This window comes from Gordonia sp. (in: high G+C Gram-positive bacteria) (assembly GCF_020438995.1).
Taxonomy (GTDB): Bacteria; Actinomycetota; Actinomycetes; order Mycobacteriales; family Mycobacteriaceae; genus Gordonia.
Map to the genome: position 1 here is coordinate 1 of NZ_JAGQTN010000265.1, position 48,304 is coordinate 48,304.

Annotated in this window: 45 protein-coding genes; 15 read left to right on the forward strand and 30 right to left on the reverse strand. The window is 66.2% G+C overall.

Annotated elements, in window-relative coordinates; translation table 11 throughout:
• Positions 1–115 precede the first annotated feature (115 nt).
• The 14 genes from KDB67_RS18485 to fabG all read right to left on the reverse strand — a co-directional run bounded on the left by KDB67_RS18485 (position 116) and on the right by fabG (position 13,450).
• Complete coding sequence (locus tag KDB67_RS18485) at positions 116–304, reverse strand: hypothetical protein (RefSeq protein ID WP_291018930.1); 189 nt, start codon at positions 302–304, stop codon at positions 116–118.
• On the reverse strand, positions 304–1,635 hold the full coding sequence (locus KDB67_RS18490; protein ID WP_291018933.1) for an NAD(P)/FAD-dependent oxidoreductase: 1,332 nt from the start codon (positions 1,633–1,635) through the stop codon (positions 304–306). Before KDB67_RS18490 ends, KDB67_RS18485 begins: the two co-directional genes overlap by 1 nt.
• A 46-nt stretch (positions 1,636–1,681) precedes the next feature.
• Positions 1,682–2,845 (reverse strand): acyl-CoA dehydrogenase family protein, encoded by a 1,164-nt coding sequence (locus KDB67_RS18495; protein WP_291018936.1) that lies wholly within the window; start codon positions 2,843–2,845, stop codon positions 1,682–1,684.
• 6 nt (positions 2,846–2,851) lie between these two features.
• Positions 2,852–4,099, reverse strand: a complete 1,248-nt coding sequence (locus KDB67_RS18500) for an enoyl-CoA hydratase-related protein (protein ID WP_291018939.1) — start codon at positions 4,097–4,099, stop codon at positions 2,852–2,854.
• Entirely contained in the window at positions 4,099–5,298 is a 1,200-nt protein-coding gene (locus KDB67_RS18505) for an acetyl-CoA acetyltransferase (RefSeq protein ID WP_291018942.1), read from the reverse strand. Before KDB67_RS18505 ends, KDB67_RS18500 begins: the two co-directional genes overlap by 1 nt.
• Positions 5,298–6,686 carry an OB-fold domain-containing protein gene (locus KDB67_RS18510; RefSeq protein WP_291018944.1) on the reverse strand — a complete coding sequence of 463 codons (1,389 nt, stop codon included), beginning with the start codon at positions 6,684–6,686 and terminating at the stop codon, positions 5,298–5,300. The genes KDB67_RS18505 and KDB67_RS18510 overlap by 1 nt, the downstream gene beginning before the upstream one ends.
• Positions 6,683–7,894: an acetyl-CoA C-acetyltransferase gene (locus KDB67_RS18515; protein ID WP_291018948.1), complete on the reverse strand. Its 1,212-nt coding sequence runs from the start codon at positions 7,892–7,894 to the stop codon at positions 6,683–6,685. Before KDB67_RS18515 ends, KDB67_RS18510 begins: the two co-directional genes overlap by 4 nt.
• A gap of 45 nt (positions 7,895–7,939) precedes the next feature.
• On the reverse strand, positions 7,940–8,194 hold the full coding sequence (locus tag KDB67_RS18520; RefSeq protein WP_324384858.1) for a hypothetical protein: 255 nt from the start codon (positions 8,192–8,194) through the stop codon (positions 7,940–7,942).
• A 24-nt stretch (positions 8,195–8,218) separates the two neighbouring features.
• A complete protein-coding gene (locus KDB67_RS18525; RefSeq protein ID WP_291018953.1) occupies positions 8,219–8,761 on the reverse strand; it encodes an aromatic-ring-hydroxylating dioxygenase subunit beta in 543 nt (180 codons plus the stop codon).
• Position 8,762: 1 nt separating this feature from the next.
• A complete protein-coding gene (locus KDB67_RS18530) occupies positions 8,763–9,980 on the reverse strand; it encodes an aromatic ring-hydroxylating dioxygenase subunit alpha (RefSeq protein WP_291019024.1) in 1,218 nt (405 codons plus the stop codon).
• A gap of 296 nt (positions 9,981–10,276) precedes the next feature.
• Positions 10,277–11,059, reverse strand: a complete 783-nt coding sequence (locus KDB67_RS18535) for an enoyl-CoA hydratase-related protein (RefSeq protein ID WP_291018955.1) — start codon at positions 11,057–11,059, stop codon at positions 10,277–10,279.
• Positions 11,056–11,874: an enoyl-CoA hydratase/isomerase family protein gene (locus KDB67_RS18540; protein ID WP_291018957.1), complete on the reverse strand. Its 819-nt coding sequence runs from the start codon at positions 11,872–11,874 to the stop codon at positions 11,056–11,058. The genes KDB67_RS18535 and KDB67_RS18540 overlap by 4 nt, the downstream gene beginning before the upstream one ends.
• 38 nt (positions 11,875–11,912) lie before the next feature.
• Positions 11,913–12,716, reverse strand: a complete 804-nt coding sequence (locus KDB67_RS18545; RefSeq protein WP_291018959.1) for an enoyl-CoA hydratase/isomerase family protein — start codon at positions 12,714–12,716, stop codon at positions 11,913–11,915.
• A complete protein-coding gene (gene fabG / locus KDB67_RS18550; RefSeq protein WP_291018961.1) occupies positions 12,713–13,450 on the reverse strand; it encodes a 3-oxoacyl-ACP reductase FabG in 738 nt (245 codons plus the stop codon). The genes KDB67_RS18545 and fabG overlap by 4 nt, the downstream gene beginning before the upstream one ends.
• 184 nt (positions 13,451–13,634) lie before the next feature.
• On the opposite strand from fabG, the gene KDB67_RS18555 reads away from it, so the two are divergent.
• The 4 genes from KDB67_RS18555 (at position 13,635) to KDB67_RS18570 (ending at position 17,431) form a co-directional block, all read left to right on the forward strand.
• Positions 13,635–14,438, forward strand: a complete 804-nt coding sequence (locus KDB67_RS18555) for an SDR family oxidoreductase (RefSeq protein ID WP_291018964.1) — start codon at positions 13,635–13,637, stop codon at positions 14,436–14,438.
• Positions 14,435–15,040, forward strand: a complete 606-nt coding sequence (locus tag KDB67_RS18560) for a TetR/AcrR family transcriptional regulator (protein ID WP_291018967.1) — start codon at positions 14,435–14,437, stop codon at positions 15,038–15,040. The genes KDB67_RS18555 and KDB67_RS18560 overlap by 4 nt, the downstream gene beginning before the upstream one ends.
• Before the next feature lie 86 nt (positions 15,041–15,126).
• Entirely contained in the window at positions 15,127–16,278 is a 1,152-nt protein-coding gene (locus KDB67_RS18565; RefSeq protein ID WP_291018969.1) for an acetyl-CoA C-acetyltransferase, read from the forward strand.
• 4 nt (positions 16,279–16,282) lie between these two features.
• A complete protein-coding gene (locus tag KDB67_RS18570; RefSeq protein WP_291018971.1) occupies positions 16,283–17,431 on the forward strand; it encodes an acyl-CoA dehydrogenase family protein in 1,149 nt (382 codons plus the stop codon).
• Positions 17,432–17,512: 81 nt separating this feature from the next.
• Here the strand turns inward: KDB67_RS18570 and KDB67_RS18575 are convergent, their stop codons facing one another.
• Positions 17,513–18,376, reverse strand: coding sequence for an SDR family oxidoreductase (locus KDB67_RS18575; RefSeq protein ID WP_291018973.1), 864 nt, complete (start codon positions 18,374–18,376; stop codon positions 17,513–17,515).
• Positions 18,377–18,533: 157 nt separating this feature from the next.
• On the opposite strand from KDB67_RS18575, the gene KDB67_RS18580 reads away from it, so the two are divergent.
• Entirely contained in the window at positions 18,534–20,075 is a 1,542-nt protein-coding gene (locus KDB67_RS18580; RefSeq protein ID WP_291018975.1) for a carboxyl transferase domain-containing protein, read from the forward strand.
• Positions 20,076–20,226: 151 nt separating this feature from the next.
• Here the strand turns inward: KDB67_RS18580 and KDB67_RS18585 are convergent, their stop codons facing one another.
• Entirely contained in the window at positions 20,227–20,481 is a 255-nt protein-coding gene (locus KDB67_RS18585) for a hypothetical protein (protein ID WP_291018977.1), read from the reverse strand.
• 172 nt (positions 20,482–20,653) lie between these two features.
• Positions 20,654–22,030, reverse strand: a complete 1,377-nt coding sequence (locus KDB67_RS18590; RefSeq protein ID WP_291018980.1) for a DUF445 family protein — start codon at positions 22,028–22,030, stop codon at positions 20,654–20,656.
• A 161-nt stretch (positions 22,031–22,191) separates the two neighbouring features.
• Between KDB67_RS18590 and KDB67_RS18595 the strand changes: the two genes are divergently transcribed.
• Complete coding sequence (locus KDB67_RS18595; RefSeq protein ID WP_291018983.1) at positions 22,192–23,094, forward strand: PaaI family thioesterase; 903 nt, start codon at positions 22,192–22,194, stop codon at positions 23,092–23,094.
• Positions 23,095–23,163: 69 nt separating this feature from the next.
• Here KDB67_RS18595 and KDB67_RS18600 read toward each other — a convergent pair whose 3' ends face one another.
• Together KDB67_RS18600 and KDB67_RS18605 are read right to left on the reverse strand one after the other, a co-directional pair.
• Positions 23,164–24,309 carry a CoA transferase gene (locus KDB67_RS18600; RefSeq protein ID WP_291018985.1) on the reverse strand — a complete coding sequence of 382 codons (1,146 nt, stop codon included), beginning with the start codon at positions 24,307–24,309 and terminating at the stop codon, positions 23,164–23,166.
• Positions 24,306–25,301, reverse strand: coding sequence for a MaoC family dehydratase (locus KDB67_RS18605; protein ID WP_291019026.1), 996 nt, complete (start codon positions 25,299–25,301; stop codon positions 24,306–24,308). Before KDB67_RS18605 ends, KDB67_RS18600 begins: the two co-directional genes overlap by 4 nt.
• Positions 25,302–25,503: 202 nt before the next feature.
• Between KDB67_RS18605 and KDB67_RS18610 the strand changes: the two genes are divergently transcribed.
• Entirely contained in the window at positions 25,504–26,664 is a 1,161-nt protein-coding gene (locus KDB67_RS18610; RefSeq protein WP_291018987.1) for an acyl-CoA dehydrogenase family protein, read from the forward strand.
• Positions 26,665–26,712: 48 nt separating this feature from the next.
• On the forward strand, positions 26,713–27,468 hold the full coding sequence (locus tag KDB67_RS18615; RefSeq protein ID WP_291018989.1) for a GntR family transcriptional regulator: 756 nt from the start codon (positions 26,713–26,715) through the stop codon (positions 27,466–27,468).
• Here KDB67_RS18615 and KDB67_RS18620 read toward each other — a convergent pair.
• From KDB67_RS18620 to KDB67_RS18630, 3 genes are all read right to left on the reverse strand, one after another.
• A complete protein-coding gene (locus KDB67_RS18620) occupies positions 27,465–28,694 on the reverse strand; it encodes a class I SAM-dependent methyltransferase (RefSeq protein ID WP_291018991.1) in 1,230 nt (409 codons plus the stop codon). The two genes, KDB67_RS18615 and KDB67_RS18620, sit on opposite strands and share 4 nt — an antisense overlap.
• Positions 28,695–28,874: 180 nt before the next feature.
• Positions 28,875–29,141 (reverse strand): hypothetical protein, encoded by a 267-nt coding sequence (locus KDB67_RS18625; protein ID WP_291018993.1) that lies wholly within the window; start codon positions 29,139–29,141, stop codon positions 28,875–28,877.
• Positions 29,134–29,853 (reverse strand): hypothetical protein, encoded by a 720-nt coding sequence (locus KDB67_RS18630; protein WP_291018995.1) that lies wholly within the window; start codon positions 29,851–29,853, stop codon positions 29,134–29,136. Before KDB67_RS18630 ends, KDB67_RS18625 begins: the two co-directional genes overlap by 8 nt.
• A 238-nt stretch (positions 29,854–30,091) precedes the next feature.
• Here KDB67_RS18630 and KDB67_RS18635 point away from each other — a divergent pair, with 238 nt between their 5' ends.
• Positions 30,092–30,619, forward strand: coding sequence for a helix-turn-helix transcriptional regulator (locus KDB67_RS18635; protein WP_291018997.1), 528 nt, complete (start codon positions 30,092–30,094; stop codon positions 30,617–30,619).
• Between the two features lie 74 nt (positions 30,620–30,693).
• Here KDB67_RS18635 and KDB67_RS18640 read toward each other — a convergent pair whose 3' ends face one another.
• Positions 30,694–31,662: a class I SAM-dependent methyltransferase gene (locus KDB67_RS18640; RefSeq protein ID WP_291018999.1), complete on the reverse strand. Its 969-nt coding sequence runs from the start codon at positions 31,660–31,662 to the stop codon at positions 30,694–30,696.
• Positions 31,663–31,696: 34 nt separating this feature from the next.
• The gene (locus KDB67_RS18645) at positions 31,697–32,485 is read right to left on the reverse strand and encodes an enoyl-CoA hydratase-related protein (protein ID WP_291019001.1); all 789 of its coding nucleotides are present in this window, start codon (positions 32,483–32,485) and stop codon (positions 31,697–31,699) included.
• A gap of 143 nt (positions 32,486–32,628) precedes the next feature.
• Here KDB67_RS18645 and ligD point away from each other — a divergent pair, with 143 nt between their 5' ends.
• Positions 32,629–33,594: a non-homologous end-joining DNA ligase gene (gene ligD, locus KDB67_RS18650; RefSeq protein ID WP_291019003.1), complete on the forward strand. Its 966-nt coding sequence runs from the start codon at positions 32,629–32,631 to the stop codon at positions 33,592–33,594.
• 282 nt (positions 33,595–33,876) lie between these two features.
• Here ligD and KDB67_RS18655 read toward each other — a convergent pair whose 3' ends face one another.
• From KDB67_RS18655 to KDB67_RS18665, 3 genes are all read right to left on the reverse strand, one after another.
• Positions 33,877–34,722: an NUDIX hydrolase gene (locus tag KDB67_RS18655; protein WP_291019006.1), complete on the reverse strand. Its 846-nt coding sequence runs from the start codon at positions 34,720–34,722 to the stop codon at positions 33,877–33,879.
• Positions 34,723–34,737: 15 nt separating this feature from the next.
• On the reverse strand, positions 34,738–35,538 hold the full coding sequence (locus KDB67_RS18660; protein ID WP_291019028.1) for an NUDIX domain-containing protein: 801 nt from the start codon (positions 35,536–35,538) through the stop codon (positions 34,738–34,740).
• A 177-nt stretch (positions 35,539–35,715) separates the two neighbouring features.
• Positions 35,716–36,591, reverse strand: coding sequence for an ABC transporter ATP-binding protein (locus KDB67_RS18665; RefSeq protein ID WP_291019008.1), 876 nt, complete (start codon positions 36,589–36,591; stop codon positions 35,716–35,718).
• A gap of 125 nt (positions 36,592–36,716) precedes the next feature.
• Between KDB67_RS18665 and KDB67_RS18670 the strand changes: the two genes are divergently transcribed.
• Positions 36,717–37,703 (forward strand): LLM class flavin-dependent oxidoreductase, encoded by a 987-nt coding sequence (locus KDB67_RS18670; protein WP_291019010.1) that lies wholly within the window; start codon positions 36,717–36,719, stop codon positions 37,701–37,703.
• Positions 37,704–37,723: 20 nt separating this feature from the next.
• Here KDB67_RS18670 and serB read toward each other — a convergent pair whose 3' ends face one another.
• Both serB and ctaD read right to left on the reverse strand, forming a co-directional pair.
• Complete coding sequence (gene serB, locus KDB67_RS18675) at positions 37,724–38,959, reverse strand: phosphoserine phosphatase SerB (protein WP_291019012.1); 1,236 nt, start codon at positions 38,957–38,959, stop codon at positions 37,724–37,726.
• 107 nt (positions 38,960–39,066) lie between these two features.
• Positions 39,067–40,767, reverse strand: coding sequence for a cytochrome c oxidase subunit I (gene ctaD, locus KDB67_RS18680; protein ID WP_291019014.1), 1,701 nt, complete (start codon positions 40,765–40,767; stop codon positions 39,067–39,069).
• Between the two features lie 419 nt (positions 40,768–41,186).
• Between ctaD and KDB67_RS18685 the strand changes: the two genes are divergently transcribed.
• The 4 genes from KDB67_RS18685 to KDB67_RS18700 all read left to right on the forward strand — a co-directional run bounded on the left by KDB67_RS18685 (position 41,187) and on the right by KDB67_RS18700 (position 46,379).
• A complete protein-coding gene (locus KDB67_RS18685; RefSeq protein WP_291019030.1) occupies positions 41,187–42,167 on the forward strand; it encodes an ABC transporter substrate-binding protein in 981 nt (326 codons plus the stop codon).
• Positions 42,168–42,233: 66 nt separating this feature from the next.
• Positions 42,234–42,662, forward strand: a complete 429-nt coding sequence (locus tag KDB67_RS18690) for a pyridoxamine 5'-phosphate oxidase family protein (protein ID WP_291019016.1) — start codon at positions 42,234–42,236, stop codon at positions 42,660–42,662.
• 82 nt (positions 42,663–42,744) lie between these two features.
• Positions 42,745–45,618 (forward strand): DEAD/DEAH box helicase, encoded by a 2,874-nt coding sequence (locus KDB67_RS18695; protein ID WP_291019018.1) that lies wholly within the window; start codon positions 42,745–42,747, stop codon positions 45,616–45,618.
• Positions 45,615–46,379, forward strand: coding sequence for a hypothetical protein (locus KDB67_RS18700; RefSeq protein ID WP_291019020.1), 765 nt, complete (start codon positions 45,615–45,617; stop codon positions 46,377–46,379). Before KDB67_RS18695 ends, KDB67_RS18700 begins: the two co-directional genes overlap by 4 nt.
• Before the next feature lie 279 nt (positions 46,380–46,658).
• On the opposite strand, the gene KDB67_RS18705 is transcribed toward KDB67_RS18700, so the two are convergent.
• Positions 46,659–48,218 (reverse strand): flotillin family protein, encoded by a 1,560-nt coding sequence (locus KDB67_RS18705; protein ID WP_291019022.1) that lies wholly within the window; start codon positions 48,216–48,218, stop codon positions 46,659–46,661.
• Positions 48,219–48,304: the final 86 nt, after the last annotated feature.

Here is a 48,304-nt window from a genome sequence, read left to right on the forward strand (position 1 = left end):
AAACCCCGCCCACCCGAACGGACCTCGGGAACATCGGCATGCCAAACACTGCTAAACACACTGTGCAACACGCAAATTCGCAGTCAGATCCGATACGCCACCGCTACTCGCGGATCTAGGTCAGATCCGGTCCCGGTGGCGGCCAGAAGCCGGCGAAGATCGCGAATCCGAGCAGTCCGAAGAAGGCGTAGCAGCCGACCATAAGCAACGCGATGCGGATGAGCCGGTAGTCCAGACGAATGCGATCGGCATCGGGTCCCGGTCCGGGAATCTGAACGCCTTGTCGCGGTGCGGTGAGTGTCATCACGACTCCCGGGGGAACTCCGCGATGATTTCGCCGACGACGAGCTGGGCGGTTTCGGCGCACGCCGTGGTGCCGCCGTTGGCGTATTCCTTCACAGCGTCACCGACATTCCACAAACCCTTGATGTCAGTGGTGTGCGGGAGGTCGAATCCGGCGACGGCACGCTGCGGCGGCCATCCGTCCCGGGTGATGACGGTGCTCAGGATTCGTGCCTTCTCGTCGAATCCGGGGATCGTGTCGCGCAGATCGGCACGCAGCAGCTCGATTTCGGCGGCCTCGTCGAAATCGCCGATTGCCGGTTCAGGCACCGAGGTCCCCACATACAGGTGCCAGCCTGCCGGCGCCATCTCGGGGCAGGAGTCGGTGAAATTGGCGATGTACGCCAGGCGGCGGCTGCTGGAGAAGCTGAGCATGCCGGGGGCTTCGATCAACGGCTCCTGGCTCGCGAAATTGATCGTGAGCATCGCACACGGACGGTTGCGCTGATTGACCAGCTTCACATAGTCGTCGTCGAACGCGTCCTCGCCGGCGAGTCCGATGGTCGCGAACGGGCCGACGTCACTGACGACGATCGGGGCGGTGACCGTCCGCTCCTGGCCGTCACGGCTCAGCGTCACTCCAATGACCGCTCCGTCGTCGACGTTGATACTGGTCACCTCGGTGGACAGCTCGAGCACACCGCCATGTCCGATGAATGCCTCCGCCAACGCTTTCCACACACCGATCGTTCCCTCGGGATGAAAACCGAACCGCTTGAACGCGCTCTTGCGGGTGAAATAGGTGAGGAAGACTCGCGCGGGCAGTTCCTCGGAACTGACGGCGAACACAGACGCGCACATATTGCGGAAGATGCCGTGCACACCGTCATTCTTGGTGTATTTGCGCACCCAATCGGCGGTGGACAGTTCGTCCTCCGGAAGTCCCGAATCGCTTCGGGCCGCGCCGATTCCCTTGGCGAGCTTGGCGCCCTGGCGGGTCAGTTTGCCCAGCAGCAGGCCCCACCCGCCGCGGGTGACGTCGACGTCCTTGCCTGCGACCCGATACAGGATGGGTGGTTGCGGTTCGCGGATGTCGAACTTGGCGCCGACCTCTGCGAAGGTCTGTTCGGTGATTCCGCCGACCTCAATGACGATCGCGCCGTCATTGACCTTGAAGCCGTCGACCTCGGTGGTCGAGGCACGCCCGCCCACCTTGTCCAGGCGTTCGACCACGAGAGTGCGATATCCCTGGTGCGCGAGTCGGGCCGCGGTGAACAGGCCACCGGCCCCGGCGCCGATGACGACCACGTCGTAGTCGTCGCCGGCCGTCGCGGATGATTCCTCTACAGTCATTGTTCTTGTCCTTCCATGTCTTTCGTGTCTCCTGCGCGAAGCAGATTCAGTAGGAACGCGGCAGACCCAGCGAGGTCTGCGCGACGAAGTTGAGGACCATCTCGCGACTGACCGGCGCGGTCCGCATCAGCCGGGTGACGAACCACAGCTCGGACAGTCCGTATTCATGCGACAGCCCATTGCCGCCGTGCACCTGAATCGCCTGATCGAGTGCTTTCAGCGCGGCCTCGGACGCGGCGTACTTCGCGATATTGGCCGCCTCCCCCACGCCCGCCGAGTCGCTGTCGGACAGTTCCGCCGACAATCGGGTCGCCAACCGGGCGACCTCGACATTGATGTGGCATTCGGCGAGCGGATGCGACACACCCTGGTGCTGGCCGATGGGCGTGGACCAGACCTTGCGATTGCGCGCATAGTCGGTGGCCTTGGCCACCGCGTACCGTCCGATACCCCCGCACAGCGCGCCGACCAGAATCCGTTCCGGGTTGAGGCCGCTGAACACCTGACGCAGACCGTTACCGGTCTCCCCCACCAGGGCCTCGGGTCCGACACGCACCTCGTCGAGGAACACCGTGAACTGCTTGTCTGGCGAGACGATCGAGGTGGGAATCTGCTGGATCGTCAGGCCCGGACTGTCGGTGGGAACCACGAAGATGGACAGCTTCTTCTTCTCTTCGGTCGACAGATCGCCGTCGCGGGCGATGAGCAGCACCGCATCGGCCTGATCGATCGCCGAGATGTAGTACTTCTGGCCGGAAATCACCCATCCGTCACCATCGCGACGTGCGGTGGTCTTCACGTTGTGGCTGTTGGAACCGGCGTCGGGCTCGGTCAGCCCGAACGCCATCTTGCGGGTGCCGTCGGCCAGCGACGGCAGCCATTCCCGTTTCATCGCGTCACTGCCGTGCGCGGCGATGATCGACCCACAGATCGCCGGGGAGATGACCCAGATCAGCAGCGGCATACCTTCGGCCGCAAGCTCTTCCACGATGACGACGGCCTCGGCCATACCTCCGCCGCCGCCACCGTATTCTTCGGGGAGGTGCACACCGAGCAGGCCCGCATCACCGAGATCGCGCCACAGCTCGGCGATATCGCCACCCGAGCGACCGCGTTCCAGAAAGTACTGCGCCCCATACTTCTTCGCGATGGCGCGGGTGCTCTCCCGGATCGCCCGGTGCTCGTCGTTATCGTGTATCAAACCGGCCACGTGCGGTTACCTGCCTTCAAAAGTCGGTGGCTTCTTGCTGATGAATGCCTCGATCGCCTGCTGCGCGTCGCGGGTCTTCCCGGACACCGCCAAACCGTCGGTTTCAGCTCGCAATTGCTCGGACAAGGTGTTACTCACACTCTCGCGCAGCAGTTTTCGTTGCAGCGCAAAGCCGCGAGTCGGACCGGCCGCCAGTTTCCGCGCCTTCGACAATGCGTACTCGCGCACCGTGTCGGCGTCGACGACCTCGGCGACCAGCCCCCACTGTTCGGCCAGCTCCGCATCGACCCGAAGATTCTCGAGGTACATGCGCCGTGCGCGGACCGGGCCGATCAGCCGCGGCAACGACCACGTGCCACCGCCGTCGCCGGACAGGCCGATGGCACTGAACGCGGTACAGAAGACAGTGCCCGCGGCGGCCACCGTGATGTCGGCCGCGTAGACGAATCCCAAACCGCCACCGGCCACCGATCCGTGCGCGGCCGTCACGATGGGCACGTCGAGGCGATCGAGGATGCGGAAACACTCGTGGAACGGCTCGGTCATCTTCGAGGTGAGGGCACCGATGGTACCGGGCAGCGCCGACGTGAAGTAGTCGATGTCGCCACCCACCGACAGCGCCTGGCCATTGCCCGCGATCAGCACGGCACGCACTCGTGGATCGGCCTCGATCGCACGCGCCACAGCCAGGGTCTCCTCCGCCATCCGGAGGTTGATCGCGTTGCGATGTTCGGGACGATTGATGATCACCTGGGCCACACCGTGTTCCACCGAATACTCGATCGTCTCGAGTTCGGTGATCGTCGGCATCGAGTACCCGGGGAAGGTGGTGACCTCGCCGCCGTCGAACGCGTCGCACCAGATCGCGGTGTCGGTCAATTGCCGTAGCCGGGTGATCTTTCCGGATTCGGCGAACGTCAGGATGTGAATGAACTCCGCGTTCAGTTCGCGTCCGGTCGGGCGACAGATTCCGCGATAGGTGCCGCACACCTGCAATCTGTTGTCCGGCAGGAGATCGAAGCTCTCCGGTTCCGCGCGGGCCCGGAAGGTACGGCCCAGCCGCCACCAGAAGTTGCCGATCATGTCGTCGGGACCGTGATAGGTGCCGCCGAGCCCGAGGGGCAGTCCGGGTGCGGTCCGGCCGACGAACTCCGTGTCGAGCAGGTCGCGGACCCGATCTGCGTCACCGCCGGCCAGCGCGGTGTACAGCGTCTGCGCCACCGAAACCTGTTGTGGCGCCACATCCCCGGCCATCAGCGGCCACCCGAGAGTTCGGAACCCACCAGCGCCACGAACGACACACAGGCTCCGGGCCTGCCACCAAGGTTGTGGGTCAATGCGATTCGTGGCTCGTCGAGTTGCCGGGGGCCCGCCTCGCCGCGCAGTTGCAGCCATGCCTCATACAGCATCCGCAGGCCGCTGGCACCGACCGGATGACCGAATGATTTCAGTCCGCCGTCGACGTTGACCGGTAGCCGCCCGTCTGCGTCGAATGCGCCCGACAGCGACTCCTTCCACGCCTGCCCGCGGTCACAGAATCCCAGATCCTCCATGAGGACGAGTTCGGTGGGTGTGAAGCAGTCGTGCACCTCGGCCAGCGAGATCTCCTGTTGCGGGTCGGTGATCCCGGCCTGCGCGTACGCGTCCTGCGCCGATCGCACCACCTCCGGGAAGGTGGTGAAGTCGTAGCCGGGATCGACCGATCCCCGCGCCGGACCCGCCGCCAGCGCAAGCGCTTTGACGAAGATGGGCCGGTCGGTGTACTCGTAGGCGTCCTCGGCACGCACGATGAGCGCGCATGCGGCGCCGTCGGACACGCCTGAGCAGTCGAACACGCCAAGTCGTCCGGCCACCTTCGGCGCGGAGTCGATCTTCTGTTTGGAGACCTCGGAACGGAACTGTGCCTTGGGGTTGCGGGCACCGTTGACGTGGTTCTTCCAAGCGACGTGGGTCATCGCCTCCCGCATCTGTCCGGCGTCCACGCCGTATTTGGCGCAGTAGGCCGGATCGAGCAGTGAGAACGCGGCGGGCGCGGTGACCGACAGTTCCGGCGCGGTCCCGTCTCCGGGCGGATCACCGCGCAGCAGACCGGAGAAGCCCGAATCCTTGAGCTTTTCCACACCGACCGCCATCACCCTGTCGTAGGCGCCGCAGGCGACGGCGTAGCAGGCGTTGCGGAAGGATTCCGATCCGGTGGCGCAGTAGTTCTCCACGCGGGTGACCGGCTTGTAGTCGGTGCCCAGCGCCCGCGACAGGACCAGTCCGGACTGCGCTGAGGCGAGGGTACCCAGCCAGAAGGCATCGATGTCGTCGCGCGCGAGCCGGGCCTGGCCGAGTGCTTCGTCGACGGCGGTGATGATCATGTCTTCCTGGGATTGATCCCAGAGTTCCCCGAATCGGGTGCAACCCATCGCGACGATGGCGACCTTGTCGGCGATTCCCTTGCTGCCCATCAGTTCTCCTCACCGGACGCGCGGGCGACCGCCGGTACTTGACGTGCTTTCCAGAAGTAGTTGTGCACGCCCCCGGCCGTGAACAGCCGGCGGAACACCATCGTGACCTCGCCACCGACGCCCAGCGTGTCGGGAACGGCGTCGGCGACCTCGAAAGTGGCCCGACCACCGCCGTCGAAATCGACGACGACGTCCACGACCGGCGGCGACGGCGAATACGCGAGCCGGTCGACGGTGAACGTGGCGATCCGGCCGCCGCTGTCGCGAACCGATACCGGTTCACTCTGATCGACCGCGCCGCATGCCCGGCATACCCGCATGGGCGGAAGGTGCACGAATCCACATGCGGTGCAGCGGCTTCCGTTCAGACCGAACTTCCAGGAGGCGGCCCGGGCCGACGGTGGCCCGGCGGGGCGGTCCGGTTCGGGGCGGCGCGGCGGTTCCATGTCCAGCAGTCCGCGCCACGACAGGTAGGTGGGATAGGCCACCACTCGCCCGTCGGCCGCAGCTGCCGCGGCCACCGGATCGGGCTGGCGCCGGGACCCCAGTGCCCCGGTGGTACGCAACACCAGCGCGTCGACGCCGTCTGCCGCCGAGATCAGCAGGATCGTCTCATCGGGACCGGCCAGGTCGAGTACTGCTGCCAGACCCAGCAGCGGGTCGGCCGCGCCGGCGAACCCCACCGGCGATCCACCCGTGGAGTGGACGCCCTTGACCAGGGTCGACGCGCGTTTGGCGACGGCGCTGTTGGGGCTGGTCAGCACCACGTGATCGGCCTGCGCCACGCCCGCGTCGTCGAGTGCGGCGGTGGCCGCCTCCCGGATGAGTGGGGCGTACTGCTCGTACCCGAACCGCTCCTCCCAACTCGACGCCGACACTTCGGTGGGCAGGCGCCATCTGTCGAGGAACTCCTCGGTCAACGACACCGTCGCCAGCACATCGGCGATCGCGGGACGCTGCGGTGTCGGCGTGCCGATGAGCACAGCAGCGGCGGCGTCGCACCCCGTGCGTTCGTCCGCCGATCCCGGGCGGCCGGTGCGTACGTCGGCCGCGACGATCAGGGAACCCCGACCGGCTACGGCCGCCCGGACTGCCGCGAGCGTCGACCGGGCCGTCCCGATCGCGTCGGATGCGGGCACCCGGCGGTCCAGGCCGAGCGCCGCATGCACCGTCGTCGCGTTGGTCTTGTCCAGGTAGGAAGGTGAACTTGTCACGAGCACAAGCGATTCCGCCGAATCAGGGCAGCCGGTCGATCGTGCGGCGGCCACCGACATCGTGATCGCGTCCTCGTCGAACGAGGCGACGATACGCCCGGCCTTGCCCCTGCTTGCCGGATCAACCCGCCAGAACGGCAGGTAGGTGGCGTACGCGAGAACCGAATTGGTCATGCCGACGCCCCCCGGAAGAGGGCGGCGATACCCTGGCCGCCGCCGATACACATCGTCTCCAGTGCGAGTCCGCCTCCGCGGCGGTCGAGTTCACGCAGCATCGTCGCCAGGATCCGGCCGCCGGTGGCGCCGATGGGATGCCCGAGGGAGATCCCGGAGCCGTTGACATTGAGCCGGTCGGCCACCTCGCCGGAGGGCAGACCCCATTCGCGTAGCACCGCGAGCACCTGCACCGCGAATGCCTCGTTGATCTCGATCAGCGCCAGGTCGTCGAATCCGACGCCGGTGCGGCCGAACAGTTTGTTCACCGCGCCGACCGGGCCGATGCCCATCGTCGCGGGCTCGCAGCCCACCGCTGCCCACCCCTCGAACCAGGCCAGCGGTGTCAGCCCGAGCCGGTCGAGCTGGTCCTCGGCCACCACCAGACATGCGGCGGCGGCATCGTTCTGCTGCGCGGAATTGCCCGCGGTCACGGTTCCGCCGGGCATGATGGGACGCAGTGTGGCCAGCGTCTGCTCGGTGGTCTCCGGGCGGATTCCCTCGTCGCGGTCGAGAACGACCGGATCGCCGCGGCGCACCGGAACCTCCACGGGAACGATCTCGTCGGCGAACTTTCCGGATTCGGTTGCCGCCGCGGCATTCTGCTGACTGCGGGCGGCGAAACTGTCCGCCTCTTCCCTCCCGATACCGTATTTCTCGGCCAGATTCTCGGCGGTCTCGATCATTCCGCTGATCTTGCCGAAACGCCATTCCGGCTGGGAACGTTCGCGTCCCCGGTCGAGGCGGTCATAGAGCAGTTGATTACCCGACCGTGAGCCCCACCGCGCCGTTGTGGTGTAGTGCTCGATGTTGCTCATCGATTCGACACCACCGGCGACGACGACGTCGGCGACACCGGTCTGCACCATCATGGCCGCGGTCGCCACCGCCTGTAGACCACCGCCGCAGCGCCGGTCGGTCTGCGATCCGGGAACCTCGATCGGCAGGCCCGCCTCCAGCGCCGCCCACCGGCCGATGCACGGCGCCTCGGAGTTGGCGTAGGACTGGGCGAACACCACTTCCTCGATGACCGCCGGATCGATCGCGGTCCGATCGATCAGCGCGGTCAGGACCTTCGCGGCCAGATCCACGGCCGGCAACGGTCGCAGTGTCTTGCCGAAGGCTCCGACAGCGGAACGCACCGGTTCCACTATCGCCACTCGTCTCACAGATTTTCTCCTCTTACACAAGCAGTTTCGGTTACCGGCCGACTGTCAGCGTTGCCCCGACGGGCCTTCCTTCCACCTGTCGGCGGAAGGATCGAGCAACTGGGTCAGGTGTCCCTCGGGCAGCCAGATGAGGGTTTCGAGCTCGAGCGCGTCGAGGTAGCGCACGCGTCCGGTGCGCAGGTCCTTGAGCCGTAGGCGCGGCGAATTGCCCTCATTGTCAACATCCACGGTCACCTCGGCGAATTCGCTGCCCACCACCGGTCCGATGTCCGGAATGTCAAAGGGGCCACGGTCACCCATCTCGATCGACATCTCAACTCCGCATCAGATGAGGAAGGCCAGTGTGGGCAGCGGCTTGTCGTTGTCGACCAGAACGACCTTCTTGTAGGCCAGTTTGATCTCGCCGTCGATCTTGCGGAGCCGGTAGGTTGTCCTGCCGCCCCAGAGCTGATTGCCCCGCGCCTTCGACTCGAAGGCCAGGAAGTTGGCGCCGACCTCGATATCGACTGTGCCACAGTCATTCTCGCGGCCGCCGAGCAATTCGATGTTGCTGATCAGGCGCCGCAGGTCCGACGGAGGTGCCTGTGCGTAGCGGCGACCCGTCCTGACCTGCTTGAGGCGGGTGCGGATGCGGTTGCGGTTGTCATAGATCACCGAGACCGTGCGCATCGGGTCGATGTCGGCTCCGCCGGCCGGTACCCAGTACAGCGCGTCGTCGGTCCAGAGCTCTTCCCAGTTGTCGTAGTCGTTCTCGTCCGCGAACCGGGCCTCCTTGTACAGGAACTGGCAGACCTCGTCGTAGGTCCACCCCGATGGCACCGGGCCGAGTTGATCGGCCGCGTTCGGGGTCGATGTCGATGCCGTCATCTCAGGCCTCCATCAAAGTGCGGTAATGCTTCCAGAAGCCGCGCATACCGGTCTCGTCGGTGGCGCCGCCGATACGGAAACCGTTGTCGTCGATGTCTTCCCGGATCAGGCCGCGTCGTACGTCGAGCCACTCGGGGTCGAGCATGCTCACCCCGACCTGGTTGCGCTCGTACATTTCGGTGTCGTCGGCCAGCAACATGCCGGCCGGTCCGACAGAACCGATCGACTGCTGGATGAACCGGCGATTGAGTTCTTCGGCGCCGTCGAGCTGGACCGCGGTCGCGTACGACACGCATTCACCGACCGCCACCGGCTGGATGTTGAACACCTGGATCTCGGCGATGAAGAGATTAGGGAAGATCATCACGTGCGGTGCACCTTCGATCATGCGCCGCCGGGCATCGTCGCCGTAGGCCGCCTGCATCGCCGCGGCGTACTTGGGGACCCGTTCGGGGGTGGTGGCGAACCAGCGCATCGGTTCGTCGAACTTGCGGAATTCGGGCCGCAGATCGTTCTCGCTGTGGCCGCCACCGAGCTCCCGGGTCACCGCCGTGGAGGAATCGCCGTACAGCGGGCCGATGGTGCTCCCGGTGACAGTGAAGATCGAACCGTGCACGAACTGCGGGTGGTAGCCGTCGGTCTCGTTCTCGGCCAGGAATTTCCAGTTCGACCGGGTGCGGTGGCCGAGCCACCCGACGTCGAGGGTGATGCTCTCGGTGGGCGAGAGCCCGGCGAGCCGGTCGATCTCGCCGGCCGCCGCGCCGAGGTGCTCCTCCAGCGAGGGTCCGTCATGAGCCATCGACCCGAAGACGAATCCCCGGTACGAGGCGACCCGCGGAACGCGGCCCATGCTCAGGTCCAGTTCCTTGGACCCGCCGTACCCCTTGGCGAAGGGATACCCGATCAGCTTGCCGTCGTTGCGGAACGTCCAGCCGTGATAGGGGCACCGGAACGCGCGTGAGTTGCCCTTGTCCGCATCGCACACCTGCAGCCCGCGGTGCGCGCACCGGTTGATCAGCAGGTGCACCTCGCCGCTCTTGTCCCGGGTCATCACCACGTCCTGGGTGGCCAGCTTCTTGCGGACGTAGTCGAACGGCTGCGGCACCTCGCTCTCGTGCCCGACGAATACCCAGGTTGTGAACCAGATCTTGCGCAGTTCCTCAGCGAAGATCTGCGGGTCGGTGTACAGCGAACCATGGACCTGGTCCGGCCTGATCAGATTGCTCACGATGCTCTTCGCTTCGCGCTGCGGATGCTCAAGTCCGGCGCCGGGGCCGACGACAGAGGTCATGACCACTCCCTTCTAATGATCGATCCGTACCGATGCTTACCGTACCGATGCTTAATCTGTATTAAACACTATTTCTAACGCATATTCGAGACTATCGCGGGGTGAGCTCGCGCAGGTGAGCCGAGCTGATCTGATCGCGCACCGCGAACTTGCGGACCTTGCCGGTCGGCGTGGCGGGGAAGGCGTCGGCCACGAACCATCGGGCGGGGCACCGGTGCCAGTGGTCAGCTCGGCTGTTGCCCGAACCGGGGTTGACGGCGTTCGGCGAATGCGGCGACACCTTCGGCGAAATCATCACTGGCGAACAGCTGAATCTGTTGAGCCAGCTCGCGATCCAGGATTTCCGGAACCGTACCGACAGGCTCGGCGAGCATCGCCTTGATCGCCCCGTAGGCGCGCAGAGGTCCGCCGGCGAGGATTGCCGCGTCATCGAGCGCCTTGGCCAGGACTTCTCCGTCGGGCACCACCTCGTCGGCCATACCCAGCTGCAGTGCTTCGGCGGCCGCGACGACCCGGGGAAGCAGCAGGAGCTGTTTGGCGCGGGCCGGACCGACGCGGGCGGGCAGGCTGGCGAAGATGCCCATGTCACCGGCCAGCCCCACCCCGGTGAAGGCCATCGACATCCGCACCGTGTCGCCGATGATGACCCGGTCACAGGCCAGGGCCAGCGACACCCCGGCACCGTAGGCGGCGCCCTCCACCGCCGCGATCACCGGTTTCGGTGTCCCCCAGATGGCGCGAATCACCCGCTGGGCGGCCTCGGTGCGTGGGCGGGCTTCCTCTGGTGTCACCCGCTTCATCGTCGAGATGTCTCCACCCGAGCAGAACATCTTGCCCGCACCGGTGATGACGATCGACCGGATCGCATCGTCGGCCGCGGCCGCTTCGAGGATCTCGGCGAGCTCGACACGCAGTCGCAGGTCGATGGCGTTTCGCCGTTCGGGCCGGTTGAGCGTCACCAGTTCGACCGCGCCGCGGCGTTCGGTGTGCACCGTCGCGGCGGTCATGATCCTACGAACTTCGGTGCGCGCTTTTCGATGACTGCGGCCAGCCCTTCGAGCGAATCGGCCGTGCCCGACAGCGCGGACACGACGCGCGCCTCCTCACCCAGCCGCGCTTCCACCGACGACCCGATACCGTCCCAGACGAGCCGTTTGGTCGCGGCGACCGCGAGCGGTGCCATGGCAGCCAGTTGCCGCGCCAGTTCGGACACCCGATCGGTCAGCGCGTCGTCGTCGACGACCTCGGTGACCAGGCCGATGTCCTTGGCGTCCTGGGCCGTCAGCGTCGGATTGGTCAGCAGGATCTCCAGCGCCTTACGCAATCCGACCAGCTGGGTCAGCGTGACGGTGGTGCCGCCATCCGGTGCCATACCGACGCGCACCGCACCCGAGAAGAGCTTGGTCGAGCGAGCGGCCACCACGATGTCGGAGGCGCACACCAGCCCCAGGCCGCCGCCGCCGGCGGCGAAGCCATGGATGCCGGTGACCACCGGCGCCTTGAGCCGCAGCAGCGAGGCCGTGGCGATCTGCAGCCACGCGGTGGCCTCCCGCAGATAGTCCGGGAGCTGCTCGCCTTTCGAGGCGAAGGTCTTCACGTCGCCGCCGGCGCAGAAGATCTTGCCCTCGCCGGTCAGCACGACGACCCGCACCGACGGATCTCCGTGACAGGTGAGTACGGCGTCGTTGAGCGCGCGCAGCAACTCGACGTCGAGACCGTTGGCCGCGGCCGGGCGATTCAGACGTATCCAGCCGATACCGTCGGCGATATCGAGCAAAACGGGAGGTGCGCCGTCCGCACCTGCTTCCGAGGCCTCACTCATGGGCTGCTCCTGATTCTTCAAGTGATTGTGGGGTTGGATCACCGGTTGCCGGCAGTCGCGCGCGACCCGAACGCACTCACGCCATCGGCCCCGGCGTCGCCGCCGATATGGGCCACCACGGCGTCGAGTTCGGCGGCCAGTCCGGTGTCGAGATCTGTGGTCATCGCGTGTTGGACAAGTCGTTTGATGCCGATGACGGCATCCCGCTTGCGGCCGGCCAGTGTCCGGATGAAGGCGGTGGTCTCGTCCTCGAAGGTCTCGGCCGGCCAGGATGCGTAGGCGAGGCCCTGTTCGACTGCTTCGGCGCCGGAGAGCCGGACCCCCGACAGCAGCAGTCCCAGCGCACGCTGGCGGCCGACGATCCGGGGCAGCCGCTGGGTGCTTCCGCCACCGGGGAGCTGCCCGAAGCGGATGTGATTGTCGGCGATCCTCGCGTCGTCACGAACGAGAACGATGTCGGCGGCCTGCATGAATTCGAACCCGCCCGCCATCGCGACGCCCTCGACCACCGCGACCACCGGCACCGGACTGTCGGCGACCGCCGCGCAAGCACGTGAGAAGTTGACGAACAGCTCCCGCAGCCCGTCCGCACCGACGGCACGCAAGCGTTCAACTTCCGCGAAATCACCTCCGGCACAGAAGTTTCCACCCGATCCGCGAACCACGACGACGTTGACGTCCGAACGTGCCGACGAGTCGGCGATGGCGGCCCGCAATTGTTCGCCGAGTTCTACGGTGATCGCGTTCATCTGTTCCGGGCGATTGAGCGTGACGGTGGCGATCGCGTCGGCGACCACCACCTCGACAACCCGGTTCCGGTCTCCGGTGACGTCGGTACTCACATTCCCCGCCCGCCGCTGACCTCGGTCACGGTTCCGGTGACATAACTGGCCAGATCCGATGCCAGGAAGGTGACCACGCCGGCGACCTCACGCGGCTCGCCGGCGCGGCGCATCGGGATGGTGGCCTCGGTCGCGGCGAATGCCTCCGCGCTCATGGCCGCGGTCATCGGGGTCTTGATGAGGCCCGGCGCGACGGCGTTCACCCGCACGCCGTGGTGGGCCAGTTCCTTGGCGGCCGCCTTGGTCAGGCCCACGATCCCGGCTTTGGCCGCGCTGTAGTTGGTCTGCCCCGGATTGCCGATCTTTCCCGACATCGACGACAGATTGATGATGCTGCCGCCCTTGCCGCGCATGATCGCCGCGGCCTCCCGGACACCGAGCCAGCTGCCCCGCAGGTGCACGTCGATGACGAGTTGGAAGTCGGCAAGTGTCATATTGCGCAGCGACGCGTCCCGGGTGACCCCGGCGTTGTTGACCCAGATATCGAGTCCGCCCCACGCCTGCACGACGGCGCTCGCGGCGGCGCGCATATCGTCTTCGGAGGTCACGTCGGCGCCGATGCCGATCGCGTCCGGTCCGAGCTGTGCGGCCGCTTCGGCGGCGCGCCGCGCGTCGAGGTCGATGAGGGCGACCTTGGCTCCGTGCGCGGCCAGCTCGGTGGCGATGGCCAACCCGATACCCTGGGCCGCACCGGTCACCACCGCCCTCTTGTCCGCCAGTAGTTCACCCATCAAATCACCTTCCGCACAATATATTCAGCGCAGCCACACGCGGTGGCCGATCGTTCGTGGCGGCGATCGCCGCTCCCGAGCCGACCGCCGCCGGGCCGTGCGCCTATCACCACCGGTACTGGACGCATTACAAAATTGAAGCTAGATTAAGTCACTGATCAAGTCAATGAAGGCGAATTGGTGGAATATGGATCTGGGATTGGACAACGCGAGGGTTGTCATCACCGGCGGCGCTTCCAACATCGGTCGCGGCATCGTCCACGGCTACGCCGCCGAGCACTCGCGCATCCTGCTCTGCGACATCGATGAGCAGCAGGCCCGCCGCGTCGAACGCGAGGCGCTCGAGAAGGGCGCGGCCCAGGTTCTGGTCGTCGTCGCCGATCTGACCGAACCCGGTGCGGGCGAGCACGTCATCGCCGAGGCCGTCCGGGCCTGGGGCGGCGTGGACGTCCTGGTCAACAACGCGGGCTGGAGTATCGGCGAGTTCGTCGCACGCGATCACGATCGGGACCGCTGGCACAAGCTGGTCGACATCAACCTGTTCGCGACGATCGAGGCCACCCAGGCGGCGATCGCCGCGATGCGCGCCGACGATACGGCCGGCGGCTCGATCGTGACCGTGGCCAGCGAGGCCGCTTTCGGCCAGATCCGCCAAGGCGTCTACGGTGCGACCAAAGCCGCCCAGGTCGCACTGGCGCGCACCGTCGCCCGCGAACACGGCCGGCACGGCATCCGCTCCAATGTCGTCTGCCCCGGTCTGGTGATCCCCGACGGACCGGAGGCCGTCGGGGAGAAGAGCCTGTGGGCGGGCGGCACCGACGCCGTCTTCAACGACAACCAGATCGGCTACCTTCTCAAAGACACTCCGTTGCAACGGCTGACACTCGCCGACGACATCGCCAACGCGACCCTGTGGCTCAGTTCGGATATCGCTGCCCGGCAGGTGACTGGACAGCTGATCTCGGTCAGCGGAGGCTATACGATGCCATGACCGCCGATTCGCATCGCGCCGGCAACATGGGTAGCGGCCTCGACACCAGGGACCGGCTCCTTCGCTGCACGGCGACGATTCTCGCCTCGAAGGGGTACGGGCAGACCCGTCTGCGAGACATCGCAGCCCTGGCCGGCGTCCGCAGTCCGGCCATCTACTACCACTTCGCCTCACGCGACGAGCTCGTGGCCGCGACGCTCTGCGTGGGCCAGCAGCGGCTCCGGCAGCGGGTGCAGGCGGCCATCCACGCAACCGGCGGACCGTGGCACAAGCAACTGGCCGCCGCGGTGACCGCACACCTGGACGTCCAATTGGAGATGGCCGATTTCGCCCGGGCGGTGAGCCGCAACGCCGGCCACGGACCCGCCGTCGCACAGGAACGGATCCAGGCAGAGAACGACGCGTACCACGACGTGTGGCGCGCGCTTCTGCAACGTGGTCGCGAGTCGGGCGACATCCGTGACGATCTCGATCTGTCCGTCGCCCGGATGCTCGTGATCGGCGCACTGAACTGGGCCGTCGAATGGTGGACACCCGACAGACCGTTCGACGAACTCGCGGCCACCTCGATCGCTGTCATCACCGCTGCCCTGAGCGCCTGACCCACGCCGGGCCCCACAGCGAAACCCATACCACTAGTTTTGAGTCTATGTTAAATTCAACTGGACATCATCCATAAGGAGGATCAATGCCTGAGGCATATATCGTCGACGCGGCACGTACGGCCGTCGGCAGGCGCGGAGGTGGCTTCGCCGATTCGCATCCGGCCGACATGGCCGCGCACGTCATCAAGACCGTCACCGGCAGGCACGACTTCGACCCTGCCGACATCGACGACGTCATCCTCGGCTGCCTGGACAACATCGGTTCACAGGCCGGAGACATCGCCCGCACGTCCGCTCTGGCGGCGGGACTGCCCGAAAGCGTGCCGGGCGTGACCATCGACCGGCAGTGCGGATCGGCACAGCAGGCGGTGTCGTTCGCCGCGCAGGCCGTGATGAGCGGCACCTCCGACATCATCGTGGCCGGTGGCGTGCAGAAGATGAGTCAGTATCCGATCCTGTCGGCGTTCGGCGCCGGTGAGCCGTTCGGTTCGGCCGACCCCTGGACCGGCTGCAAAGGCTGGTTCGAACGCTACGGCGACCAGGAGATCTCGCAGTTCCGCGGTGCCGAGATGATCGCCGACCAGTGGGGCCTCTCGCGCGAGGACAACGAGCGCTTCGCCCTCGAAAGCCACCGGCGCGCACTGCATGCGATCGACAACGGATACTTCGAAAAGGAGATCACCGAGTTCGAGGGCATCACCACCGACGAAGGGCCGCGCCGCGACACCTCAGCCGAAAGGCTCGCCGGCCTGAAGACGCTGATCCCCGACGGTGTGCTGACCGCTGGTGTGGCCAGCCAGATCTCCGACGGCGCGGCCGCGCTGCTGGTCGTCTCCGAGGCCGCCGTCGAGCGCTACGGATTCACTCCCCGTGCGCGCGTGCACCACATCTCCGCCCGCGGTGCCGATCCCGTCATGATGCTGTCGGCACCGATTCCCGCGACCCAGCACGCGCTCAAGCGCGCCGGACTGTCGATCGAGGATATCGACACCGTCGAGATCAACGAGGCATTCGCACCGGTTGCACTCGCCTGGATCGCCGAGATCGGCGCGGACCCGGCGAAGGTCAATCCGAACGGCGGCGCTATCGCCCTGGGCCATCCCATCGGCTGCACCGGCGCCCGGCTGATGACCTCGATGCTGCACGAACTCGAGCGCACCGGCGGCCGGTACGGACTGCAGACCATGTGCGAGGGCGGCGGTCAGGCGAACGTCACCATCATCGAAAGGCTGTGACCCCATGGAGCGTTCACTGTACGAGGCCGACCATGAGGCCTACCGGGAGACAGTTCGCGAGTTCCTGGCGCGGGAGGTCGAACCCCACAAGGACAAGTGGGACGACGAGAAGTGGATCGACCGCGAGGTATTCGCCCGGGCCGCCAAGACCGGTATCTACGCGCTACAGGTTCCCGAGCAGTACGGCGGTTCGGGCGAATCCGACTACCGGTACCGAATGGTGGTGTGCGAGGAGATCGCACGGATCAACGCGTTGTCGTTCGGGCTGACGATCAGTCTGCAGGACGACCTGGTCCTGCACTATCTCCTCGATCTCCCGAACGACGATCAGAAGCAGCGCTGGCTGCCGGGATTCGCCGCGGGCGAGACCATCGGCGCACTGGCGATGACCGAACCGGGCACCGGCAGCGACCTGCGTGGTATCCGCACCAGTGCGCGCCGCGACGGCGACCACTGGATTCTGAACGGGCAGAAGACATTCATCTCCAGCGGCATCATGGCCGATCTGGTGGTGGTCGCGGCCTGTACCGACCCCGATGCCGGTTCGCGTGGCCTGAGCCTGTTCGTGGTGGAACGTGACACCCCCGGGTTCGTGCGCGGCCGTCAGCTCGACAAGATCGGACTACCCGCGCAGGACACCGCGGAACTGTTCTTCGATGACGCCCGGATTCCCGCGGCGAATCTGCTCGGCGAGGAAGGCCGCGGACTGCAGTATCTGATGGGTCATCTGCCACGCGAACGGCTCGGGGTGTCCGCCAAGGCGATGGCGACCACGCGCGCCATCTACGAACTGACCGTGGAGTACTGCAAGGACCGCAAGGCCTACGGCAAACCGATCATCGATCTGCAGCACACCCGGTTCGAACTGGCCGAGATGTCCACCGAAATCGACATCGCGACAGCATATGTCGACGCAAGTGTGCTCGCCTACAACGCGGGCAATCTCTCCCCCGTCGACGCCGCCAAGGGCAAGTGGTACATCAGCGAGCTACAGAAACGGGTCATCGACCGTTGTCTGCAACTGCACGGTGGTTACGGATATATGCGTGAATACGCCGTCGGCAAGGCGTATATCGACACCCGTATCCAGACCATTTACGGCGGAACCACCGAGGTGATGAAGGAGATCATCGGGCGCGATATCGCCCGTTGACGAATACCGGACAATGTGGCGACGCCGGTCGCAAAAGGGGCCGGGACGGCATTGCCGTCCCGGCCCCTTTTGGCGCTTGCTTCAGCCGACCGGATTGACGCCGGCCACCGCGCCGGTCATGTCGGTGATCTCGGCCCAGCGTTCGGCCACCACCTCCGGGGCGGGCGGTTCGGCGAATGTGACTCCGGCATTGGCGAATTGCTGCACCCGCTGCACCTGACCACCGCCGACGACGAACACCGAACCGGTGTCGGTCAGCTCCTCGGTCAGCAATTGCGTCACGACGGGGGCGACGAACGCAGGCGGCAACTTGGCCAGCAATTCCTCGGGTGCCACATCCTCGGTCATGCGGGTGGCCGCGATCGGCGCGACCGCATTGGCCCTGATGTCGTGTTTCGCGCCCTCGATGGCCAGGGTGTTGATGAGCCCGACCAGGCCGAGTTTGGCAGCGCCGTAGTTGGCCTGCCCGAAGTTGCCGTACAGGCCGGTCGTCGACGTCGCCACGACGATCCGCCCGAACTGCTGCTCACGAAAGTGCGGCCACAGTGCCCGGGTGATGTGATAGCCGCCGTACAGGTGCACCTGGAGCACCGCGTCCCACTGCTCGTCGGTCATCTTCGCGAAGGTGGTGTCGCGCAGGATGCCGGCGTTGCTCACCACACCGTGGACCGCTCCGAAGGCGTCCAGCGCGGTGCTCACGATCGATGCCGCGCCCTCTGCGGTGGCGACGGAGTCGTAGTTGGCCACGGCCTGCCCGCCCGCCTCGATGATCTCGGCAACCACACCGTCGGCGGCGGCCGAACCCGATCCCGAACCGTCCCTGGCCCCACCGAGGTCGTTGACCACCACGCGCGCGCCCCGCGATGCCAGCAACTTCGCGTATTCGCGTCCCAGACCGCCACCGGCCCCGGTCACGATGACCACCCGCTGATCCACACCAGCCACGATTGCACTCCTCACTCCGGCCACGTCGTCATGGCCCGTCGATGAAACTGTATAGATTCGAATGTAGATTAAGTTAAACTCTGACACAACGACCAGCCCGGCCGGCCGGCGATCGTCGCAACCGACGGCCGCGTTCCACAGTCAGGAGACCGCGCCCGTGCCAACGAGTTCCGAACAGATCGCCGCCGCCTACGCCGCCACCGGCGACCAGGCGCGCCCCGACGCGCTCGCCGCCCAGCACAGCCGGGGCAAACTGACCGCGCGGGAACGGATCGCCCTGCTGTGCGGCGACGACTTCGCCGAGTTCGGCGCGCTGGCCACACCCGACCTCATCGCCGGACATCAGGTTGCCCCGAACTCACATCTCTACGGCGACGGCGTCGTGACCGGGACCGGATTCATCGACGGCAGACCGGTGACGATCGCAGCCTTCGACTTCACCGTTCTGGGCGGCAGCAACGGCGATGTCGGCATGCGCAAGATCGGTCGCTGCATCCAGGCATCGCTCGACGACCGGATACCGCTGGTGCTGCTCTGCGACGGCGGCGGCCACCGCATCCAGGAGGGACTCGATTCCCGGCTCGCGGCAATCGGATCGACGATGCTCACCCGCCTGGTCGATCTGTCCGGGCTGGTGCCGACCGTCACGGTGATGATGGGCCCGGGGTTCGGCCTGGCGACCAATCTCGCCGCCCTCTGCGACTTCGTGGTGATGGTCCGTGGTACCTCGACGATGGGGATGTCGGCGGCACCGTTCGTCAAGGCCGGCACCGGCGAAGACCTCACCAACGAGCAGATCGGCGGAGCCGATGTCCAGGCCTGCAACGGCATCGCCGACCTCGCCGCCGACGACGAACACGAGGCACTCGACGCGGTACGCGCCTACCTCAGCTACCTGCCGTCATCGGCCGACGAGGATATCCCCATCGGCAGCGGCCTCGAGTCGGGGTTCGACGCCGACGCACTGATCCCGGACTCCCCGCGGCGCGCCTACGACGTGCGCGACGTCATCGAAGCGATCTCGGATGCGGACTCCCTGTTCGAGGTCCGGGGTGCCGCGGCACCCAATATCGTCACCTGTTTCGCCCGGCTCGGCGGCAGGGCGGTCGGCGTGGTGGCCAATCAGCCGGCTCACCTGGGTGGCTCCCTCGACAGCGGCGCCTGCGAGAAGGCTGCGCATTTCATCGCCGTGTGCGACGCGTTCGGCCTGCCGCTGGTGATCATGATCGACCTGCCCGGTTTCCTGATCGGCACGGCCGCCGAGTCCGCCCAACTCGGTCGCCGCAGCGGACGCCTCATGTACGAACTCGCCCTGGCCACCGTGCCGCGCTATGTGATCGTGATGCGCAAGGCCTACGGCGCGGCTTATGTCGCGATGGGCGGCGGCCGCAGCATCGACGCCGATCTCGTCGTCGCCTGGCCGACCGCCGAGATCTGCGCGATGCCCATCGACAGCGCCGTCGACATCGCCTATCGGCGCCAGATCCAGGCGGCCGAGGATCCCGCCACCCACCGCGAGGCCGTGATCGACAGACTGCGCGCGGACGTGAACCCACTACGTGCGGCATCGGGCTTCGGCATCGACGACATCATCACCCCCGGCCAGACCAGAGCGGCTCTGATCCAGGCCCTCCGGCGCGCCCGGAGGCGGCGTGCCGATCGGGTTCCCGGAAAGCGTCGCTCGATCTCGCCGATCTGATCCTCACGCCCGTCTGATCCTCACGGCCGGTCGCCGCCACGGCGACCGGCACCATGCGCGCACGACAAAGCCGCCGCACCAAGGGGATTCGTCACGTCGGGGACGATCCTCCCAGGTGCGGCGGCCTTTGAGCCTGCCGTAGCGGGCAAGACTACTTCGCGCCGGCCTTGACTGCGGCAAGCTGGTCGACCTTGGCGGTCAGTTCGCTGAGGGCCTGCTTCAGGGTGGCGACCTCGTCAGCACTGGGCGAATCGGCGTCATCGTCGCCCAGCGCCGAAGTCGCGGCGTCGCGAGCCTTCTCCTCGAACTCCTGAGCCCGGTCGATCAGGTCGTCGACGAGCGCCTTGCTGTCGTCGATGACGTCGCTCAGGAAGGTGGTGAAGGTGTTCTTGCGTCGAGCTCCCATGGGAGGTCTCCTATCTTTGAGGCTTCCCTCTTGCGAGGTGTTCCGGTCGGGTTCCGAGCTAATCTATGCTCTGCGTAATACGCTACACGGTGCGTAAACTTTCGTCAACACTTTTCTAGTTTCTGATAAATATGCTGGTCACCTGGCCGAACACGCCGTACCGAGACCTCGGTCAGTGCGTCAAGTGCTCCACCAGGACGACCTGAAGCTCACCGACCATGAACCCGAGAAGCGCCCCCACGGCGATCAAGGTCTTCTCATCGGCGCGGAAGGCCGGCCGCAGTACTCCTTCGAACTCCTCCGGAGTCATCGCGGCCATCTTCTCCGACATCGTGCCTTCGATGTCCAGCGTGTCGGTCAGGTATCGCTCCGCCGATCCGAGCATCAGATCGGGCAAGACTCTCACGGCCTCCTCGGCGAATGCGGTGCACATCGGTTCCACCTGAGTCAGATCGAGGCCGACGCTGGCAATTCCCTTGGTCGGTCCGCTCAGCACATCCAGAAATCCGCCGAGCACCTTGCCCGGCGACACACCGGCGATCTGCAATTTGCCGAAGTCCAACTCGCGGAACAGCGGCAGGTCACGCAGGTCCACGTCGACGTAGCGATTCAGATCGCCGATCTCCTCCCGCAATTCGGCCTCGAGCACCTCGGCCACCACCTTCACCACGCCGGAGGTGTCCTCGCCGCCGCAGATGCCACGCAGGAGCCTGTCGGGTGTGAGAACCCTTGTCGCGATGAGTGAGCCGTACTCCCTGGCCACCGGAACACGATGCTGCTGGAACAAGCCCTGCCACTTGATGAATCCGAGGTACTTCTTCGGTTCCCGGGGGTAGAAGATCAGGCGAAGTGCGGCCCAGTCGGTGAACCAGCCGGTGAATAGGCCGAACAACGGCATGACCCAGGGATTGTGGGTGAGCGCCCACACCGCGACCTGTACCAATCCGATGAAGAATCCGAAGACCAACCCGCTGCGCCGGATGAATGCGAACTCTCGCCGCCCGACGTCCCGGAACATCGATTCCAGGGTGGTCGGATCGTCCAGAAACTCCTTGGTCGCCATCGTCTGCAGATCGAAGATGTCATCGATTCGGTCGACGACCCCGTCGACCAGCGCTACGACGGCATCAGGTGCCGACCGCTGCACCCGTTCGATCAGGAAGTCCTGCGCGACCGACGGGAGTAGGCCCCAGAGCGTCGGCTGGTACTCCGCCAGGACCTTACGCGTAATCCGTGCGACCTCGGCACGCAGCGGGCGATCGATCAGCGCGGCAAGCTCCGCGGCGTCGATTCGCTCGGCGATCTCCTTGGCGTTAACCAGGCGCGGCGTGAGGGTTTCACACAGAATCGTCACCATCTGCGGCGCACGCTTGGGGATGATGCCCTGCCAGCCCAGCGGCCCGATGCCCTTGAACGTATACGGCCGGAACATCATCTTGATCGCCACGATCTTGGTGACCCAGCCGATCAGCGCCGCCACGAACGGCATCGCCACATAGATCGGCCAGTTCCGGTGGAAATCTTCGGTGATCTGCGCCCAAGTCTGCACTGCTCTTCAATCTCCTACATCACGACGTCGAGCTCATGTCCTGCCGATGCGGGAGCCGTTGACGCACTTTCCATGCCAGGATGGCGAACCTGCAAAATGTATTCTACATTAAACTCAAACTGTGATGCAACTCTCAGGCCTTCGGTTGCTACCGTCACTCTGTGCGCAATTTTCCGACAAGCGAAGGCGATACCGCTCGCCCCGATCCGCGAACGCTTCCCGGCACACTGCTGGCAAAATTCACCACGGACCCGGCCGCGAACACGATCGGCGTCCGGCTCACCGAAGCGGCCGAACCCGGCGAGGTCGCCTTCGTCCAGTCGGTGCAGGGATGGCAGCGCGATCGCCGCGGCCGTGCGGGACTCGCATCGCTCGGTATCCTCCTCGACGTGGCCGCCGGCTCGGGCATCTACCTGCTTCGCCCCGAGAATGAATACGTCGTTTCGCACATATCGGTGTCGATGGTCCCGTGGGCGGTCATCGGGGACGAGGTGACCGCATCATCGTCGCCGCTCGCGGTGGACGACCACACCGGCACCGGTCTGGCCACCGCACGCATGGAGTCCGGCGGGGCACTCATCGCGAGCGCACGCTGCCGCTCGGCGCAGACGGTGCGCCCCAATCTCCCCGAGGACATGCTCACCGGTTTCCGGACCGACCCCGCGGCATTCGATGCCGGGCAGCCGCTGACCACCCACCTCGGACTCGCCAGGGTCGATGACGGCTCTGCGCCCGACCGGTTCCGAATCCGCTGGCAGGTGCCCGAATGGGCACTCAACTCACTCGGCACCGCACAGGGCGGGAGCATTCTCAGCGCCGCCGCCGCGGTCACGGACATCATCGGGGACACCCTGCTCGGGGACGGCTCCGACGACTACGCGCTGACCGACCTCGGCATCGAGCTGATGAGATCACCGGGTGCGTCGGCCGACGGGTACGAGTTCTCCGCCGAGATCATCCGGCGCGGCAGGCGATTGGTGGTGATGACCACCGATCTGCGCGACGGTTCGGGAAAACTGTTCACCCGCAGCACCGCCACGCTCGCCATAAAGTCACATTCCTGAATACCTGCGGCACAGCGTCGTTCACGACGACCCTGTATCTGCCGTTCACGGCGACCCTGTATCTGCCGTTCACGACCACCCGGTGTGTGTTCCGAGGACCGGAGCTGGTCCGGTGCGATAGTGCTCGCCGTCGAATGCGGCGGGCAATCCGGCGGCGAGATACTCGCCGATGCCGGGCTGATCGAGCGGAGCGAACAGCGGATTGCCCGTCAGATCGGTACCGGCGACCTCGGTGAAGTCGCGGTAGCGCTGCGAAAGCACCGACGACTGTGCGAGCGCCTGGTCGACCTCGGCGGTCGTGTGGCGGGCGAACCACGCCGCGAACAGAGGGTTGAGAACCCCGCGATGATTGAATCGGTCTGTGTCGGTAGAGAAGTCAGCGCCCAGCGACTTCTCGACCGCATCGACGGCTTCGGTGGTTTCGGTGAGCCGCACCAGATCCCGGAAATGCCGTGGGGTGAGGGCGACGATCATGAAACGTCCACCGTCGCAGGTCTGGAAATCGGAGCCGTAGGTTCCGTAAACGTCGTTGCCGGTGGCCGGCCGCGAGTCACCGTTCACCTGGGGTTCGGTCAGATACCCCAGGGTGCCCGCGATGGCCAGTGCGGTGTCCTCCAGCGGCAGGGTGATACGCGCACCAGCCCCCGTCTGGTCGCGGCGACGCACCGCCGCCGTGATCGCCAGCGCCGCATAGATTCCGCAGACGACATCCCATGCGGGCAGAACATGATTCACCACACCGGCCGGTTCGCCGTTCTCATCGAGCGGGCCGGTGATCGAGGGAAAGCCGAGGCCCGCGTTGACGGTGTAGTCGACGCCGGGTGTGCCGTCGGTGCGGCCGAGCAGTTCCAGGGTGATCACATCGGGCCGTAACGCGGCCAGGGTGTCGTGACTCATCCATTGCCGCCCACCGGCATTGGTGACCAGGATGCCGCCACCGGGACCTGACTCGGTGACCAGGTCCTGCACCAGTTTCTGGCCTTCGGGCGAACGCAGATCGGCGGTGACCGACTTCTTGCCCCTGTTCAGTCCGGTCCAGTAGATGGAATGACCGTCGGCAGTCAGCGGCCAGCGATTGACGTCGGCCGCACCACCTGCCGGATCCACACGGATCACCTCGGCCCCGAGCTGAGCCAAAGTCAGGCCGCACAGCGGCGAGGCGACGAAACTCGACACCTCCACCACCCGGACACCGTCGAGCGGTCGGGCACTCATGCCATCACCGCCCGGAAGCGCCAGTCCAGCACATCCCTTGTGCTGCCGTCAGATTCGTCGGCGAACACGCGTGAACGCAGCGTGAGGACGCCCCCGGATGCGGCTTCCGTGGCCGCTTCCACCTGAAGTTCACTGGACAAGGTGTCCCCTTCGTGGACGGGGCCGGTGTGGTCGCAGGAATCCCACGAGACCACGGTGACCAGATTGGGCAGTGCGCGCGTGGCCTGGGCAAGGGCCAGGCCGATGGTGTGACCACCGTAGACCAGTCGTTGTCCGGCCACCCGCTCGTCGTGGTGGGTGGCCGCGATATTGAGCGAGAGCCGGGCCAGCTCGGGTGCGCTGGACACGACATCACCGCTCGACACATAGGTGTTTCCGACGAGGTCGCCGCTGAAGTGCTGTCCCGGGACCAGCTCCCGATAGCGCGCCAGATCCCACTGCGGAAGGACCGGTTCGGGTGCTTCGGACGGGCCGATCGCCGACAGATCATCGGCGTGCACCACCCGGCCCGGATCGGCGTCCGGCGAGAGCGCGATCATGGCGCAGCGGTAGAAGTCGAGCACCGCATCGCCGCGCTGGTCGACCGTCACCATGTGCAATGCCGCCAATCCTGTTGCGGCACGGCCGGGTTTGGCCTTGTTTTCCTTGAGGCCCACCACCTCGGTGGTGGTGGTGAGGGTGTCGCCGATGACCGGGTACCGCAGGAACCGCAACCCCCGGTAGAACAGATTCGCCTTCACATGGTGGGTGACCAGCGTCGACTGCCCGATCGCGAGATCGGACACGAGACCCGGATGCGCGGGAGTTCCGCCGCCGGTAACCTGACGTGCCAGCTCCGAGTCGAGCGGCAGCCGGAACCGGTCGCCGAGGATCGCCTGATGGCTCGCGGCCAGTCCGTCGGTCAGCGTGATCGACGGTGCGCCGTCGAACACCTGCCCGTGCGAGAGGTCGTCGAAGTACGGTCCGCCGACGTGTATTCGCTTGTCGCTCATCGTCTTCCGTTCAGTCGAGGCCACCCGCCCGATGGAGGTGGTCTGATTGCCGGACACAGTCGCACCCGAGCAAATGTACGGCCAATAGTTCCGTACATGTCTAGCAGATCGAGCCGGGTCCGGGAAGACTCGCCTTGACAGGTGGCCGAAGTTGCCAACAAAATGGCCGTACAAATGTTGGCAGTGTGATGCGAGGTGTCAGATGACCGTAACCGAAGACCTGAATGCCGAAGAGACGATGCTGGTCGAGACGGTGCGCGCGTTCATCGACCGCGACGTCAAGCCGACGGTGCAGGAGATCGAACACGCCAACACCTACCCCGAGGCGTGGATCGAGCAGATGAAACAGCTCGGGATCTACGGTCTCGCCGTACCCGAGGAGTACGGCGGTGCACCGGTATCGATGCCGTGCTATGCGCAAGTGACCCAGGAACTTTCGCGCGGCTGGATGAGTCTTGCCGGGGCGATGGGCGGGCACACAGTGGTCGCCAAGCTCATCACCACATTCGGCACCGAGGAGCAGAAGCAGAAGTACCTGCCGCGCATGGCGACCGGTGAGCTGCGCGCGACGATGGCACTCACCGAGCCTGGTGGCGGCTCGGATCTGCAGAACATGGCGACGGTCGCCCGCACGGACGGCGACGATCTGGTGATCAACGGCTCCAAGACGTGGATCTCCAACGCCCGCCGCTCCGGTCTGATCGCGTTGCTCTGCAAGACCGATCCGAAGGCGCAGCCGCGGCATCGCGGTATCTCAATCGTGCTGGCCGAGCACGGTCCGGGCCTGACCGTGTCCCGCGATCTTCCCAAGCTGGGGTACAAGGGGGTCGAGTCGTGCGAGTTGTCGTTCGACGACTACCGCGTTCCCGCGTCGGCGATCCTGGGCGAGGTGCCGGGAAAGGGCTTCGCGCAGATGATGAAGGGCCTGGAGACGGGCCGTATCCAGGTCGCTTCCCGCGCGCTCGGTGTCGCGACCGCGGCCCTCGAAGACGCACTGCGCTACTCACAGGAACGCGAATCTTTCGGGCAACCGATCTGGAAGCACCAGTCCGTGGGCAACTATCTGGCCGACATGGCCACCAAACTGACCGCCGCCCGGCAGCTCACCTGGCATGCGGCGCGCCGCTTCGACAGCGGCGACCGTTGCGATATGGAAGCCGGTATGGCCAAACTGTTCGCCTCGGAGGTGGCGATGGAGATCGCGCTCAATGCGGTCCGGATTCACGGCGGCTACGGATATTCCACGGAGTTCGACGTCGAGCGCTATTTCCGGGACGCGCCGCTGATGATCGTCGGCGAGGGCACCAACGAGATTCAGCGGACGGTGATCGCCGGGCAGTTGGTCGCCCGCGGCGGCATCTGACGCCACCATCGTGACGGCGACCGGTCACCGGTGGCAGGATTGGCGTCGATGAACGCGCCCGAACAGTCCGAACCGGCCTACCGCACCCTGGCGGCCGAACTGCGCGCACGAATCGCCGCCGGCCTGTACCCGGACGGCGTGCGCCTACCCACCGAGGCCGAACTCGCCACCGAATTCGGGTTGAGCCGGCAAACGGTGCGCCGGGCATTCTTGGAACTCGTCGGTGAGGGTGCCGTTTACCGGATTCCCGGCCGCGGTACCTTCGCCAGCGAGAACGCCGGCCGGTACCTGCGACAACTCGGGTCTATCGAGGACCTGATGAATCTGTCGGCCGACACCGAGATGCGGGTGGTCGAAGCGCCGACACGGCAGGTGGACCTCGCCGCCGCCGGCCGCCTGCGCCTGGACACCGACGTCGTCTACCGGATTGTCTTCACCCGATCCCACGACGCGGTCCCCTTCGTCCTGACGACGGTGTGGTGGCCCGCGCCGGTGGCCGAACTGATCGCCGACAGACCGGAGGTGGCGGCGGGCGCGGTCAGCGAACACACCATGATCGGCCTGCTCGAACCCCACCTCACCGAACCGATCACCGAATGCGTGCAGTCGATCACCGCGAGCACAGCCGACGCACGCGTCTCGGAAGTACTCGGCTGCCCAGTGGGGCATCCGGTCCTGCGGGTGGACCGGCTGTACAACAACTCCCGCGGCGCGAGCGTCGAACTGGCGATCAGCTACTTCCTGCCCGAGCACTACACCTACCGAGTCACTCTGCGCCGCTCCTCGGGCCGCCCCGCCCCCTAAGCCGCGAGCTGTCCGCCGCGCACGCCCGGTTCGCAGATGAAGGCGACGCCTTTTCGGCCGATGCGGGTCAGGACCAGCGACAGCGGTCGGGTTCCCTTGGGTTTGAGTCGCTTTCGCAGGGCATCGGGGTCGACGTCGAGGCCGCGGACGAGGATTTCCAGTGTGCCGCAGTCAAGTGCATGCAGGGCTTTGCGTAAAGCCTTGTCCGACACTGTGGTCTGCTCGATGATCTTGAATCCTCGTCCGGCCTCGGGTACGGAATCGCCGGTGAGGTAGGCGATCTGCGGGTCGAGCTGCCATAGGCTGTGGCGGTGTGCGTAGTTCCGTACGAGGCCGGCACGGACGATTGCGCCGTCGGGGTCGACGATCCACTCCCCCGGTTCCGCGGCCGGGACGTCGTCGTCGGTGTCGTCGGTGATCTCGTAGCTCGACACCTTGCGTTCGTGGGTCCGCAGGACGGTGGCCCGGCGCAGTGGGCGGGCGTGCGGTCCCGACCACAGGCAGGTTTCGCGGACGCCGCCGTCAAGCGAGGTGACCTGTACCTCGCCGTCGAAACCGAACTTGTCGCGTAGGTTTTGATGATCAAGTCCCGGAGCACATTTGACGATCAGCGGACGCCCCGCGTACACGGTGATCAGTTCGAACAGCGGTGGGGTGAGCTGGTCGGGCCGGAACACCCGGCCGGACCCGGTGCGCCGGGCCGGGTCGGCGAGTATCACATCGGCCGTCGACGTCGGGGTGAGCGCATCGGCACGCAACAGTACCGTCGGCGCAGACAACTCGACCGTCGTCGCGTTGTGCGCTGCCATCGCCACCCGCACCGGATCGATGTCGCTGCCGATCACCCCGGTCACGCCGAGGCGCAGCGACAACTCCATCAGTTCGGCACCCACCGAGCAGGTGACATCGTGCACCACCGAATCCGGGTAGCGCCGGATGATCTCCCACGCGCGTGCCTGCGCCACCGGCCACGCCGTCGCCTGCTGCACCGCATCATCGGTCAGCAGCAGGTCCTCGGCATGACGGAACTTGGTGCGGGCCTTACGTCGGCAGGTCACCGTCTCGATGATCGCCGCATCGAAAGGTGCATACGTACCCCGTAGTTCACCGATGTCGGCAATCATCGACGCCGGACTCAATGCCAGCGTCGAGGCCACCTCCAGTGCCGCACGTCCCGCCACCGAACGCAGAAAAGCGACATCGCCAGCCGCAAAAGAGTAACCCATTGCTCACCTATCCCATGTCGAGCGACACGGCTCGACCACATCAAGAGGTTCAGCGGGATGGCTCCGCTCAACACCAAGCACGTTTGATACATGTTCGTACTTCAGAATCATGCGACCGCCTGCTTCGAACTCGCGCCCAACCTAACAACCACGCCTATCGTGTCTAGCCAGCTGCAAGAATCAATCGTATCGACCTGAATGAAAATAGGTCTCTTCGTCGACTATCTCAATACCGAAACGTTTCTTCAGAATCGGCACGGCCCGTTCAGCGAACGCTAGCGCGTCGGCGCCCTCGAACACGAGTCTCGTGGGATAGGCAACGGAGTGAACAGTGTGGAAGCACCATGCCCACGCGTCTCCCAGCGGTCGGATCTCTGACACCGCTTCCTCCACCTGCTCGGCGGTCGGACCGGACGCAACTGCATACACGTACTCATTGCTACCCACGTGACCACCCGACCGAGACAATCTGTTGATGTGATCCGTTTACGATGAACACCAGCTCGTCAAGATTGACACCGTGCTCCACCACGGCGTCCACCATCGCACGTTCAGCCCTCACAATCGACGCATCAGTTCCACGCAGGTCAACGATGCCGCGCCGACATTTGAGGGCGATCAGTTCGACGTTCTCGACGCACTGCAGGTGGCTGAACGATCCGGACTTCGGCTGCATGATCTTGAATTCGGCCGGCGGAAGATCGTCGACCTTGACGATGGCATCTGGCGTAGGGCGCCCTGGACTCTTGAACGTGTCTACAGACAGAACAGACACACCTCGTGATTCCAACCAACGCGCCACGCCCAGCTCCTTCGGAAGAAAATGCTTCCACCGCTCTTCATCATTGTCTGGAGCAATCTTGCCAAAATACTCGAGCGTCGGTGTTGGGAGGACCTTCATTCCCAAAACCCGATCAGCAAACGGATCTGGGGTTACAGGTACCGGCACGTCAATCGGCAGGGTATGCCCGGCCGGAATACCCAAACGCTGCTTACCCTTGATTGGCTCACCATAGAAGGCAACCCGCCCCCAACGGTCGGTCCAATACTGAACATTTCGCACGGTTCCGGCAGCGGCAGTGAGCGCCCTACGTCGTTCCCGTTCCACCGCGAGAGCAACATAGAGACCAAATCCTCCGACATCTAGTGCGAGAGTCACCAAGTCGCTCAGACCGGAATCGTCAAGTTCACCCAGGTGCGGACCTATACGGCATGCACAGAGGGCAGTCATGTCAAACCTCCCGTGCATGCAGAAGGCATCCTATGCACGATCACACCCGTCGACTGGATATGCGTCACGTCACCCTCCTCCGGAACCTTGATGCGACAAGGTCACCTCGATGTGATTATCGCACCACCGTAGCACAGCACTGCCAAACTGCACTAGAATGTGATTTATGCACCAGGAAGGCAAGTCAAACGCGGACCGCTCAGTCGACCCCGATCTTGCGGCGACTGCTGCAAGGTCCACCTCAGCAACCGACTACTTCAGAAGTTGCATGAAGGCACGGCGCGAGTCCCTCGAATGGAGTCAACGCCGCCTGGCGAAGGAGATTCACGAACGTTTTGGGATCACGCTGGATCCGTCCGCCATCACGCGGATTGAGAATGGCCAACGAGAGCCCAAATACGCTGAATCAGTAGCAATTTCAGAGCTACTGGGTGTGCCCCTCAGGCCCGTGTCCGAGACGAGCGACGACGTCTTGAAGCAACTGCTGGACTGGTACAACCATCTCTCGCGCGAGGTTCGTCGCGGCGTGGAACTTCGCGACCGACTTCACGAAGTCGGCGGGGCCGCAAACGGACTCGACCACGTAATCGCGAATTTATGGGCTGCGCTTGGGGCAATGCAGTCGAAAACGCGTAACGGACGGTTGGTCATAGACTTCGATCCACTGCAGGTGTGGAGCGACTCGCAGCAGTAGCAACCCGATCCTCGTGCGAACACCGACAACTGACGAAGGCCGGCAGACTCTGACGAGCCCTGCCGGCCCTTCTGTCACTCGGGCTTCACACCCGTAACTACGACGTTGTAGAAGAATTTCTGGGGAACGACCTTGCGCAGGACATTCTCGTCGAGCCAGGTCATCTTCTTCCAGCCGCCGAAGGCGAATCCCGCCCAGCCCCAGCCGAGCTTGTCGGCGGGAACAGCGGCCTCGAAGGTGCGTACCGGCCAGCCGAGCATGGCTGCGGCCAGCTCCTCGGTGGCCGTCTTGACCTCGGTGGCGCCAGCGCTGCGGGCGATACCGGCGAGTTCGTCGGGATCGAAGGTGTGGATGTCGACCACGGCCTCCAACGCCGCCGCACGTGAGGACTCGTCGAGCTCTTCCTGCGGACGGCGCCACGACTGCAGCGGGCCGAACTTGGTGATGTTGGTGGTGGCCCACCAGGTGGCCCGGCTCATCCAGCGGGCGTAGAAGTCGCCGATGGTGGACGGTTCACCGGCGAACACGAACCGGCCGCCCGGCTTGAGTACCCGCAGGACTTCGCGCAACGACAGCTCGACATCCGGGATGTGGTGCAGCACAGCGTGTCCGACGACCAGGTCGAAGGTGTTGTCCTCGTAGGGGATCTTCTCGGCGTCGGCGACGCGGCCGTCGACGTCCAGACCCAGGTTCTCGGCGTTACGCAGCGCGACCTTCACCATGCCCGGCGACAGGTCGGTCACCGATCCCTTCTCTGCCACGCCCGACTGCATCAGGTTGAGCAGGAAGAACCCCGTGCCACAACCCAATTCCATCGCCCGGCCGTACGGCAGCGGAGCGTCGGTGATCGCCGCGTCGAAACGTCCACGCGCGTAGTCGATGCACCGCTCGTCGAAGCTGATCGACCACTTCTCGTCGTAGGTTTCGGCCTCCCAGTCGTGGTAGAGCACCTGGGCGAGTTTGGTGTCCTTGAGCGCCGCCTGCACCTGCTCCTCGGTGGCGTGCGGATTGGGTTCGGGATCGATGGTGGGTTCGGTCGACATCGTCTCAGCTTTCTTGATGGGGTACTACAAGTCTCTAGCGGCCGACGAATTCGGCCTTGCCGGGGCCGTTCTCGACGAACGAGGCCATCCCGATGGTGCGGTCCTCGGTGGTGAACAGGGCAGTGAACTGCTGTTCTTCGATCTTGAGGCCGGTCGCGAGATCGGTTTCGATGCCCTGATCGATTGCCGCCTTCGCCGCGGCGATCGCCACCGATGCCGACCGCGTGAACTGGCCCGCCCACTTCAGCGCCGCGCTGTACACGTCGTCGGGGGCCACCACTTCGTCGACCAGGCCGATGGCGAGCGCCTCCTCGGCGTCGACGAAGCGGCCGGTGAAGATCAGGTCCTTGGCCTTGGCCGGGCCGATGAGCCGGGCCAGCCGCTGGGTGCCGCCGCCGCCGGGAATAACGCCGAGCAGGATCTCCGGCAGCCCGAGCTTGACGTTGTCGCCGGCGATCCGCCGGTCGGCGCTCAGCGCCACCTCGAGCCCGCCGCCGAGGGCGTACCCGGTGATCGCTGCGACCGTCGGCTTGGGGATGTTCGCGACGGCTCCGAGATTCGCCTGCAGAGCGCCGGCGACCTTCTTCATCTCCGTGTAGCTCAAGTCATTCATCTCTTTGATGTCGGCGCCCGCGGCCAGCACCTTGGGTCCGCCGTAGACGACGACGGCCTTGATGTCGTCGCGCACCGTCGCCTCACGCGCCGCGGCCGCCAGTTCGGCCTGCACCTGCCGGTTCAGCGCGTTCATCGGCGGTCGGCTCAGCAGGATCGTGCCCACACCGGGGTGATCCGCAGAGGTTTCGAGGGTGACAAACTCGGCCATGATCTCCGAGGCTACCGGTCCGGCGGCGTGAAGCAACCTTCGGGTTAGCCTGCACTTGCCTTATCGAATGGCTTACGGGATCGATTCAGGCAGCTGGTGCCACTCACGCGCCTCCACCCCCACCGGCCACTACAGTTGAGCAGGTGGGAGCGCAGGCAGGCGATGCCGTCGAGCTCGTCGTCGGCGAACGGACCGTCCGGCTGTCGAGCCCTGACCGCACGTACTTCTCCGAACGCGGCGAAACCAAACTCGACCTGGCCAACTACTACCTGTCCGTCGGCGACGGCATCGTCCGCGCCCTGCGCGACCGACCCTGCATGCTGCACCGCTTCCCCAAGGGCGTCGGCGGCCCGGACGGTTTCGGCGGCCCGAAGGTCCACCAGAAACGCATCCCCGCCGGAGCCCCGGACTGGCTGGACACCGTGCAACTGTGGTTCCCGCGGTACGGGCGCACCGCCGACGAACTGTGCGTCACCGAACTCGCCTCCGTGATCTGGGCCGTCCAGATGTCGACGGTCGAGTTCCATCCGTGGAACTCGCGCCGCGCCGACACCGAAGCGCCCGACGAATGGCGCATCGACCTCGACCCCATGCCCGGCTGCGACTGGGCCCGTATCCGGCGGGTCGCGCATGTCGTGGGTGAGGTGCTCGACGACCTCGGCATGCGCGGCTTCCCCAAGACGTCCGGCGGGCGCGGCATGCACATCTACGTCCGCATCGAACCGGCATGGGGATTCGCCGACGTCCGGCGCGCGGCCCACGCGTTCGCGCTCGAAGTCCAGCGCCGCGCCCCCGCCGACGTGACGACGGCGTGGTGGCGCAAGGACCGCGACCAGTCGGCGGTGTTCGTCGACTACAACCAGAACACCCGCGACCACACGATGGCCGCCGCATACTCGGTGCGCGGCAATCCCCGCGGAACCGTGTCGGCACCGATCACCTGGGACGAGATCTACTCCTGCGAACCCGACGATTTCACCATCGCGACCATGCCCGAACGCTTCGCCCGCCTCGGCGACCTGCACGCCGGGATCGACGACGCCGCCCACCGCATCGACCAACTCCTCGACTGGGCCGAAGGGTCCGGTGACGTCGGGCTCCCAATGTGAGTCCGAGGTGGTGACCTCAGGCGGTCGTCTCGCCTGACCCTTCGTGACCCTCGCTCCTGCGTCGCATCGGCCTCAGGGATCAAGAAGGTTTGGTCGCTTTGGGTCAGCCCTCAGGGATCAAGATGCGTCCCACGGTTGTCCGGCGACCAGTATGACGCCGGTGCCCAAGCGCGCGACAGCCCTCAGTGGATCAAGATGTGTCCCACCGACCCGGCTCAACTCGGCGAGGTAGTCGTCGGACCCTTCGAGACGCGGCCGGCTCGCGAGCTCGCCTGACAGCCTTCAGGGATCAAGATGCATTCTGCTGAACGCGGCGAAGTAGTCGTCGGCGCCGTCGAACTTCATGCCGTACGGGTCATCGGCCTCGTCCTCGCCCACCACCTCGATGACGCGGTCGGTGGCGAGGGCATCGGCGACCGTGGGGTACCGGCTCAGTTCCCGCAGTCGTGCCCACGTGGGTGGCAACAGCGAATGGACGCCGCGCGACCAGGCGTCAAGGGCGTCGGCGGGACGGGCCCACGCCGACGTCGACGCCTCGGAGGTGGAGCCGTCGGCCTCCTGACCGTCGGGTAGCGCGGCGAGGAAGAAGTGGGTGCTGTAGCGTCGCTCGGAGATCGGCGGAGTAATCCAATGTGCCAGCGGCGCAAGCCAATCCGAACGTAACGCAAGACCTCGCCGATGCATGAAAGTGCCGAACGACTGTTCCTTGGCGACGAGCGCGGCCCGGTCGTCGGCGACCAGTTCACGCGCGGGGGTCCGGCCGTCGGCCGCAGTCGCGAGCAGTACCCCGCATTCTTCGAACGTTTCCCGGACGGCCGCGACCACCAGCATCCGGGCGGCCACCGGGCTGGTGGCGTACTTCTCGGCCCACCAATCGGCACCCGGTCCCACCCACCGCAGGTCGGTGTCGTCGGCGCCGTCCACGCCCCCGCCGGGAAACACGGTCATTCCCGCGGCGAACGCCATCTCGGGAACCCTGCGCAGCAGGAACACCTCGAGTCCCGACGCCCCGTCGCGCACGAGCGCCACGGTCGCCGCATCGCGGGGCGTGGCGATCACCTCCGGCAGCGGGATCGTCTGCTTTCCCGCCTCGACGAGCCACCTGTCGAGGGATTGGTCGTCATCCATCGTCGAGACCCGCGGTCAGCGTTTGGCGTCGGACGGCAGGCGACCGTCGAGCTCGACGAAGTACTCGTCCGAATTCGGAAATCGCAGACCCGACATCATCGGGGTGGTGGCCTCCGGCATGACGGTGGTGATCTCGCGGGGCTCACCCAGTAGGTCGGCGACGGTGTCGTAGCGGGCGATCTCCCGGAGCTGCGACCACGTGGGCGGCAGTAGAAAATGCTGCCGGTCGACCCAGCGGGCCAGCGCCTGCCGCGCCGACAACCAGCCGGCCACCGACACCTCGGAGGTCTCGCCGTCGGCATGCTGCCCCTCGGGGAGTGCGGCGACAAAGAAGCGGGTGTCATAGCGCCGCTTCTCGATCACCGGCGCGATCCAATGTGCCAGTGGCGCAATGAGATCAGCCCTCAGCGTCAGTCCGCGGTCGGCCAGGAACCCGGCCAGGGACAGCGACTTGTCCACCAGCTGTGCCCGTTCGTCAGCCAGCGTCCCGGGTTCGGGAAACCGCCCGTCGGCGTCGGTCGCGAACAGCACGCCGCATTCCTCGAACGTCTCGCGCACCGCCGCGCACACCAGGGACTGCGCGATCGGTTCGGTGGCCCCGAGCGTCCGCGCCCACCAGGCGGCACCGGGTCCGGTCCACGAGAAGTGTGCCTCGGCGTCACGGGCATCGACACCGCCACCGGGGAACACCGTCATACCGCCGGCGAACGCCATGGTGTTCACCCGCCGCTGCAGGAACACCTCCACACCGTCGGCGCCGTCACGGATCAGTACGACGGTGGAGGCGTCGCGCGGCAGCGCGGGCTGCGCGGGAATCGACGCACCTGTGTCGGGGTCGACTTGCGGCGACGACTGCTCTGCCCCAGATTGATCTGCCACGACCGAACCTCCTGCACTCGCCGCCACACCTGTCCCCGACGGCGGGGACGTTGCCTCGACACTATCGGGCCGACCGAACGCACGATCGGTGGAGGTCGGCAAACGCCGGCGGTGTCAGGCCCGGCGGTGCCCGCCCGCCCGCCTGCTGCGCCGGGCGAAGAACCGGGCACCGGACTTGGTCAGGGTGATCTGCTGCCGGAAGGCCATCGACAGGTTCCTGCTCGTCACCACCTCCGGCAGCAGACCCATCGCGACCACACCACCCTCCGACAACAGCAGCGCGTGGGTGAAGCCCTCGGGGATCTCCTCGACGTGGTGGGTGATCAGCACGATCGCGGGAGCATCGGCGTCCTTGGCCAGATCGGACAACCGGGCGACCAACTCTTCCCGGCCGCCCAGGTCCAGACCCGCGGCAGGCTCATCCAGCAATAGCATCTCGGGGTCGGTCATCAGTGCCCGCGCGATGACCACGCGCTTGCGCTCCCCCTCCGACAGGGTGCCGAATACCCGGTCGGCGAGATGCTCGGCGCCCATCGACTCCAACGACTCCAGCGCGCGCTCACGGTCGACGTCGTCGTACTGTTCCCGCCACCGGCCGAGCACCGAGTACCCCGCGGACACCACCACGTCGCGGACCAACTCGTCGTCGGGAATCCGGTCGAGGAGACCGGGACCGGCCATACCGATCCGGGTGGTCAACTCACGCAATTCGACCCGGCCGAGCTTCTCGTTGAGCACGAAGGCCTCGCCCGTCGTCGGATACAGCTCTCCCGCGGCCAGCCGCATCAGGGTGGTCTTGCCCGCCCCGTTGGGTCCGATGATCACCCAGCGCTCGTCGAGTTCGACCTGCCAGGACACCGGGCCGACAAGCGTTTTCCCAGAACGGACCACCGCCACGTCACGAAAGTCGATGAGCAGATCGGGATCCGACTCCGGAATCGGGTCGGGTTCGGGGGCGGCGGGGCGGAAGGGAAATGTCACGGTGTCCATCGTGCACTACCGCGCGGTCCTGTGGGCCCCGGCACGCGGAATGCCTTTCGACCGGTCGCCGCATATGCCCGGCGACATCCAGTCCCGACGGAATACCGGGGCACCGGTTCCCCTTTGACCTGTGTATGCCCGTTGATCTTTCGATTCTCGATCTTGCACAAGTAGGACGATCCGAAACCGTCGCGTCCAGTTTCGCCGCAAGCGTCGACCTCGCCCAGCGTGCCGAGCAGTGGGGCTACTCCCGCATCTGGTACGCCGAGCACCACAATATGGCGACCATCGCGTCGTCGGCGCCGGCGGTGCTCGTCGCGCACGTGGCGGCGCACACCAGCACCATCCGCCTCGGCGCCGGCGGCGTGATGCTGCCCAACCACGCTCCGCTCACCATCGCCGAACAATTCGGGACGCTCGCCGAACTACACCCCGGCCGCATCGACCTCGGGTTGGGCCGGGCGCCCGGCAGCGACCAGAAGACGTTCGCCGCGCTGCGCCGGACCATCGCCGATGCCGAACGCTTTCCCCAGGACGTCCTGGAACTGCAGGGCTACCTGACCGGGCAGTCCCGCGTCGACGGGGTCGCCGCCACTCCAGGCACCGGCACCGATGTTCCGCTCTATATCCTGGGCTCGTCGTTGTTCGGTGCCCAAGTGGCCGCGGCGCTCGGACTTCCGTACGCGTTCGCCTCGCATTTCGCGCCGCAGGCTCTCACCGATGCGGTGGCCCTGTACCGACGTGAGTTCAGGCCGTCGGCCGCGCTTGCCGAGCCGTACGTCATCGCCGGTGTCGGGGTGATCGCCGACGACGACGCCGAGCGCGCGGCCGCACAGCTGCACGCCGCCAAACGGGCCCGGGTGAACGCCCTCTTCAAACGCGAGCGGACCTTCACCGACGAGGAATGCGACGCCGTCCTGACGATGCCGCCGGGACAGCAGATCGAACAGATGATGACCTACTGCGGTGTGGGCACACCTGGGCAGGTGCGCGACTACCTCGACTGGTTCGCCGGTCACGCCGACGCCGACGAGCTGATACTCGCCTCCTTCGCCCCGGATCGCGAGGTTTGGCGCAACACGTTTGCGCACCTCGCTCCGCAGGCGGCGCCGGTCGGCTGAATCCCTGGGGCGTATCGGCCCTAATCCAGTGGAACGCGCCGCAGCACACCGTCGGCGGCGTCGGCGGCCTCGATCTCGTCGCGGGTGATACCGAGGATGAAGAGCACCGCATCGAGGAACGGGTGACTCAGCGCGGCGTCGGCCACCTCCCGCAATGCGGGTTTGGCGTTGAAAGCGATACCTTGCCCGGCGACGCTGAGCATGTCGATGTCGTTGGCGCCGTCGCCGACGGCCACGGTCTGCGCCATCGGGATACCGACCTGCTCGGCGAATGCCCGCAATGCCCGCGCCTTGCCCTGCCTGTCCACAACCTCACCGACGACCCGGCCGGTGAGTTTGCCGTCGGGGCCGATCTCCAGGGTGTTGGCGCGGACGAAGTCGAGTTCGAGCTCATGAGCCAGGCCGTCGATGACCTGACGGAACCCGCCCGAGACCACCCCGCAGTGATAGCCGAGGCGGTGCAGCGTCCGGATGGTGGTCCGGGCGCCGGGCGTCAGTTCCAACGACTCCGCGACCTCGTCGATGACGGAGGCGTCCAGCCCGGCCAGCGCCGCCACGCGCTGGTTGAGGGATTCGGTGAAGTCGAGTTCGCCGCGCATCGCGGCCTCGGTGACCGCCGCGACCTCGGCCTCGCGGCCCGCCTTGGCGGCCAGCATCTCGATAACCTCACCCTGGATCAGGGTGGAGTCGACGTCGAACACGATGAGCCGCTTGGCCCGCCTGGCGAGGCCGCCGCGTTCGACCGCGATATCGATCTCGTGACCGGAGGCCACCCCGGCGAGTGCCTTGCGCAGCGCGGCGTCGGCGGCGACGTCATCGCGACCAGCCACGCTGACCATCAGTTCCAGGCCCGTGAGCGGGTAGTCGGCGATCCCGCGGATCGAATCGATGTTGCCGCCCTGGGATGCCAGCGCCGACGCGACTGCCTGGAAGGCACGCGCGGTCACCGGACTGCCCAGGAGCACCACCGCGTGCGTCGACGGCCGACGGCCGCCCGAGTTGGCACCCACCTCGACATGCACGTCGATTCCGACCGAGTCCATGGCCTGTTCGACCACTTCCTGTACGTCCTGCGGGTCGCCCGTGCACGAAACCAGTACCCCGAGGGTCAGTCGACCGCGGATGACGACCTGTTCCACATCGAGAAGGCTCACCCGTTGGCCTGCCAGCGCCCCCATGAGGGTCGAGGTCACACCGGGCTTGTCGGGCCCGGTGACCGTGATCAGAACCGTTGTCTCATCGGAGGAATTGGCCACGAGTGGCAATCGTAGAGGGCGCAGGGCCGGAAACGCCAAGCGGCCCTCGCTGAGAGCGAGGGCCGCTTGGGCTTTGCTGTTCGGTGCTGTGTCGGCGACCGGAGAGGTCAGTGACCGCCGCCGGGGCCGACGTGGGCCTCTGCCTTCATCCGCTCGATCATGTGCGGATAGTGCAGTTCGAACGCCGGGCGCTCGGAACGGATCCGGGGCAGCTCGGTGAAGTTGTGCCGCGGCGGCGGGCAGCTGGTGGCCCATTCGAGCGAGTTGCCGAAGCCCCACGGATCGTCGACGGTCACGACCTCGCCGTAGCGGTAGCTGCGGAAGACGTTCCACAGGAACGGCAGGGTCGACAGGCCGAGGATGAACGCACCGACGGTCGAGACGATGTTCAGTTCGGTGAATCCGTCCGACGGCAGGTAGTCGGCGTAGCGGCGCGGCATGCCCTCGTTGCCCAGCCAGTGCTGGACCAGGAACGTGGTGTGGAAGCCGATGAAGGTGAGCCAGAAGTGCCAGCGGCCCAGGCCCTCGTCGAGCATGCGTCCGGTCATCTTGGGGAACCAGAAGTACACGCCGGCGTAGGTGGCGAACACGATGGTGCCGAAGAGCACGTAGTGGAAGTGTGCGACCACGAAGTACGAGTCCGACAGGTGGAAGTCCAGCGGCGGGCTGGCGAGCAGAACACCGGTGAGACCACCGAAGAGGAAGGTGACGATGAAGCCGACCGAGAAGAGCATCGGCGATTCGAACGTCATGTTGCCCTTCCACATGGTGCCGATCCAGTTGAAGAACTTCACACCGGTCGGGACCGCGATCAGGAAGGTCATGAACGAGAAGAACGGCAGCAGGACCGCGCCGGTGACGTACATGTGGTGCGCCCACACGGCCACCGACAGGGCGGCGATCGACAGGGTGGCGTACACCAGGCCGGAATAGCCGAACAGCGGCTTGCGGGCGAACACCGGGAACACCTCGGACACGATGCCGAAGAACGGCAGGGCGATGACGTACACCTCGGGGTGCCCGAAGAACCAGAACAGGTGCTGCCACAGGATGACGCCGCCGTTGGCGGGATCGTAGAGGTGGGCACCGAACTGGCGGTCGACCTCAAGGCCGAGCAGGGCGGCGGTGAGCAGCGGGAACACCAGCAGGATCAGCACACTGGTGACCAGGATGTTCCAGGTGAAGATCGGCATCCGGAACATGGTCATGCCGGGGGCGCGCAGGCACACGACGGTGGTGATCATGTTGACCGCACCGAGGATGGTGCCCAGACCACCGACGCCCAGACCCATGATCCACAGGTCGGCGCCGACGCCGGGCGAGTGCAGCGCGTCGGTGAGCGGCGTGTATGCGGTCCAGCCGAAGTCGGCGGCGCCACCCGGGGTGAGGAAGCCGGCCAGGGCCACGAGCGCACCGAACAGGAACAGCCAGAAACCCATGGCGTTCAGGCGCGGGAACGCGACGTCGGGTGAGCCGATCTGCAGCGGCAGCACGAAGTTGGCGAAGCCGATGACGATCGGGGTGGCGTACAGCAGCAGCATGACGGTGCCGTGCATCGTGAACAGCTGGTTGAACTGCTCCGTCGACAGGAACTGCATGCCGGGATGCGCGAGCTCGCCGCGCATGAGCAGAGCCATCAGACCACCCACGAGGAAGAACGCGAAGCAGGTGGTGATGTACATCATTCCGATCAGCTTGTGATCGGTGGTGGTGATGAGCTTGTAGAAGAACGAGCCCTTGGGCTGATAGCGCTCCGGGAACGGACGCACTGGTGCCACTTGCGTGGCGGGCTGGTCTACCGCAGTCACAGATCCTCCTCTAGCGCGACCTTTTGTCGTGGGCGACGGACTATCGGCACCCTGGGTCGGCACATGACGTTACCGAGCGCTTGTAGTGATCCTAAACCCTTCCGGGCGCCTCGACAGAGCGGGTCCTACGAACTGTCGTAATTGATAGTCACATGTACCTATACCAGCAGGTCAGAATGCCCGAGGGACCTTCGCCCCGAGTATCCGGCGCGGCGTGTTCGACGCCCATGCGGCGGGCCGGTCCCCGATCGCGGCGGCCGGCACCGCCGGCGACGATCAGACCATCCGGTGCCGGGTCCGGCCGGTTGCCGGTCCCGGAGTCGGGCAACTAGGTTGATCGGGTGCGATTCGGCTCCGGAACCAGCAATCCCCGCCCGCGACTGCGGCGGACGTCGATCGGCGCGGTACTGGCCGCGACGATGATGCTCCTCGGCGCGTGTGCGGGTGATGAGCAAGACCTGACCACGCCGGACGGCTCCCCCATCTCCATTCCGACCACGCGACTGGCCGAGGTCAACATCGTGGGCGCCGAACGCGACTACACCAAGACCTGTTTTGCACCCACCGCGCCGGACGCCGGTAAACTGGATGTCGGCCGGATCGTCGTCACCGATCCACTGCTTCTCGATGACCTCTGCGCGCTCGGGATCGGGTCCAAGGTCACCGCGGTCACCGTGCCCGAGGATGCCGTCCCCCGCTACCTCGGCCCGCAGCTCACCTCCGTTCCCGCGATCGGCGAATCCCCCGGATCATCCGCGGTCGCCACCGCCGACGCCGATATCGTGCTGACCACCCCGGCCACCGCCGTGCGCGCCGCGGCGTTCTCCGGCACCAAGGTCGTGACGATCGACCCCACCGACGATCCCGCGGCCAACTGGACCGAGCGGTACCGGTCGGTCGCCGCCGCTCTTAACCGGACCGCCGCCGCGACGGACCTGCTGGCCCGGTTCACCAGAGAGGCGGCCCGAACGGGCAGGCGTAAGGACGCCGCGCATACCGAGGTGTCCCTCGTCCGGTTCAGCGCCGACGGCCAGACCGCCGAGGGCACCGATTCGTTCGCCGCTCAGGTCCTCGCCGCTATCGGCGTCCAGCGGCCGGCAAGCCAGCGCGAGGCCGGCAGTACGAAACTGACCGACGACAATCTCACCGTCGCCGACGGCGACCTCATCTATGTCAGCTATCGCGACTCCGGAGACGTGACCGGCCCCTCCGTCGAGGACAGCGCGTCGTTCAGGCATGCCCGGACCGTCCTGGAGAGCGACCGCTGGCTCGATATGGGTGCACCCACCTGGAAGCGCGTGCTGGCAGTCGACGACACCGTCTGGTACTCGACATCGGGCCTGGCCGCGGCCTGGCTGGTGCTCAACGACGTGAAGGGATCGCTGGACTCCAACTCCTGAACCCCGTTACGGGAATGCCTACCGAAAGGTTTTCAATATCGGACTCGGATGGCTACGATCGACCCCATGATCCATACACTGCCCGACGAGTACCGGGACCTGCTTGAGCGTCCGCTCATCGGGATACTCGCCACCGTCGCCCCCGACGGGCGACCGGCGCAGCAGCCGATGCGATTCACCTGGGACGGCGCCCACCTACGGATGAGCCAGACCATTCCGCGCCGCAAATTCGTGCCACTGCAGGCCAACCCCAACTATTCGTTCATCATCACCGACCCCGACGACCCCGCGCGGGTATTGGAGATCACCGGCTGGCTGGTCACCGTCGGCGGCGACCCGGACGGCGACTTCTACCGGCAACTCGGCCGCCGCTACGGCAACCCCGACGAACCGGTCCCCGCCGACGTCGACGACCGGGTGGTGCTGATCCTCGACGCCCAGCACTTCATCCCGAAGACGGCACCACAGCCCACAGCGACAACCCCCGCGGGCTGAGGCCCGGCGGTGAGCAGTATTCGGTTGTCACAGGCGACCGATAAAGTGTTCGACCATCGCCACCGCACCTGACCCGCCCCGCATGCTCGGCCTCCACGCCCTCTGGCGTCCGGGGGCCGGTCTGTCGTTGTGGCACGACACACTCGCTCCCGAACCGGAACTGCCCGGACCGGTCGCCGCACTGCTGGCCGGCCGCCGGTTCAGTACGCGTGTGGCCGTCATCGATTCCGACGGCCGCCGGGACTTCGCGGCCACCGCCACCCTCGGCGTCACGGCCGCGGTCGTCCTTCTCGACGCCACCCGGTCGCTGCCGGCGCACCCCGAGATCGCCTGGTATCGCCATCTGCTCGACGGCGTGCGACGTCTGGTCGCCGCCGGCGCCGTCACGCCCACGGTCACGTCGGCGGGCGGCGCGTCGCTGGTGCGCTGGCAGCCCGTCGCCACCCCGGTGTGGCGTAGTTGGTCGGCGGTGATGTGGGGTGCCGCGCCCGAGATAGTCACCATGAACAATCCCGACCCCCGTGCCGCCGTGGACGATCTGGTCGCCGAACTCACCGACCATCTGTGCCGCGCTCGCCTGGCCGGTGTCCGCGCCGACGCACACCGGTTCGGCTTCATCGGGGACCTGCTCCCCGGATCGTCCGGCGACACCGTGTCGCCGAGTAGGGCGGGGGCCGCGTCGGCGGCGTGGCTGACCTGGCAGGCGAGCGCCGGCGGCGACGAGACGACCGTCGTGTTCCGGCTGCACGAACCCGATGAGACCGACGAGTTCCCCGGTACGCATGCACTGTGGCGATTCCAGGTGTGTCTGCGCAACGTCGAGGGTCATCTGGAACCGGTGGCGCCGCATCGACTCGATCCTGCACAACTCGACCGGGTGACCACCGACCTGGCCAACGCGGTCAGCGCGTTCGGGCCGCTGCGGCAGGCCGAACCCGACCGCACGAGCCTGGACTATCTGCTCACCACCGACACGGTCGCCGAACTCCTCTCCGACGGCGTCTCCGCGCTCGGCCGCGCCGGATTCGCGGTCCTGTTGCCACGCACCATCGCCGACGTCCGGCCCGCACTCTCGCTCACCGGGCGCCCGGTGGTGGGCAGCCCCCGGCGCAACGCGATGGTCGGGCTCGGTGCGGTACGGGATTTCCAGTGGCGGCTCGCGCTCGGCACCGGCGGCGACGCAGTTGCGCTCACCGACGCCGACATCGACGAATTGGCGCGGCAGAAGGGTGATCTGGTCCGGGTTCGCGGTATCTGGATGCGCGCCGAGGGTGCCGCACTGACCCGTGCGGCAGGGTTCATCGCCGCGCAGCGTGTCGCCGCCGCAGCCGGCACCCCACCCGACATGGGCGAGTTGCTCGACCTGGTGACCGGCGACACCGAACGCACCGGAATCCCGGTCACCGCGGTGTCGGGCATGTCCTGGCTCGACGACATCGCCGACGCGGGTTCGCTTCGCCCACCGGTACTTCCGGGTGCGGTCCTGGCCGATGCGACGTTGCGCCCGTACCAGCAGCGCGGATTTGAGTGGCTGACCCATCTCGGCGGGCTCGGGGTGGGTGCGGTACTCGCCGACGACATGGGCTTGGGCAAGACCGTCCAGGTGATCGCGGTCCTCGCCCACGAGCGTCGCAACGCCCACGAGTCCGCGGAGGACCGGCTGCCCACGCTCGTGATCTGCCCGATGTCGGTGATCGGTAACTGGCAACGCGAGATCGCCCGATTCGCACCGGAACTCACCGTCACCATGCATCACGGCCACCAACGCGCAACGGGCAAGGCGTTCGCCGCCCGGCGCCGCGATACCGACGTGGTCATCACGACCTTCGCGACGGCCACCCGCGACCGTGAGCTCCTCTCCTCGCATTCTTGGCGGCGCATAGTCGTCGACGAGGCCCAGCATGTCAAGAACGTGAATACTGCTGCGGCCAAGGCGATCCGCACGATTCCCACCGAGCACCGAGTCGCCCTGACCGGCACCCCGGTGGAGAATCGTCTGGAAGACCTACGTGCGGTCATCGACTTCGTGAACCCGGGACTGCTCGGTTCGGCGTCGGTGTTCCGCGCCAGATTCGCCGAGCCGATCGAACGCGAACGTGATCCGGCGGCGCTGCGGCACCTGACCAGATTGACCCGGCCATTCATCCTGCGCCGCGAAAAGACCGATCCGTCAATCATTTCCGACCTTCCCGCCAAAGATGAGCTGACGGTCCGGGCAAATCTGACCGTCGAGCAGGCGGCCCTGTACCGGGCCGTCGTCGACGAGTTGATGGAAGCACTCAAGGACAAAGAGCAGCGGGTGCTGCGCAGGCGGACGGTGCTCGCCGCACTGACCAGACTCAAGCAGATCTGCAATCATCCCGCGCACTACCTCGGTGACGGTTCACCGATCACCCGGCGCAGCGGCCACCGGTCGGGCAAGGTCGAGTTGCTGGCCGACATCGCGACAACCCTTGTCGACGAAGGAGACCGGGCATTGGTGTTCACCCAGTTCGCGGCGTTCGGGGAGATGCTCACCGGCTGGCTCGGCGAGTTGCTCGACGCCGATGTCCCCCTATTGCACGGTGGACTGTCCCGCACCGATCGCGATGCGATGGTGGCGCGCTTCCAGACCGGCGACGACGCGCCGCCCGTACTGGTGGCCACACTCAAGGCAGGCGGCACCGGACTCAACCTGACGGCCGCCAATCATGTTATCCACGTAGACCGTTGGTGGAATCCGGCCGTCGAGGACCAGGCCACCGACCGCGCCTACCGAATCGGTCAGCGGCGCGACGTGCACGTGCGCCGCTTCGTGTGCGTGGGCACTCTGGAGGAACGGATCGACGACATGATCGGAAGCAAACGCGAACTGTCGGCGCTCACCGTCGCGACAGGCGAGAGCTGGCTCGGCGACTTCGGCAACGACGAGTTGTACGAACTGTTCGCATTGCGCGATGAGGCGGTCAGCGAATGAGCCCGCGAGGTGCGGACCGGAAGGCGACCCGCGGCTACGGCGTGACTCCGTGGTCGCGGGCCGTCTGCGATGTCGTGGAGGGCCGCGATACCGGTCCGGTCGACTCCCGACGGATCACCAAGGCCCGCAGCTACTTCCGCGACCGCAACGTGCGGCAGCTGTCGATCGGCAGCGGGCGGGTCACCGCTCTCGTCGACGGTAGTCAGCTCGACCCGTTCGAGGTGACGGTCACTATGCGCCCGGTCCACACGCCGACGGTCGCGTCGTTATTGCGGTCCCGGAACGCCGTCGACGACCTGCTTGCGCTGACCCGCGGCACGCAGCCGAATGTACTGGGCGAGCTACTACTGCCCACCGAATCCGCCGACATCGCCTCAGAATGCAGCTGTCCCGACGAGACGGTCCGCTGCATCCACGTTCTCGCCGTCATCTACGAGGTGGCCGCTGACATCGACAGGCACGCAACCACTCTGCTCACGCTGATGGGCACCGACCTGACCCAACTCCTGTCGGCAGTCGAATCACTCAGCGGCGCAACATCTACCGACCCTGACGAGGTACCGACCCCACTGGTGCCGACCGCCGCGCCGGCACTCCCCCCGCTACCCGATCCGCCGCGGATGACCCCGATCATGGATCTCGACATCAAATCCCTGCACGCGGCGCTGCGCGCCTCCGGAATCCCGGCCGGCGACGTCGGCGAGGCCGTCGACCAACTCGCCGAACTCTACGACGCCCTTCTTGACCCCAAACAAAAGTAGCCCCCTCTTGATCCCTGAGGCCAGGCAATCATCGTTACCTCGGTCATGATGATGATCCCCGAACAAAAGTAGCCCCCTCTTGATCCCTGAGGCTGAAGCGACGAAGGAGCGAAGGTCACGAAGGGTCCGGTGAGACGCGAATCCTGACGGAACCACCGGCTCAGTGGCCACCAGTACGCCGATCAGATACGACAATGTCCGCAACCACCGGTGAAAGTGGTTGCGGACATTGCTATCTCACCAGGTTTCGAGGCTCATCGCCTAGCGGCTCTTCTTCCCTCAACCATCGAGTTGGACCGCATCGGCGTCGCCAGAGGCGACAACCCCACCCGACTTCGCGGCACCCCGCCCGTTGACCAGACCGGTGACGTCGATTCCGGAGTCTTCGAGAGTCGATATGACCCCGGCGATCGTCTGCGGCGAGATTCCGAGCAGTCCGGTGAGCGACGACTTTGCCTCCGACGATCCTCCGATGATCGAGATCTTGTCGATGTTGCCGAGTTGCTCGGCCGACTTGCCGGTCGCCTCGACGAGCGCCTTCAGCACGGCCGGCAGGATCTCCATCCGCACCGCCTGGTCGCTGAACGCGTTGAGCGAGTCGGCGATCTGGCGTTTACCGGTGGCCTCGGCCTCCAGTTTCGCCTTCAGACCATCGGCCTCGGCCTGCTGCTCGGCGCGCAGCGCTTCGGCGGCCAGCTTTCGGGCGTCGGCCTCAGCCGTGCGGTTGGCCAGCAGACCGTCGGCTTCTGCCTGGGCCTCCGCACGCCGGGCGTCGGCGGCGAGCTTGCGTGCGTCGGCGGTCGCCGCACCGGTCTGCCGGGCGGTTTCAGCCTGTGCCTGGGCGTGCAGAATGGCTGCCTGCCGTTCACCTTCGGCTCGGGCCACCGATGCCTGCCGTTCGGCCTCCGCGGGCGCGATCACATCCGCTTCGAGCGAGGCCTGCGATTGCAGAGTGCGCTTGCGTTCCACCTCGGTCCGCGCCTCAACGCGGGCGGCCTCCGCCTCTTCCCTGGCGATACCGACGGCCTTCTCCGCGCGCGCCCGGGCGAGCGGACCGGCCTGGTCGGCCTCGGCGTTCTCGGCTTCGGTCTGCGCACGCAGCCGAGCCAGTTCGACGTCGCGACGCTGGTTGGCGGTCGCGATGGCGGTGTCGGCCTGCGCCTGGGCCGTCGAACCTTCCTGCCGCGCCTTGGCGGAGAAGATCTGCGAATCGCGTTCGGCCTCGGCGGTACCGACGGCGGCGTCGCGCTTGACCTCGGCGATGCGCCGCTGACCGAGCGATTCGAGGTAGCCGTTACGGTCGGAGATACCGGCGATCTTGAGGACGTCGACCTCCATACCGATGCGGGCGAGGTCACTGCCCGCTTCCTCGACGACGCTGCGGGCGAGGGTGTCACGGTTGGAGTTGAGGTCCTCGACCGTCATCGTGGCGGTGATGCCACGCAGGCTGCCGGCGAGGATCTCGTTGATCTGTCGCTGCAGTTCGTTGCTGTCGGAGGTGAGGAATCGCTGCACGGCGGTCTGCACCGCCTCGTCGGCCGATCCGATCCGCACCAGGCCGACTGCTTCGACGTTGACGGGAACACCGTTGTTGGACAACGCATTCTGCAGGTTGATGTTCACGTTGAACGGTTCGAGCGACATGACGTCGACGCGTTCGATGCCCGGAATCCGGAAGCGGGCTCCGCCCCGGACCACCTTGGGCGCGCCGCGGCCGGTGAAAACGGCGACCTCGTTGGGTGGGACTTTGATGTAGTTCCGGACGTAGATCACCGGAATGAGAATGAACACCACGAATGCTACGACGGCGACCACTGCGATGATCGTAATCATATGCACCCCGTTTCCCTTGTTGTGTTGTCAGGTCTTTTGTGGCACTGAGACTTCCGTCAGTCCAGTGCCGGAATCGCCACCACCCGTACGTA

Excerpts from the sequence above, each read along its gene's own strand:
- KDB67_RS18485 (WP_291018930.1), bottom strand. The coding sequence starts at position 304 with ATGACACTCACCGCACCGCGACAAGGCGTTCAGATTCCCGGACCGGGA.
- KDB67_RS18490 (WP_291018933.1), bottom strand. The coding sequence starts at position 1,635 with ATGACTGTAGAGGAATCATCCGCGACGGCCGGCGACGACTACGACGTG.
- KDB67_RS18500 (WP_291018939.1), bottom strand. The coding sequence starts at position 4,099 with ATGGCCGGGGATGTGGCGCCACAACAGGTTTCGGTGGCGCAGACGCTG.
- KDB67_RS18505 (WP_291018942.1), bottom strand. The coding sequence starts at position 5,298 with ATGGGCAGCAAGGGAATCGCCGACAAGGTCGCCATCGTCGCGATGGGT.
- KDB67_RS18510 (WP_291018944.1), bottom strand. The coding sequence starts at position 6,686 with ATGACCAATTCGGTTCTCGCGTACGCCACCTACCTGCCGTTCTGGCGG.
- KDB67_RS18520 (WP_324384858.1), bottom strand. The coding sequence starts at position 8,194 with ATGGGTGACCGTGGCCCCTTTGACATTCCGGACATCGGACCGGTGGTG.
- KDB67_RS18525 (WP_291018953.1), bottom strand. The coding sequence starts at position 8,761 with ATGACGGCATCGACATCGACCCCGAACGCGGCCGATCAACTCGGCCCG.
- KDB67_RS18535 (WP_291018955.1), bottom strand. The coding sequence starts at position 11,059 with ATGACCGCCGCGACGGTGCACACCGAACGCCGCGGCGCGGTCGAACTG.
- KDB67_RS18540 (WP_291018957.1), bottom strand. The coding sequence starts at position 11,874 with ATGAGTGAGGCCTCGGAAGCAGGTGCGGACGGCGCACCTCCCGTTTTG.
- KDB67_RS18555 (WP_291018964.1), top strand. The coding sequence starts at position 13,635 with ATGGATCTGGGATTGGACAACGCGAGGGTTGTCATCACCGGCGGCGCT.
- KDB67_RS18560 (WP_291018967.1), top strand. The coding sequence starts at position 14,435 with ATGACCGCCGATTCGCATCGCGCCGGCAACATGGGTAGCGGCCTCGAC.
- KDB67_RS18565 (WP_291018969.1), top strand. The coding sequence starts at position 15,127 with ATGCCTGAGGCATATATCGTCGACGCGGCACGTACGGCCGTCGGCAGG.
- KDB67_RS18570 (WP_291018971.1), top strand. The coding sequence starts at position 16,283 with ATGGAGCGTTCACTGTACGAGGCCGACCATGAGGCCTACCGGGAGACA.
- KDB67_RS18585 (WP_291018977.1), bottom strand. The coding sequence starts at position 20,481 with ATGGGAGCTCGACGCAAGAACACCTTCACCACCTTCCTGAGCGACGTC.
- KDB67_RS18600 (WP_291018985.1), bottom strand. The coding sequence starts at position 24,309 with ATGAGTGCCCGACCGCTCGACGGTGTCCGGGTGGTGGAGGTGTCGAGT.
- KDB67_RS18605 (WP_291019026.1), bottom strand. The coding sequence starts at position 25,301 with ATGAGCGACAAGCGAATACACGTCGGCGGACCGTACTTCGACGACCTC.
- KDB67_RS18610 (WP_291018987.1), top strand. The coding sequence starts at position 25,504 with ATGACCGTAACCGAAGACCTGAATGCCGAAGAGACGATGCTGGTCGAG.
- KDB67_RS18615 (WP_291018989.1), top strand. The coding sequence starts at position 26,713 with ATGAACGCGCCCGAACAGTCCGAACCGGCCTACCGCACCCTGGCGGCC.
- KDB67_RS18620 (WP_291018991.1), bottom strand. The coding sequence starts at position 28,694 with ATGGGTTACTCTTTTGCGGCTGGCGATGTCGCTTTTCTGCGTTCGGTG.
- KDB67_RS18635 (WP_291018997.1), top strand. The coding sequence starts at position 30,092 with ATGCACCAGGAAGGCAAGTCAAACGCGGACCGCTCAGTCGACCCCGAT.
- KDB67_RS18640 (WP_291018999.1), bottom strand. The coding sequence starts at position 31,662 with ATGTCGACCGAACCCACCATCGATCCCGAACCCAATCCGCACGCCACC.
- KDB67_RS18645 (WP_291019001.1), bottom strand. The coding sequence starts at position 32,485 with ATGGCCGAGTTTGTCACCCTCGAAACCTCTGCGGATCACCCCGGTGTG.
- KDB67_RS18655 (WP_291019006.1), bottom strand. The coding sequence starts at position 34,722 with ATGGATGACGACCAATCCCTCGACAGGTGGCTCGTCGAGGCGGGAAAG.
- KDB67_RS18665 (WP_291019008.1), bottom strand. The coding sequence starts at position 36,591 with ATGGACACCGTGACATTTCCCTTCCGCCCCGCCGCCCCCGAACCCGAC.
- KDB67_RS18670 (WP_291019010.1), top strand. The coding sequence starts at position 36,717 with ATGCCCGTTGATCTTTCGATTCTCGATCTTGCACAAGTAGGACGATCC.
- KDB67_RS18685 (WP_291019030.1), top strand. The coding sequence starts at position 41,187 with ATGATGCTCCTCGGCGCGTGTGCGGGTGATGAGCAAGACCTGACCACG.
- KDB67_RS18690 (WP_291019016.1), top strand. The coding sequence starts at position 42,234 with ATGATCCATACACTGCCCGACGAGTACCGGGACCTGCTTGAGCGTCCG.
- KDB67_RS18695 (WP_291019018.1), top strand. The coding sequence starts at position 42,745 with ATGCTCGGCCTCCACGCCCTCTGGCGTCCGGGGGCCGGTCTGTCGTTG.
- KDB67_RS18700 (WP_291019020.1), top strand. The coding sequence starts at position 45,615 with ATGAGCCCGCGAGGTGCGGACCGGAAGGCGACCCGCGGCTACGGCGTG.